Below are 55,255 nucleotides of genomic sequence, written 5' to 3'. Positions count from 1 at the left end.
AAGGCCTTCTATATCGGGAAAATCGATCAAAGCGATCCTACACGTTTCACATTCGTATTCTTCAAAGCTGTAAGCCGCTTTCTTCATATAGAGCTTCTGAAAGCGTCGCCTTGCCTTGCGACATTGAGCTGCGTGCTTTTTGGGATCTATTACAAAATCCAGCATGGTACTTACTGCAACAATGACACCACTGGTAGCGGTCAAAACCGTGTGCTCAGTGATGACTCCTGCAAAAGCAGCACTACCGCCAAAAAGACTGGTGAACGTGAACACGTTGGCCATCCTGCTAAAAAGCCTTTGCTGTAGTTGCATATACCTAACCATGTAACAGGTGCCATCAATAGCCTCCTCGAACGACATTGGGTCGTGCCTTTCAGGAATACTGGGAAGGCTTACATCTTTCATGTCATTAAATCCCTACTAGGAGCGTATGCAGACTTCGTCTTCAGGAAAGTCTGGATCATCAGGAAAACGAGGTTCTGGTCTGGGAATCCTTATCGGTGGAATACATGGGATCTGGCCCGGAGGATCCCATTCTCCTGCTTGGCATCTCTTTTGAAATTTCATTGTTTCTCTCCGTTACAGAATGTTAAGGAGGGAGTGGTCATTTCTAGTTTAGGACTGGTTTTAAAAAACCGCCTAATGTTTGTGGCCGGAGGTGCTCTATGACCGAGAAAGGTGGGCAGCAGGCGCTGTACCAAAACGTGCGATTCGGTTTGTACCTCGATTGCCGTCGCCGTCAGGCAAAGGCGCTTGAATATCAGCAATTGCCCGATGGTACCCACAGCCTGGATGATTGCGCTGATTTCATCGGTCATTCGTGTCGCATCCAAAGACGCGCCGAGCTGGATCATAACGATACGGCGCGTGCCATGCTGGAGCGGATCGTGGCTGATTACCAACGCTGGGAGCGCCAGCAACGAATGCTCGATCAGATCGCTGGAGGGATGGCGTGGAGGCGGAAGGGTTTGGAAGGTGATTTATCATCGTTTTGTGGATTGGGAACTCGATCAGGAGCTAGGGCTATGAGCTTGATTCAAAAGCACGGCCAGAACATGGATGGAAGAGATTTTATCGTTGGTGATATTCATGGGCAGTACGACCTGCTGCTTGAGTCCATGGCGCGCGTTGACTTCGATAAGTCAAAGGATCGGTTATTTTGTGTAGGTGACTTGATCGACCGGGGGATGGATTCTTTCGAGTGCTTATCGCTAGCCTTTGAGCCTTGGTTTTTTGGCGTGCGTGGCAATCACGAGATGTTGGCCATTGATGCGCTTGAGAATGGGGGAAGCGCCGAAGACCTTTGGATGATCAACGGCGGCACCTGGGCGATCACTGAGAACATGATCGAAGTCCGGCAAATTCTTCGTGAGGCGCTGAAGTATCTGCCTTATGCCCGCCAGATAGATGTTTTGGGGCAGCAGATTGGCATCGTTCATGCCGAGCCGCCTGCGGACTGGTCGCAGGTTGAGATGGCGGATGATGTAGGAAAAGTGGAAATGATATGGGGCCGGACTCGTATAAAGAGAAGGGACACGACGCCAGTGGTCGGCATCGATGCTGTAGTGGTCGGGCACACCATTGTTGAGCAACGTACTTGGCTGGGCAATGTGTTCTATATCGACACGGGTGCTTTTCATACGGGCCGGTTGACGTTGATCAATGCCCGGGAGGTGTTGGCATGAGCTGGCGCTAGCAAACCACTTCCAAAAAGCTACGCCGTCCTCGAGCGCTGACCAAAAGCGGCGCGCCCCGGGCAAAGCCTGTTGATTGGGAAGGGCAGGAGCAAGCGGTTCTGATCCGTTGGTTGTATGGCGAGAAGATGCGCGGTTATCCGGTAGGCGAGTTGTTTGATGCCACCTTCCGTGTGCCTAACGGTGGTCACCGCAATAAGAAAACCGCGAGCGACCTCAAGCGCCAGGGCGTAAAGGCAGGCGTTAGCGATCTTCCTGTTCGTCAGGCCCGCGGCGGTTGGTTTGGCTTGTACCTGGAGTTCAAGGCCACCCCGCCCAAGGATGCGCCGTTAGCCGATAGCCAATTCAAGTGGCTGAAAGATAGCGAGTACGAAGGCTATTGCGCAGTGCTGGCGCTGGGACTTGAGGAGGCAAAGGCAGTACTCAGGGAATACGCCAGCTGGCCCCGTACGCAAATAGTGGGTGAACGGCTGGTGCTGGAGAGTGGTACCGAGTGGAGGAAGGGGTGATGACACAGCAAAAGGGGAGCCAGATGCAGTTTGATGATTGGAAGCGGGTAGCAAACCCCTGGTGTGTCGTGGAGGCTGCGAAGAGTGATGAACGAGAGCGTGATGCAGCGGTGTCCCGCATCATCGACACCATGCTGGAGCTGCATCTTGATTACCGTCACGACAACCCTGGTTACCAGCCGTTCAGTGTCTCGGCGCTAGCAGGTGAGGTACCTGGAGGCGGTGGTCGTAGTGACCAGGCCATGCTGGCCGCGTTGCGGTACCACCCCCCAAAGCGAGTGGCATAAAGCCTGCGGCGTGCTGCTCGATCAACTGCCCAAACGCCAGGCCGCGGCAATGCTTATGCAGGCCGCCCGCATCCGTCCGAAGAAGATGGGCCATAGCATTTGGATGGTGACTGCCAGGCAGATGGTGGAGCGGCAGGAGGTGCTGCTTAGGGCGCTTGGGCTAAATAGGGAGTAAGGCATTTTGAGAGTGTTGAAGCGTTGCAGGTGGCTGGTAAGCGGGCTGTTGGATCAGATACCCAAACGCCAGGCTGTGTTGCTCCAGGGCGCTGGGGCTGAATGAGGGCGTTAGACATTTTGAGAGTGTGGAGGGTGGCCGCCCGTCGCGCTCGTATTCAACTTTGGAAATGGATTGACGTACCAGCTACTGAATGTCGGTTCAGTGGCTAAGTCGGTTCCACTTGCGACCAGTTCTGCAGTCTGCTACTGTAAAAACATACCAGCGACTAGGAGTAGCTCCAGTCTAAAGTCTGGTCCCTAGGTGGTTTTATCCGCTTACGTATGCTCGGTCAATGGCTTTCGCCTGACCGAGCATTTCGTATGTGCAGAGGAAAGTACATATTTATTACATCAATATTTATTTTCTATTGTGTAGCGAACACCAAAAATAAGGTAAGCCTCTAATGACTCCACGTCCACTGCATCAGTTTTTTGATGCTATGTATCATGGGAAGTATCAGTTTGAGGACTTTTTGGAACTAGAGCCTAAAGAGCACTACACTCCAGTTCCACTGAGTGGGCGTACTATTTATAAACCCTCTAAAGTTTTAAAGGAATTTCACACTTTCTTAAACGGGTTTGTGTTAGTGCATCTCCCTGTAAATACAACAGTCTCATTTGCTTACCGTAAGGGAGTCAGTTTGTTGGAGGCTGTCACCCCCCATGCAGATAGTCGCGCTTTCTATCAAACAGATATTCAACACTTTTTTGAGAGTATTAATGTAAAGCTCATCAAGTCAGCTCTTATAAAAGCAGATACACCTGTAACTGATTTGAATGATTTTTTTGATCACATTCTTGACTTGATTACTGTCGATGGAAGCTTGCCAATTGGCTACTCTACATCCCCTATTTTAAGTAATGCCTGTTTGCACGGTTTTGATGAGCGACTAGCATATATTAGCTATAAGAATGAATGGATATATACGCGTTATGCTGATGATATTATTATTTCAGGTGCTGATAGAAAATCTGTTCAAAATGCCCAGTCTGAGATAAAAAATTGCCTTTTAGAAGAGTTGGGAGAGGGCTTTAAACTCAATCTTAATAAAAGCAAGCTAACCACTGTTGGGAGAAAGGTGAAGATTCTAGGCCTTGTAATACTCCCTAACGGTGATATTAGCATCGATCGTAGCGTGAGGGATAAAATCGAAGCTCGACTGTTTTTCTATATAAATGATCGTAAGAAGTTGGCGAAAATTTTTGTAGAAGAGAAAAACGATGGTATGGAAGATGGGTTGCAAAGGTTAAGCGGGTTGATCGGGTATGTCCATACAATCGATCCGTTGTACTTAGAAAAATTGAGAATGAAGTTTGGTACTACAGTTATTGATAGCTTTTTGCACAGGTCGGCACAATGAATAGACTTCACATCCGTCTTGAGCACATTCAGCATGTTACAAGTCTTGAGATCGACCTGGATCTATCTTCTGCAGGAATCATGTGTTTGGTAGGAAGAAATGGTGCTGGAAAAACAACCTTAATTCGTGCTTTGCGTAACCTCTCAAGTGCGGATACCTTTATAAAGACTGCAACTCCATATGCATTCTGCCCAGAAAGCCGAATCACTTATACTGTAGGTGATTACTGTATTTCTTTCTCATATGATAAAAATATTCGCTCGTTAAATAGTCGAGATACAATCCCTCCTGAGTTACGAAATCTTATCTCAGCTGAATTACCAATGCCTCATGGTACGCGTTTCAATTATTTCAAAAACGCAAGCGACGCCGATCTAGATATTCGAAGGGCAATTGCGCTCGGTGATTACGAACATCCAGAGGAACTTGTTGCTTTTCTAAACGCAATATATGGTTCGGCGTATTATTCTAGTATGGTGGAAGTAAAAGCCAAGGGTAAGAGTTACTACGCAATTGTAAAAGAAGACACAACATATATTCGTGAAGATTATCTTAGTTCTGGTGAATATTTTATAATAAATCTTTATCGAACTATTAAGGGGGAAGCTCGGCTAATAGTTATAGATGAGATAGATATTTCCCTTGATGCAGCAGCCCAAGCGAATTTAGCATCTTGGTTAAGAGGTTTTTGCGATAGATATGATCGTAATATTTTATTTACAACACACTCACTTGCTCTTATAAAGCAGCTCAAAGCAAACGAGCTTTATTACGTTAGTAAAAGTGATGGCCAAGCAGTAATTGAGCCCACATCATATAGTTATGCTAAGGCTCGGTTGTTTGGTTTTTCAGGCTGGGATAAATATATTCTAACTGAAGACTCACTTCTCCTAAGTTTTATTGAAACGATTATTAATAGATATGTTCCTAAAAGATTTTTTAGTCATAAGATTATTTATGTTGGCGGTGGGAGTCAGGTGGTTTCACTTATGAAGCATAATGAAGAGGAGAATTTTTTATCTTCTCCTCAAGAGGTTATTGCAATTCTTGATGGCGATCAAAAGAATGAAAAGCATCTTAAAGAACCTAATGTTTTTGTCATTCCATTAGAAAGTGTGGAGAAGGCTATCTACGCAGAAAAACAAAAGGATGACAACTTTCCATTTAAAACTGAAAGAAGCGAGTTTACTGGGGAGAAAGATTTTCATAATTACCTCAAGCAGAAGCGTATTGCAACTCAGGAGGAAATATTTGACTACTTAATCTTAAAAAATGAAGATGCTTTTCAGGAAATTGCTGGGGTGCTGAGTGATTTTTTGGAATACGAGACGTGATTTGAGTATTTGACTCAATTCTTTATAGATTTTTTTTGTTGCATTGATATCGGATTTGATATAGCTTTTAAGTAAGCGGCTTTAGCTATGCGTTTAAGCCGCTGCACACTAAAAAAAGCCCCGCTGTTCACCCAGCGGGGCTTTTACGTTCCTGGCTTTCCATTCGTGAGGTCGTCATGTCTGCTCATTCTCCTACTCATTGGCTTGAGGAGGCGGAATTACTGCGCGTTGAGCCAGCACCGCCAAACGATACACGCGCCGGCAACGTGGCCGCCTTCCTCGACACATTGGTCTTTGCCGAAGGTACGCCACGCTTTGGAGATCAGGACGGTTTAAATGTGATTGTCGGCGGCAAAACGTTCAACAACTACGATGATCACCCGCGCCAACTTGTTTGGCTGCCTGCTTATAAAATCCACTTCAGTGCAGCAGGGCGCTACCAGTTCCTGATGCGCACATGGGACGACCTGGCCCAGCGGTTCCATCTTCCTGACTTCACGCCTGCTAGCCAAGACCTAGGCGCCGTTCACCTTATCCGCCAGTGCAAGGCGCTTTCTTTGATCCATGACGGCCGTATCCGTGACGCCATCCACGCTTGCCGCAAAATCTGGGCGAGCCTGCCAGGTGCTGGCTATGGCCCTGGCTACAGATGAGCTGCTGAGTGTTTATGAAGCGACTGGCGGTATTTCCATCGACTAACTGACGAGGCCCGCCTGAGAGGTGCGCCATGAATCCAAGACGAAAAGAGAAACGCCCTATGAATGGCAGAGACCCCAACTTCTGGCAAGGGCTGCTGGATTTCTTGCCCATCACTTTGGTGGCCATCCTGACGTTCACGATGGGCTTTATTCGTGGCGTGCACGAGGGCGGCAGCTTAAAGAAGTTGCTGCTTGGTGCATTGATGTGCACACTTTTGGCGACTCAATCCTTAAGTTGTGGCCCTATCGATATCGAAGTTGTTAGCTAGTTAATGCTGTCTTTGAATATGCAGTAAATCCATGACCGTTTCTGGCTGATACAGAGCAGCCAGGCAGGAATGCTGCCTGACTCCCATGCACAACCTTCGTCAATAAATCTGTGGGATTACTTTCATAGCGTTGTTAATTCTGACGCCCTTTTTTTAGTATTTTCCAGGCCTGGGTGGATAACACCATCAACAGTAGTGCGATGATTCCCTGCGAAATAGGGCGAGTAAATAGAGATCCCCAGTTATCCTGGGAAATCAGCATTGCCAAACGTAAGTTTTGTTCCGCCATTGGACCTAACAGTACTCCCAGCACTACTGGTGCAAGCGGGAAGGCTAGTCGATGGAGTAAATAACCGAGCAACCCAAAGGCTAGCATTACATAGAGGTCTGTCATGTTCCCTTTGACGGTATAAACACCCACGGCCATGAGCACCAACGTCGTTGGTACCAAGAGTGCGGTGGGCATGCGCAAGACCTGAGCGAATAGGCGGGTGGCCACCATGCCTCCTAGTAACAGGAGTAGCATCGCAGTAAACAGCATTTGCCACATGAAACCGAAGACCACATCAGGCGACTTCGTAAACAGTTGTGGGCCGGGCTGAAGTCCATGAATCATCAGCGCGCCGAGCACTAAGGCGGCAACCAAATTGCCAGGAATCCCTAATGTTAGGGATGGAATCATTGCAGAAGCATTGTCTGCACTGTTACCTGATTCAGCTGCTGCAACCCCCACAGGATTGCCCGTGCCGAAAGATTCGGGGTTCGTGGACTTGCGCTTTGCTTCGTTATAACTCAGCAATGCTGCCAAATTGCCACCGGCACCTGGCAAGATACCTACACTAACGCCGATCAGCGACGAGCGAGTCCAAGTGCGCCAGTGCTGACGTATCAGTCCGAGTGCGTTGCCGCTAGCATCAACCTTGAAGCTTCCTGCATCATAGTAAGTCGCGTTGCTTTTCTCCGCCATCTCCAGTACTGGCGGTATCGCGTAGAGGCCGATGAGTACAATGATCAGGTCGAACCCCCCACTTAAATAAAGCGAATCGAACGTATAGCGTTCCGCTCCACTGATTGTGTCAACGCCTACAAGGCCGATGATAACGCCCAACAGGGCGCTGAGCATGCCTTTGCTGATATCACTGCCTACCAATACGGCGATGCTTACAAGTCCGAAAACGGCTACCCAGAAATACTCAGTCGGCCCAAAGGCAAGCGTGACCTGTGCCAAAAGGGGGGCTAGCGTCATCAACGCTATGGCGCTAATAATTCCACCGATGGCGGACGACCAGCACGCAGTCTTGAGAGCCAGCCCGCCCTGGCCGTTACGTGTCATAGGGTAACCGTCGAATGTTGTCGCGATTGCAGCCGGCGTTCCTGGGATTTTTAGCAAGATGGCGGGAATAGCTCCACCGTACATTGAGCCATTATAGATACCTGCTACCAACCCTAGAGCAATTACAGGATCGAACCCATACGTCAGTGGGAGCATGAGAGCGATGGCCATGACCGGGTTGAGCCCTGGTAGGGCTCCGATCAAGATACCCACCAAGGTGCCGACGAAAAGGCTGACTACGGAGCCAAATTGCAAGGCCACAGGTAGTGCGTTGAACAGGGAATCAAACATATCGTATAACCCTATTTAGGAAACCAGGAAAAATTCGACGGGCAAGGGTCGTTTTAGCACCATCGCAAAAAGCCCGTATAAGAGGATGATGAAGCCCACCGTAATACCTAAAACCACGATGGGGCGCCTTTCACCCAGTACCAGAGCCAGCAGGATTATGAACAGGGTGCTAGTGGAGTAGAAACCCACGGTTGGCATGGCTAAGTAGTAGATCAGGCAACAGGCGACCGTCGCCATAAACCTTCCCGGATGATCGATTAAGGCGGCGGCGCTGCTCAAGCCGCCATTTTGCTGCGTTTGCACCACGCCCTTAACGATCAGAGGAAGTGAGAAAAGGCACATCAGAATGCCAACTCCCATGGGCACGTAAGCTGCACCGGCATCAAAGCCACTCCCCACCCAGACCACCGTGCAGCCAAAGATGAGGAAGGCGATGCCAGAGATAATATCTCTGAAGTTCATGAGCAAGTTACCGTCCATTCAGGCATGAATTAGTTTTTCTTAAGCCCAAGCTTTTCGAGTGTCTCACCAATCGCTACGGTTTCCTGATGCAGACGCTCACGGAGCTCTTCACCTCGTACGAGATTCAGCGTCTCTCCTTGAGATGTCAGGAACGCTTGGAACTCAGGATGCTCGACGGCGCTAGCTACGGCATCGGCGATGACGTTAACGCGCTGCTCATCCATACCCTCTGGTGCCAGCATCATGCGCCATAGCACTGTTTCCAGCTCGGGATGTCCGAGTGCTGCTAGGCCTGATGCCTGGGGTAGTGCTTCGTTATCGTCGGCTGAGGTCACGAGTAGGCACTTCGCCTTGCCATCCTCTACATAGGGAAGTGCGGGTGTGATGGAGCCACCGTAGATATCCACGTGTCCACCCAGGAAGTTTTGGAGGGTCTCACCAGCGCCGCCAAAAGGAATAGGGCGGGCCTCAATGTCATAGGCTTCAAAGATACGCTCGGCTGCCAAGCGCATGGTTCCACCGACCCCGTCATTGCCGTAGGTGTACTGACCAGGGTTATTCTGTAGCTCGGCAAGGAATTCCTCACCTGTTTCAGCTGGAAAGTCGGGGGCTACACACATGGTGTAGGCACTCTGCGAAGTGCTGGTGATCGGGGTCAATGTCTCGTAAGAGTACTGAACACGCTGCATGTGCGGTACGGTAGTGATAGGACTATTCCAGGTAGAAAGCAGTGTGTAGCCATCGGGCTTGGCACGGGCAATCTGGTTGACCCCAATAGCACCACCTCCACCAGCGACATTAAGCACAGCAAGTGACTCTCCTAGTTCTTCCTGCAGGTACTGATTGAGCATGCGCGCAACGTTGTCAGTGCCGCCGCCGGCTGGTGCCGGTACGATTATTTCGATGGGACGATTCGGATAGTCGTCAGCCATGACAGGCATAGCGGTAAACGCTGATAGCGCAACTAAAGACGTAAGCTGTAATGTTTTCATTGTTAGTTACCTTTTTTTGAAATGCAGGGTGATGAGGTGTGCATTTAATGCGATCTCAAGCAGGTTGATCACCGAGCGTGACACGGTAGCGGAACCGCTCAGGCCTTCCGTGTACTCGTCGAAACTCGATGACCCTGCCTGCAGGATTGCGGGCAATGCGCTGGATGGCGGCGACCGGTGCCCCAGTGTCTAGTTCTAGATGCTTTGCACTGGCCTTGGTGGCGGTGCCGAACGACAGCTCGTCGGTTGCCGACGAGATCAAAATCCCGAATTCCTCCAGAAATACGGGATACAACAAAGGGCCCATCGCTTTTGGGTTTAGCGACAACAGCCCGTTGAAATCGGGCAGACGTAGATAAATTTCTTCAAACAGCAACGGGTCGCCTGACCAAAGGCGAACACGTTCCAACTTTATACAGTGGCTGACTGATTCTTCGCCAAAGGCCTGCTTTACGTCGGCGGGAAGGGCGACTTCCTGATGACTGAGAATTCGACTTTCCGGAATAACGGGTACATCGGGATCTTCCACATCATGTACATGGAAAAAACGAAACAGATCGGCTCGGAAGGCGGGTTGCTTAACGAAAGTGCCGGTACCTCGCCGCCGATCCAGCAGCCCCTCATCGACCAGCTGCTTCAGGGCCATCCGCATAGTTGCTAAAGCAACGCCATACTCTTCGGCTAAACGGTTCTCCGAGGGAATCATGTCGCCTGGTTTCCACTCGCCATTGGCGATCCTTGACCCTAATTGATCACGGAGTTTGGCGTACAGGGGTAATCTTCCGTCCGTATTAGCAGAGAACTTGGCTTGCATAGGGTCACCCAGTGGTTATCTTGATTTCTTGAGGTCATTGAAGACCCGTGTATACTTCCAGTCAACCAGTTCTCTAGAGAACTAGACTTATGTATAACAACTTAGGGATACGGAATCCCCAGTCAGAACGTAATGAGGTGCCAAAAGTGAAATTAGGTTTTGATTGTCATGCTCATGTCTACGGGACTGTTAAGGAAGCCAACGGGTCTAACTACAGTCCATCCCGTCCTGCACCACTTTTGGATTGGCAAGAAAACCTAGAAAACTGCAAATTAAGAGGCGGGGTACTGGTGCAACCGAGCTTTTTGGGAAACGACAATCGGCAACTGCTCGAAATTCTCTCCAGGCTTAATCATGCGTATCGAGGGGTCGTTCAGCTAGCCAAGGAGACGACGCTAGAGGAGATAGCCGCCCTTGATGCTGCAGGTGTTGTAGGGGTGCGATGGAATCTCATTGAGGGGCGCAGCGCATTGCCAAACCTCAAGGATCCTCTATGGATAGACTTTCTAGATAATCTTAAAGCTATGGACTGGCATCTTGAGCTGCATCTGGAAGGGAACCGGTTACCTGAAATTTTTCCAGCATTACATGAGCATGGCGTGAAGTTAGTCATTGATCATATTGGGCTGCCAGTCGACGACGTTCCTATGCAAGACCCAGGCTGTCGTCTTCTGCTTGAGTCAGGACAGGCAGAACGAACCTGGGTGAAGCTCTCAGCCCCCTATCGTTCCCCTGTGTTTGACCTCAGACCGCATGTCCAGGCATTGTTGCATCATCTTGGACGTGATCGGTTAGTGTGGGGCAGTGACTGGCCATGGACGCGCCATGAGAATAAACACACTTACCGCGATACTTACGGATGGCTCAATGACTGGGTTAGAGATGCTGATGATCGTCAGCACATTCTTGATGCGAGTCCTAGAGCCCTGTTTCGCCTGGGTGATTCATAGCGAGGGTATACCAACTGCTAAGAGGGCTGACATATGACTCGGATTGGAAGCAGGGGGATATCCGCTTCGAACTGGAGCCCGTTACTGAAGGGGATATATCACAATGAGACAGCGTGACGAATTCGTTGAAGAAATGAAAGCCAGGCTCGACGAGTGGAATGCTGATATCGATAAGCTGACTGCCAAGGCTCGCCAGGCGAGCGACGAGGCGAGGGTGAAGTACCAAGAGGACATCGATCGACTCAAGAAGCGCCAGGCGGAGACTCAACAAAGACTTGATGAGCTTCAGCATGCCAGCGAAGCGGCCTGGGAGACTGTCCGCCAAGGTATGGAAGACTCTTGGGAGTTGATGCGTAAAGCCTTCCGGGATGCCTCTTCTCGTTTCAAATAGCTTATTCAACTAACCTTGTTCAAACCATGCGTTTCACTTAAAAAAGCCTGAACAGTTAGCTGGAGTCTCGGCCCTCTTGTGGTTGCGATTCGCTGCCTTCTTGAAGACGCTCGATGGACGCATTTCCCTGCTTTGCCAGGGTCGCCAGGCGGTCGATCTGCTCATCCAGGCGGGGTAGGGCCTCTTGCCGATAGCTTGATAGATCGTCGATGGCGCCCATCACCTCGCTGAAAGCCTCCTCAAGCACTTGCATGTCGAGCATTGCGGAGGAGGCACGCTTCTGGATGTCCACGCCTTGCTGTCGCAGGGCCTTGGCAGTGCCGCCAATCATCTGCGATGTGGTCGTATTGAGGGCTTCGATGCGATCCAGCACCAGGCGCTGATTAGCCATTGCCATGGCCACCGTGACCGCAACGGTGAGCGCCGAGACGGTGACGTTAATGGCTCTGTCCACACCGCGCATTAATTCCCGGTTGTTGCGGATGATCACCTCTAGCGCCAGTATACCTTGCTGACTTACCGCCAGTTGCTGCTGTAGGTCGACAATGCGCTGGCGAAGAGGAAAGAGCAGCTCTTCCTCAAGAAATTGACGCCGCGGATCATCGCCATCGCGAGCGGCTATTTCATCTTGTAGGCGGTGGTCAATCATCCGGCCCAGCGCAATTTGGCGGTTCAGCTCGCCAAGGATTTTAGTTAACGCCTGCTGGTCATCGTTCAGGGTGAGGTTGTCACGATGCAGCATGTCGCGACCACTTTCCAGATCCTCAATGATCGCATCCAGCGCCTGCTGGGTATTCTCGAACTTACGAAAGTAGCGCTGCAAGCGGCTATCCAAGCCGGGAATGACCGCCAGAACGCGATCCAATGTAGTCGGCGCCAGGCGATGGCGTGCAGGGTCGAGCCCTTCCATGCGCCCACGCAGATCGGTCAGTGCCTTGGCAACCGGCCCTCCTTCGTCGCCTTGGTGGGCCAACTTACGCAGCGGTGTTTGCAGCATGGCGCTGCGATGGGCAGCCTGCTGCTGCAGTTCAAGGCCCATCTCATCCACGGCACGGCGCTGGCGAACTACTGACTCCTCATCACCTTCGGCGAGGATATCCTCGACAAAACGGTCGGCCATCGCCTCAAGCTCAGGGTCGATATCACGCTCATCGGGGGTTACTGATTCAGCCTGACTTGCACCCAATCGACTAGCTCCCAACTGGTCAGCGATCTCTTCCACCGGTGGTAGGGAGAGGCGTCGTTTGTCATCGGATTGCTGAGCCATAGAGATCTCCTGGGCTATAAAGCTATTAAAAATGCAATGAAATAAAACGGTTTAAATACAACAGAGTGAAAATTGCACATTAGCATTGCCTGTCAGCTTAATCCTTGCGGCCATAACGATCGGCCCCTTCGACGAAGCGGCGCAGATCTTCCAGCGCTTTTTCGGTGGTGACCGACGCCTGGGGGCGAGCCGTCTCGATGCGCGCCATGGAAACAGCGGTATCGTCGAGCACGGTCAAGGCGGATTCGATGCGGGCAGAGAGCTTGTTCAGCCGGTGCTCGGTCTCCACTAGCAAATCGAGGCGGCGCACCAGGGCAGCACGCTCTTCATCGCTTAATCGTTTGCCCTCCCGCTCCAGTCGGCCTCGTACGTAATTACCGTCCACGCTAACCACACCACGTGCCTGGGAAGCCATGGTCGTCAACGTATCCACCGCGCCGAAACAGACTTGGGTGACCAAGCCTTGCGAGCGCTCGAAAGCCAGCTCGCCAGTATGGAATCGGTCGCCTAGTACGTCCATCACATGGCGGTAGCGGCTGTATAGGCGGTCTGTCAGGATTGCCAAGTCGGGACGGTGCACATCGAGCAAGTTCTGCTTGGCCCGGCACATGGCCAAGACTAGATCGTCGGCCCCCACGGGTGGCCTTGCGGGGTCGAGCACCGACACACCCGTTTCATAGGCGTTGCGCTCCTCTTGAGCACGGCGCTGCTGTGCTGCGGCCTCTCGTTGAGCCTCATGGCGACGCACGCGGCGGCGGGCCAGCCAGCCGCGTAGCGTTCGCTCGATAGGAAGTGCTACAGGAATGGCGACGATGCCTGTCAACCAGCCAAACAGGCTGGGGCTGAAACCACCCCACAGGGAGGTCAGCCATAGCAGCATGCTGATGAAGGGAACCACTAGGCAATAGCGGGCAATTACCTGGAGACGACTGGTAGTCGACACTGGAAGCGCCAGGCCAGGATTGAAGAGGCCGACCAGTAGCCAGGGCAGGCAGGTCATAAACAGGCCATAGGAAAATCCCTGCAGGAATCCCAACATAGATACGGCTATCCTTCAGTCATGGAACGCAAATATTGTGTTTAGAATAACTGAGATAGGTCGCTAAGCACCAGCTGGGTAACTACAGGCTATTGGCTGGCTGTGAACTGCTATTTAACCTTTCTCTTAGAAATTATCCTCATCTTTTTAGCAAGATAACTTCTACAGAAATTTAACAGAAGCTTTACAGTTTAATTGCCATTTGTAACCGTATCGACTAGCTTAGTTACGACGGGTGCGCTAAAAAAACCCTAATGCTGGCTTACTCAATCGTTTCTGAACACCACTGACTGCGGCTTGGCTCACTTGGTGCGCTCCAGTTTCAGCCCAGTCAATTTGGGTTAACCAGCAAGGAGGACATCAAATGTCGATAACATCAGAAAAGCAATTACCCGAAGCAATAGCGGCCTGGCGTGATCCGGAAATGGACTCGGTGAAAGGTACCGAGACACCCAAAGATCCGAACAAAGGTTACATTGCCTTACTTGGATGGAGTATTAACGCGATTAAGGCGGCGCAAAAGTTTGACCGTCGCTATATCGTCGTTGCTCCCGAATGGGCTGAGGATTTCTGTGCTGCGAACAATATACCGTTCATTTCCTGGGATTTTATTCGCTTGAATGATCGTTCCATGGAGATTGCCGAAAAGTTGAAGGCTGAAGGCGTAGACGTCGCCATCCCACTGTTTGAAGAAACCGTTGAGTGGTCAGGAGCCATCAACTCCGTTCTTCTCGACAGCCCACGCATGTTTGGTCAGTCTATTCTATTCCGTGATAAGGCCTTGATGAAGCGCCGTGCCCAGCTTGGCGGTATCCGCGTTGGGATATTTGAAGAGGCGCACGAAAAAGAAGACATCGTCCGCTTTATGAAGCGCGTCAATCAAACGCTGCTCAAGCTTGATGGTGATCCGGATGACCCGATACACGTCAAAGCATTCGATAAAGCCGGTTGTCTTGGCCACCGGATGATCCGCACGTTAGAAGAAATTGATAACATTCCGGATGAAGAGTATCCGCTGCTGATGGAGAGTCACTTGAGCGGCTGGGAGTTTGCCGTTGAAGCCTGGATACACGATGGCAAAATTCAGTTCCTGAATATTTCGGAATACGTGACGTTAGGCTACTCGGTGTTCGTGCCTGCTACCCAGGAGCTTGAGAGCTGGCGCAATGCGATCACCAAACAGATCGAGCTGTTGATCAAAACCTTCGATATCCAGTTCGGCTTGATTCACCCCGAGTACTTCGTGACAGCTGACGGTGAGATGTACTTTGGCGAAGTTGCCTACCGCCCACCCGGCTTCAAAGCTTTCGAACTGATCGAAAAAGCCTACGGTTTCAACGCCTATCAAGCGTCAATGTTGGTGTTCGACCCGAAAAGCACGAAAGAAGAAGTAGCGGCGTTCTTCCCCCGCGAAGTAGTCGATGCGAAGGGTTACGCAGGTTGTTTCGGTGTCTACCCACGCCGTCGTGTTGTCAGCAAGCTGGAAATGCCTGAAGAGACGATTAATCACCCGTACTTCGAGTCACACGAACTGGTCGCACCGGCAGAAGAGACAGTGCCTGACCGGTCTGCTTTCGGGACTCATTGGGGGCTCATCTTCTTCTTTGGCGACGATCCCATCAAGATGCGCGATCTGCTAAAAGCCCAAGAGGATCTGGACTTTTACGTCTAACGTTCGATAGCGCAATACGCTGAGTTATGGGCGCGTATATAAGTGTCAGGAGTACTCCATAATCCCGATACTGATATAGGCGCCCTTTATTTTGCCAACGTTGCGGGAGTGGCTCCACCAAAAGGCCAAGGTAATTATCCCAGGCACGATTTAATAGGCAGCAGACAGCAAAATAATGACGCCTACACCAACAAGCAGGAACCCGCTGATTTGGCTAATCCGTTCTGCTTGGGGGAGTAGCTTCTCTGCTAGAAAATAAAGGGCTAGCCCCGCCATCCAAACTAGGCTCATAACGCCGCCGACAAACATCAGCAGCATCAAGGCCCAGCAGCAGCCGGTGCAGTAGGCGCCATGGCGGAGCCCCATGATCAGCGCTCCGCCGTTGCCTTCGCGCCATTCGGTCATCAGAAAGCTTAAGGGCGAACGACACTTGTTCAGGCAGGCCTGTTTAAGATCACTGAACTGGAAAGCACCTGCGGTTACCAGCAGGGCGCCTCCCAACAGTGGGGTGACGTGGCCCATGGATGAGCTTAACAGCGCACTCTGCTGCAATGCCCATTGCATGACGGCGGCTGCCCCCGCAAACGCCAGCCACACGGCAAGGTAACCTGCCATGAAAACCCAGGTGGCTGCGCTGGCAACTGCCTTGCGTTCGCGCTGCTGGTGGATGCGCAGGAAAGTAAGCAGCATGGGGCTAGCGCTGGGTAGCATCATGGCCACCATCATCACGCTCCACATCAGCGTGGCCGTGACCAGCAAGCTTATTCCGTCGTCGCCTGTGCTGGCCATCTCCCCATTCATCGGCATTTGCGCGTGCATGCCGTGCATAATCAGGTAACCCCACGCCAGTATTGACACGGTTATCAATGCTAACCAGGTCAGTAAGCGTTCCCGGGCATGGAGAGTGCTCATTGTCAGTTCCATCGCCAACGCCCCTCAAGACCCGCTGTATGTGAAGGGTGAATAAAACGCACTGCGTTCGCTAAGATCAATGTTGATGCCGTAAGCACGGTGCAGCAACGATTGCGACTTGGCCACCACCAGAGACTCGCCCGGCGCTACCGCCAACGGGTGATGATGAATGGTCACCTCAGCGCCGTTCTGGCCCTCCAGGGCGGTAATTTCCGTGTTGGCGGATTGGCCAAGTTTCAAATGTCGACGCCCCTTTTCCACTTCAAACTGGATGGGAAGGTGCTCTACCGCGAGCACCTCGCCGATAAAGGTGGCCAATAGCGCCGGGTGGCCACCGGCCTGGCCGCCGAATATGCGGCTTAGCGCTTCCTGTTGGGCCTCGTCTGCCCGCTGGTCGATATACAGCACGACTTTCCAGTTTCCCTCGGCCATGGGGCCGGGGGAGTGCAGGGCGATAGCCACATTCCTGTCGCCGAGATCCACTGCCTCGAACTGGCCTTGGGTAATGTGCCAGCCCACCAGGGCGGTGCATTCACCCTCGGTAGGGCTGCCGAGGTAGATACACGGGCAGGCACCTTTGCAATTGCAGCTTTCGAGGTAGTCGCCTTTCAGGCTCCATTGGGGATTCATGTCGTCTCCTCCTAACGTCGTTGGATAGCTTTTGTGATATTTGTTTTGGGTATCTCTTGTTATAGCGCTGAATCGCTCGCGGGATGTGAGGAACTGATGAGAATTACGTGAGAATTGCATCTGAGTGTCATCGTTCGGTGCGCAACTACTGTGTCGGGTGGTATTTGTAGCTATGCTGAACTCAGGTATCAGCTAAGCCTGACATGTAGAGAAACCAGCCATGTGGCAATGGACGTCGGATTTGACGACCAACCGGGCCTATCAGGGTTTCGTTGGCCGCACTAATGAGCTTGATACTCTTCGCGGTGTGCTTGCGACGGCAGGGCCTCGGGTGGCGCATGTCTACGGTATTACCGGCATTGGTAAGACGGCGCTGCTGGACATATTGGCGGCCGAGGCGGAGGACGCAGGTGCTAGCGTCATCCGACTGGACTGTCGCCACATAGAGCCCACCGAACCTGGATTTTTACATGCGCTAGGTGTCGCCATTGGGGATGGCGGATCGGGGGTGGATACGCTGGTGGAGCGATTGGGCCTGCTGAGCCCCACAGTTCTTCTTGCGCTGGATACCTACGAAGTGTTCAGGCTGCTCGATACCTGGCTGCGTCAGGTATTTGTCCCGTTGTTGCCGGATAACGTACACATCGTCTTTTTCAGTCGCCAACGCCCTCTGGATGTCTGGTTTGCGGCGCCGGACTGGGGGCGCCTGGTTCAGAGTGTGCCGGTACAGCCGTTGAGCCCGACGGAGGCTCAAGTGCTCCTTAATTTGCATGGCATACAGGAGGAAGATGCGGCATCCCTGATCCGGGCCGCCCATGGTCATCCGCTGGCGCTGAAACTGGCGGCCACCGCCAGCCGGGAAAACCACGCCCGTTCGTGGCCGCAAGAGACGGTGCTACAGCACGCGGTTGATGAGCTGAGTCGGATGTTTCTTGCCGATGTGGAAGATTCGGCGAGCCGACATGTGCTGGAGGGCGCCGTGGTGCTACGCCGGGTGACGGTCTCTCTGTTACAGGCATTGTTTCCGGAACTCGATCCCCAGGATGCCTACGAGCGGCTGCGCAGGTTGCCCTTTGTGGATGGCATGCATGACGGGCTGATTATTCATGAGGCCGTTCGTGATCCGCTTGCCCGCTCCCTGCATGCCAGCGACCCTAGCCGCTACCTGGACTATCGTCGGTCGGCCTGGCGACAGCTGGTTAGCGAGTCGCAATTCGCGGCCAGCGACGATCTCTGGCGCTATACGGCGGACATGCTCTACCTGATTGAAAACCCCGTGGTGCGTGAGGCATTTTTCCCCACCGTGACGACGCTTCACAGCGTGGAAGCGGCACAGCCTCAAGACGATGAAGCCCTTACCGGGATTGTCCGCGCCCGTGATGGCTGTCAGGCCAGCGAGCTTCTGCTGCAATGGTGGCGGCGTATGCCCCAGGCGTTTTCCATCGTGCGGGGCGTGACCGGGGAAGTAGAAGGACTGTATTGCAAACTGCGCTCCGACCAGGTTGAACCCAGTTGGTTGCTCAATGACCCGGTGACCGCCCAGTGGTATTCCCATCTTGAACAGTCGCCTATGCGATCGGGTGAGGTGGCGTTATTTTGCCGACGCTGGCTAAGTCTCAAGGAAGGCGATTCACCCAGTGAAATACAGGCGGCTATTTGGCTGGATCTTAAGCGAAGCTATATGGAGCTGCGCCCTGGGTTGCGGCGGGTCTATCTTACGGCGACCGATCTTGGCGCTTACCGGCAAGTGGCGCAGCGGTTGGGGTTTGAAGCCCTTGGCGGATGGGAGGTGGAACTGGATGGCGTTTGCTATCCGAGTGCGGTGCTCGATTTCGGGTCGGCATCTGTGGATGGCTGGCTGGCGGAGCTTGCCGCGGCAGAGCTGGGCATAAAGCGTGATCCTGCCTTGTTAGATGTCGAAGCTCGGCAACTGATGTTAGCGGAAGGCTCCGTTGCGCTGACGCCCCTGGAGTTTGGTGTCATGCGCTATTTGGTCGAACACCAGGGTAAGGCAGTGTCCCGTCGTGAGCTGTTGCAGCATGTCTGGGGTACCCGATATCAAGGAGGCAGCAATGTGGTTGATGCCATTGTACGCACCTTGCGCCGCAAACTTGGCAGCCAGTCTGCGCGGATAGAGACGTTGACTGGAGTGGGTTATCGGCTGAGATAATCGATTGTCGTCTATCAGGCAGTGGTTATCATACGTAGTTTCTCCTGGGAAAATATCACGGCTTGCTGACCCCTTGGCGTTATCGGTCAATGACTCCTATGTTGGTGGAAAGACACGGGAGGAATAATAATGGATGCACTAGCGAGAAAACTGGGCCTCAAGACGGATCCCATCATTTTTTTCACGTCCGCAGGGATCATGATCCTTTTTCTTGTGGTGCTACTGATTGCGCCGGGCCCCATCGGGGCAGCCTTTGGTGCCGGGCGGGAATGGATTGTTACCAATCTTGGCTGGTTTTTTATTTTAGGGGTGACGAGTTGGGTAGCGTTTCTGCTGTGGGTGGCGCTTAGCCGGTTCGGGGCGATCCGCTTGGGGGGCAATGATGCAAAACCTGCCTACAATAATATCTCCTGGTTCACCATGCTGTTCGCAGGCGGCACCGGAACGGTGCTGATGTTCTGGGGCGTGGCTGAACCCATTTCCCACTTTTCTAATCCACCCAGACCGGATGTTGTGCCTTTCTCTGTGGAAGCCGCCGACGATGCCATGAGTTTTTCGATCTACCATCTGGGGCTACATACCTGGGCGATTTTCGCTATGCCCGGACTGGCTTTTGCTTACTTTATTTATCGCTATAATCTGCCGATGCGTTTTAGTTCAGTATTCTATCCGCTGTTAGGCGAGCGCATTTATGGCCCTCTCGGCAAATCTCTGGATGTCTTCGCCATACTTGGCACCCTGTTTGGCGTAGCGGTCTCTATTGGCCTGGGCACCCAACAGATCAATGCGGGGCTAACGGAGTTGTTTGGTATTCCAGATGCCGTTATCACCAAGGTGTTCATCATTGCCATGCTGACGGCTGTCGCTGTGGGATCGATTGTGGCGGGGCTGGATTCAGGCGTGAAACGGCTTTCTAATATCAATATCGCCATGGCCGTCGGCCTGTTGTTGTTTGTACTCTTTACCGGGTCGACCGTTTTCCTTTTGCGCGCTGTGGTCGAAACCTTTGGTCTCTACATAACGAACCTGCTGCCCATGGCTTTCTGGAATGACACGCTGGCAAGCTATTCCAGGGATGGCGGCGCCTGGGGGTGGCAGGGTAGCTGGACGGTATTCTATTGGGCCTGGACAGTGACGTGGTCGCCTTTCATCGGGATCTTTGTGGCGCGAATTTCACGCGGGCGCACAATCCGCGAATTCGTCCTTGGTGTGCTTTTTGCCCCCTCTATCTTCACACTGGTTTGGTTTGCAATTTTTGGTTGGTCGGCAATGGAGATCGACGGGATTGGGCCCGATGCTCGAGAAGCACTGGGAGAGCAGGCAGGTATCTTGTCTGCCGCCGTAGGTGAAAGCATCCCCCTCGCTATGTTCGCATTCTTCGAGAGCTTCCCGGCCGCTACGTTAATCCAGGGCTTGGCTGTTGTGATCGTTGCGATCTTCTTTGCCACGTCATCAGACTCTGCGTCCCTGGTTGTCGATATGCTGTGTACCGGCAGTGCGGATCCCGGACCATGGCATCAGCGTGTTTTCTGGGGTGTTTCGGAGGGTATGCTGGCAGCGATGCTGATTGTGCTTGCGGGCGATGCCGGGCTTACTGCTTTGCAGGAAGTGATTACCGTTGTTGGCCTACCGATGTTCATTTTGGTGTTTGCAATGATGTTCGCGTTATACCGCGGCCTGTCGCAGGAAGATCTTAGCAAAGTGCAGGTGGGGCGCCCGCCCAAACGTGAGGAGTTAGCGCCGGATGAATAGGTAAGCGGTGGATCAGAACTATCATAAGCAAATTTCCACGCTGAGAAGCTCGCTCAGTTGCTGCTGAGAAAGGCGTCTATCAGCCATGTAGTAGAGTATGTCACCATCTTTGAGTGGGCGGTCGTTGGCGGGATTGAGCATATTACCTTCGCCGTCGCCACTGCTATTGGCGAGCCCCAGTACGGTGGCGTTATAAACCTTTTTTGCTTGCATAAATAGATCGCCAAAGGTGGCGCCGGCAGGCGGTTGGCTTAACCTGGTTTGGTACTGGGTAGCGCCACGATCAACCGCGAGTAGTTCGTTAACGACTCGCGAAATTCCCGCATCAGAGGCTGAGCGTACCAGCATTTCCAACGCTAAGGCCTGGGTACATTCGATGCCGGGCAAAGTGCGCCGTAACATCGCTGCGGTGTCGGGATTGGCGCAGTGGGCAACGATATGAGCGTTTTTTGCTTTAAGGCTGTAGGCACTCAGCGCTACGGTGGCCACCCGGTCATCGCTGGTGTCGTAAATGATGATGCGGCTGGCGCTTTCGACACCCGCTCGCTTGAGAAGCTCGGCATTGGAGAAACTTTCCCCTTTAATAAACTTTAAATCCGCAGGGCGTGGGTTGCTCATCTCTTTGGTAACGCAGAGCACGACTTCATCCGGCAGGCCCTTATCGGCTTTAAGAATGTCCAAAATGCGCTCGGTAGTTTCGCCGTGCCAGCCAATGACAAGGGTGTGACCGGACAAGTGGCTGAAATCGCCTTTACCTTGCATCTGTAATCTCCAAAAATTTGAAAGTGTGACGGTGGCTTTACCGATCAAGGCAGCGAACAGTGAAATGCCGCCTGGAATGAGATAGATCGTAGCGATCCACTTCCCGGCCACGGTTGTTGGGCTGAAATCGCCGAAACCTACGGTGCTAGAAACAACGACATAAAAATAAACCCAGTTGGCAGCGGAGTCGGCCACCGATTCGCCGACCAGTGAGAAAAGCATCCAGGTGGTGCCCATATGGGCGAGCACAATAAGAAGCAGAAATGTCCACGAAATTTGTAGCGTAGAGGCTTTAAGAACGCGGAGCAGTCGCTGAATAACAGGCATGGTGATCTCTTACGGTGATGGTGTGTCAGCCCAGTTTTTCGGCATGGGAATTGATTGATGATAAAAGAGTGACCCGGTTCCTTCGCTGTCGCTAGCCCTATCATCACCTTTAAAATAAAAATGAGCTGTTGAAGCGAAACAATACGCGCCTGCTAGCGTACTCGTAATAAACAAAAGGGCCGCTATTCGCGACCCTTTCATATTTGCTAACTGGATTTATTAAGCAAAGTGTTTGGCAATCCAGGAAAATGCGCTATCGGTTAGCGATTTTTTACCGTGATGTTCTCGGTGCTGGCTCCATACCATGCCACCTGACACGACCACTAGGCTCATCAACATGCCAGCAAGGATAAGTTCATTCATGGCTTATCATCCTCATCTGAGGTTTTATCACGCTCAACGTAACCATAGCCGAAAGACCCTACAAAGATCAAGATTATACCTAGCCCCACGCCGAGCCAAACGTTATCGGTATTCAGGCTGGGGTTAGTGACTACCCAGCCAGCAGTGAAGCAAGTAGCGACCACAATGACCCCAACGTTGCGAGTCGCCTCTAAAAACTGTTGACGAGTCGCTCGGGCGCCGATTCTACGGCGATGGGACGAGGCCCTGCGTTCTTGTAAGCTTTTCGTTAGCCTGGCACGCAGGGCCTCTTGTGGGTCTTTACCGCCATGAGGTTCTTTCAAGCCATCACCTGCCATTAATCCAGCAAAATCAACGTGAAAAAAATGTGGTATTAAAATCCTGCCTTATTCACTTGGGTGCCGCGTATGCCGTCACCGTAGACCATGGTGTCGCCAGCCTTCTCTGCCAGTTGGCGACAGTCTGCGGTTCTTGATGAAGTGGGGCCTGAACTGCAGCCTGCAAGTATAAAGGTAACCTGGCAAAGGGCGATGAGTGCTTTCATTGATGACTCCTTGTCAACAAATAATCCATTCGACATTTAACCTTATAGGCGTTGCATATGTCGATGTCATGCGGGGGAACATCGTGCTTAACCTGAATGTCATAGCTGAAGTTTTATTTTTTAGGATAAGCATATGGATCGTGTATTTGCATGGGATCACCACCACAGTCAGGTTGTTTACCGCATTCCCGGCCATCAGTATGAAGATGGCCGGGAAGATAGCGCTCTCTCTCCCGTATGGCTGCCCGCGGAGGAATCAGATTTACCCGAGGGGGTAATGATTGACGATCTGCGCAAAGTATCCGTTAAGGAGTAGCCGCGGCGTGTTCTGAACGGCTGCTTTGCGCGCTATTCAACGCTTTCAAACAGAGGATTTTCAGGCGTACAAAATAGATTGTGTTTGGCTAGTGATCGGCTAATATGCGGATGTTAGTCCCACCATCTCTGGATATGCCGCCATGTTAAAAGGTTTGATCGTCTGTTTTGCGGTATTGTTTGCGCAATTGGCGGTACTGCACGTGATTGATGCTCGTATCTATAATTCTCCTCAAGATGCGCGTCAAACGGCGGTAACCTCCGTTACACCACATAAAGATGAAAAAGAAGACGAAGAAGAGGTGCAAAGCTAAGCAGTGGTTATCCTCGATCCGGTTTTTGAAGCCGGTGAAGTATAACCTAGCCTTGCTAGCAACCCTTTGGCGGCGCTGGGCGTCGCCAAAGGGGCGGTTTGAACGATCAATAAGTAGAATTTTTTTCATCTTTTGGTGTCCAAACGAAGTGCTTAACCAGCATAGACAATGCTTACAAAGCGGTTTTAACGTTGAATAACCATTGGTGAAGGGGAGTTCTCGATACAGACAAAGGCTTGCGTCTGGAACTCGGTAACGGCATGCTTGTCAGTTGTTGGAAATACCATTAGGGAGCATGAACACATGGCTTACAACGATTTACGTACGGCACGTCCTCAGTCGAGTGGCGTTGCCAATAGTGTTAGCACTAACAAGGTATTGCGTAACACCTACGCGCTACTGGCAATGACGCTGCTGTTCTCAGCAGTCACCGCGGGTGCTGCTGTAGCCCTCGGCATCCAACAAATGAACATCTTCGTGTTCTTGGTTGGTGCCTACGGCTTAATGTTCCTGGTACATAAAACCGCAAATTCTGCGGCCGGCTTATTAGCAACGTTCGCCTTTACCGGCTTTATGGGGTTCACGCTTGGGCCGATTCTTTCTGCCTACCTGACCCTGCCTAATGGCGGTGCGTTGATTATGAACGCGTTGGCCATGACCGGTCTGACGTTTGTTGGTCTTTCCGCGGTAGCGCTAACCACCAAGAAAGACTTTAGCTTTTTGAGCAACTTCTTGATGGCGGGCGCCATCGTGTTGATTCTGGCCATGGTGGCTGGGTTCTTCTTTAACATCCCGGCGCTTTCATTGATGGTGTCAGCTGGCTTTGTGCTGTTTGCTTCAGCAGCCATTCTGTATCAAACCAGTGAGATCATTCATCGCGCTGGTGAAACGAACTACATTCTCGCTACGGTGACGCTCTACGTATCCATCTACAACCTGTTTGTTAGCCTGTTGTCGATTTTGGGTATTATGAGCAGCGATTGATCTAAGCAAACGATAGACGATATGACAGGCCCTATTGCTAGGGCCTGTCTTTTTTTAGGGTAACCGTTACCAGGTATTATCATGATGCAGTACGGCTTATTGGTGATGGGGGCGCCGTATAGCAGCCCAGCACCGCACTCTGCATTGCGTTTTGCCCATGCCGTTCTAGCGCGAGGGCATCAGATTGCCGGTGTTTTTTTCTATCACGACGGCGTTCATAATGCATCATCGCTGATGGCTCCTCCCCAGGATGAACTCAACCTCAGAGAAGCCTGGATTGAGCTGCATCAGCAGCATGCGATTCAGTTAGATGTCTGTATTGCCGCTGCGTTGCGGCGAGGATTGATGAGTGAATCGGAAGCACAGCGACATGGCAAGCAGGCCTTTAATGTAGCACCTCCTTTCGAGTTGACAGGGCTAGGGCAACTGCTTGAGCTACAGCAACGCGCTGATCGCCTGATTACCTTTGCTTGAAGGAGAGCCAATGGCGACACCTGATGCGCTATTAGTGATAATTCGCCACGCGCCCCACAGCTCAAACTGGTTACGTGAAGGGTTAGATGCCGCACTGGTGGCGGCGGCCTTTGGACAACCCGTGCATTTGCTGTTTATGGGGCAGGGTATAATGGCACTGCTGAAAGAACAGGGCAGTGGTGCGCCGGGGCAAAAAGCCACGCTGCCCACCATTGATATGTTGGAAATGTATGATATTGACAAGCTTTGGGTGACCGAAGAAGCGCTGCAAGGGATGCATCTATCCGCCGATTCACTGGTAGAGGGCATCACCCTGATAGCGGATCAGGAAATACCAGGGCTGTTACAGCAGCACACCCAGATACTTAACTTTTAGGCCTAGTGAGAGAATTATGATCTTACACATCCTCACCAAAGCGCCTGATAGCATTGTCGCTACTCAAATGCAGCAAGCGATAGGGGAGCAGGATGCCGTGCTGCTGATCGAAGAAGCGGTAACAGCTGCCCTTGATCCCTCCTGGCAGGCATGGCAGCAGTGTCAGTCGCGCATATTCCTTCTATCGGAAGACCTTATAAGCCGCGGGCTTGCCAGCATTGCCACGGATAATGAGCTGCCCACACTAGAGATGGATGGCTTTGTGGCGCTCACCGAGCAGTATGAAAAGACAGTTACCTGGTACTAAGATGTCTGACACGAAAATATACCGTTATCTTGATTCGCAAAAAAAATATCCGCTAGACCCGGAAGGGTATCTCGTTAACCAGTCAGAGTGGGACGAATCTGTCGCTCATTTAATGGCTGAAGAAGAGGGTTTAACACTTACCGCTGAACACTGGGAAGTTATCAAAGTCGTGCGAGCATTTTATCAGCGTTACGAAATGGCTCCGGCGATGCGACCGCTTGTGAAAGCAACCAAAAACGCACTGGGTGAAGAGAAAGGGCGTTCTATTTACCTGATGCAGCTTTTCCCCGGCAGCCCGGCAAAGCGAATTGCCCGCCTGGCCGGTTTGCCGAAGCCTACCAACTGCCTATAATCCGTGTGAATGGCTCGCTGGTTTGCGAATAGCTTAGGCCACATCACCGCGCGTACAGACCGACAAAACAACGGCATCGTCTGGACTAGTGGATACCAGTGCATGGCCCATATCACTATCAAAATAGATGCTGTCGCCCTCAGCTAGCACTAATGGGGCGTAAAATTCGGTGTAGAGCATAATATCGCCATGCAGCACCATCAAAAACTCTTCGCCATCATGACGTACCCACTGGTGATACTCGTCAAAGCTGCGTGCCCGTACGATGGTTTTGAAGGGAATCATACGTTTTTGGGCGAGCTGATGGCCCAATAATTCGTGCTCGTACGTGGGCGTGGGGTGCAGTTGCCCTTTGCCTTTACGGGTTAGATCGCGCCTCCCCATGGTATAACGTTCCCGCTTGGGGGGCGTGAGCAATTGAGGCAAGTCGATGTTGAGCCCAGTAGTGAGTTTTTGCACCACGCTAAAGGTGGGGGAGACTTGGTCGTTCTCAATTTTAGACAGCGTTGAGCGGGCAAGCCCGGTGCGCTGGCTAACCTCTTCCAACGTCCACTGATTAGCGAGACGAATTTGTTTGAGCCGCTCGCCTAAACGCAACGGCTCAACAAAGGGTTTGCTTCCCGATGCAATACGCAGCGCGGCATGCTCTTCAGTCGTAGCGGTCATAGGTTGTCACATTGGCTGCGTTGTCTAACGGTGCGTGTCTATAGGCGCGCGTAAACAAGCATGATATCACAGCAAAGAAGTGGCTAAGAACGGCCGGCAGAAGCAAGAGTGCTGATGCATATCTAGGGTGCTTCAGCAAACGGCAGCCCTAAAAGCGCTTTTAGATGCGCCTCAACGCCACTCGCCAGCGACTTCGGGTTATAGCCGCCTTCAAGCACCGATACAATGCGATTATCGGCATACAGGGTGGCGATCTCCATGGCTAGATGGGTAATCCAGTAGAAGTCTTCATCCTCTAAACAGATATCCCCCATGGGGTCATCACGGTGAGCGTCGAAACCCGCGGAGAGCATCACCAAGTCAGGTTTAAAGGCGTGCAGGGCAGGTAGCCAGTGGTTTTCGATGATGCGCCGGAACTCTGGGCCATCGGTGCCCACTTCAAGCGGGGTATTCACAACGTTTTGCCACTCGCTGCGCAAATAACGCCAGGGGTAAAACGGATACTGGAAGCTGGTGCAGATCAGTATCTCAGGATCATTTTTAAAGATATCGATGGTGCCATTGCACTGATGAACATCAAAATCCAGTATAGCGATACGCTTGGCACCATATTTGGCTCGCGCATGGGCCGCCCCCACGGCGATATTATTGTAAAAACAGAATCCCATCGCGTCGCTGGCTTCCGCATGGTGGCCTGGTGGTCTAACCGCACAAAAGACGTTATCCGCCTGACGCTTAAATACCTGATCTACCCCACGAATAACCGCTCCCGCTGCAACCCGTGCGGCTTGTAAGCTGTCAGGATTCATCATGGTATCGCTATTTAGCGTAACGAGGCCTTCGGTGGGCAAGCACTTCTCTAGGGAGCGCAAATGGCGCAAGGGGTGTACTCTGGCAAGAGACTCCTCGCAGGCTGCCTTGGCATCGGCCTGCATGGTTTGCTGTAATAACCCAACAAGCGATAGGCGAGCGCGAATAGCCTCCAGACGCTGAGGGCTTTCAGGATGCTCCGGCCCCATGTGGTGCAATGAGCAGTCTGGGTGGGTAAGGTAGGCGGTAATCATTCCAACGCTCCATTATCATTGATGCCACCTTAATCGCCTTCAGGGCCTGGGCGACAGTGTCAATAAGTCGTACAGCCGCGATTCATGTCAGGGGAGACGCATTTTGAGTACGCGCTTTTTACACCATTTTTTCGAACCTCGCACACTAGCGGTGTTTGGCGCCTCTGAAAAACCCGCGTCGTTGGGCGGTCTAGTGCTGAGAAATATTCAGGAGGGTGGTTTTAAAGGGCCGCTCTGGGCAGTCAATCTAAAAGGCTACTCCCAAGTCTTCGGTGTGCCGTGCGTCAGCCGCGTAAGCGAGCTACCCGAAGTGCCCGACTTAGCCGTGGTCTGCTCGCCGATTGAAGGTGTGCCCAGCCTGATTAAAAAGCTTGGGCAATACGGTGTCAAAGCGGCCCTGGTGCTCTCGGGCGGCGCTTACCTGGATCGAGATAAAGGCAATCAGGGTTCCATTCGCGAACGAATGTTGAGTGCGGCACGCGTCTCGGGTATTCGTGTACTCGGCCCCGAGTGCATGGGGCTAATTGTACCGGGCAAAAAGCTTAACGCCTCTTACGCCAGTCAGCCGGTGAAAGCGGGCCGCGTCGCTTACCTGGGCCAGTCCGGCATGCTGGCCAATGCGATGATTGATTGGGCCGCCGGGCGTGATGTGGGCTTTTCGCACTTGATAACCGTTGGCGACAGTGTCGATGTGCTATTGCCAGACCTGATCGATTACGTTAATCAATTCTCGCCCGCTCAGGCCATTATGCTGCACCTTGAGCGAATCAGCGACGCCCAGCACTTTATGACCGCCGTGCGTGATGCATCACGTAATCGTCTGGTACTGGCAATAAAAAGCGGCCGCACCCCAGAATCGGATATATCCGGCATGTCACCCACGCCTGGGATTGCTAACCGTGACGTGGTGTTTGATGCCGCTTTTGCTCGGGCAGGGGTGGTGCGGGTAAATGATTCCGATGAGCTGCTTGATGCGCTGGAAACCCTGTCGCGCATGAAACCCCTGAAGGGCGATCGTCTGGCCATTGTCTCTAACGGTTTAGGGCCCGCCATGCTGGCGATCGATAAGCTGATTAGCGCGGGCGGTAAATTGGCTGAATTTAGCGACGAAACCCAGGCAGCGCTGCACCGTAGCGAGGTCGATATGAGCAAGCCGGGCGAGAACCCGGTGGATCTGGGCGGCAACGCCTCGCCCGAGCGGTTTGTCCAAGCGCTGGAGATTGTCGCTGCTGACGCCAACGTGGATGCTGTATTGGTGGTGCATGCACCCACCCGGATGGCGCCATCGCTGGTGACTGCCCAGGCGCTGATCGATAACCGCAAGAAATTTCGCCGCAACCTCCTCACCAGTTGGATGGGCTTAAAAGAGGCGCTTAATGCGCGCCACATCTGTAATTTAGCCGGGATTCCGACTTATATTTCACCCGAAAAGGCCGTTAAGGCGTTTATGCATATGGTGATTTATCAGCGCGTTCAAGCGCTGTTGCAAGAGATCCCACCCAGCCTGCCATTTTCCACCAGTCCAGAAATACGCGCCCAGTGCCGTACACTGATTAAGCAGGCAAAAGAGCAGGGCAGGCAAACCTTGACCCACTCTGAAACCGCCCAAGTGCTCGAGGCCTACGGTATCCCCACGGCACCCAGCGTGTATTTGGCCAACCCCGATGAGGCGCTTGCTCGCGCTGCAGAGATACCTGGCACCAAGGCGCTGAAAGTGGTTCATGAAGGCAATTGTCGTCCTTATCGCTACCGCAAGCACCCGCATAAAATTTCAGCAGGCTTGCTACAGGACTTGGACACACCCGAACAGGTAGCGGAAGGCGTTCGCCAGCTAGGTGAAAAAGTCGCTGAAAAATTTCCCGAGTATGCGATCCGCGAGTACTGTTTACAGCCCATGCAGCGTGGCAAGCACTCGATGCAGATTTGCGCGGGCATTACCCGTGATCCGGTGTTCGGCCCACTTATCGTCTTTGGCATCGGTGGTTATAAGGTCAACGTGCTGGCTGACCGCCAGGTCGCGCTGCCGCCGCTCAATATGAGCCTGGCTGCCGATGTAGTAGGGAGAACCCACGCCGCCTCATTAATTCGTGAACACTCCGCCGACCCAGAGCGTGACATTCAGCACTTATGCCAAATGCTGGTCAAGCTATCGCAAATGGCCTCCGATCTGAGCGACCTGCGGGGTTTAGAGGTGAATCCACTGCTGCTGAATCGTGACGGTATGGTCGCCGTCGATTTCGCCATGGATCTCGGTACGCCATCGCGCTTTGCGATTATGCCGTACCCCGAAGAACTACGTGAATGGGTGACGTTGAAAAACGGCTGGCAGGTCGAGGTGAGGCCCATTCGTGCCGAAGATGCCCACTTAATTACCACCTTCCATCGCCAGCTCTCGGAAGAGAGTATTCGTTTTCGCTATTTCCATAACAAGTCCAACCTAACCCAGCGTGACTTATCGATCCTGTCACATATCAATTACGATCGTCAGATGGCCTTTATCGCAGAATATTTAGGCGATGATGGCAGTAAAGAGATGCTAGGGGTGGTGCGGGTATGGAACGATCCGGACAATATTCGTACCGAGTTTTCGGTCATTATTCGCGATGACCTTCAAGGTCTGGGCATTGGTAGCCTGTTGATGAAGAAGATGATCGATTACTGCACTAATATTGGCACCCTGGAAATGATCGGCAAAATTATGGTCGACAACCATCCGATGCGGGCGCTGATGAAGCACTTAGGCTTTAAATGCCGCTATAACATGGAAGAGCAGGTGATTGATGCGGTGTTACGCCTCAACGAACCCGAAAGTGAATGGCAGCGGCACCGCCTTGAGAGCCTACCAGATTAGGCATTTGAAAAGCTTTAAAAACGTTAAGACCTGCGTATAAAACGCAGGCCTAAATTGTGAACTTGTTGCTGACGTTATGGCGCCATGCGGAAACGGCCCCATTCACCGCCGTCACGACGCTCAAAGCGTAGGCGGTCATGGAGGCGGCTAGGCTGACCCTGCCAAAACTCGATCATTTCCGGCGTGACACGATAGCCACCCCAGTGGATCGGGCGGGGAATATCCTGGCCATCATAGGCTTGCTCAAAGCGCTTTTGGCGCTCTTCGATCCAGTTGCGGTCGGGAATCACCACACTTTGAGTCGCAATCCATGCGCCCAATTGGCTACCCCGTGGTCGGCTGGCAAAGTACTCATCAGACTCATCGGCTGAAACCTGCTCAACAGGCCCTTCAATACGTACCTGTCGTGAAAGCGAAGGCCACCAGAAGGTCATGGCCGCGAAGGGCACATTGCTCAGCTCGCTCCCCTTATGACTATGGTAATTGGTGTAAAAAACCATGCCGCGCTCATCAAATCCCTTTAACAGGACCACCCGAGCGTGAGGGCGGCCTTGGCTATCTACGGTGGCTAGTGTCATGGCGTTGCCATCTTTGCCCTCTTTTTCCAGGGCAAGGCTAAACCACTCATCGAATAGCACGAATGGATCGTCGGGTGTCTGGGACTCATCAAGCCTGCCGCCTTCATAATCACGCCTGATATCGGCTATGTTACGTGTCATCGAATACTTCTCCCTGGAGTTTCATCCATGTTCGCCGGTCTGTCTTTAAAGCTCAAGTGACCGACATCAATGGATGTTTAATGCGTTGACTCACTGCTTATATTTTCGGCGGTGTTGCGACTAACCGTTACGACTGACGATTGCGGCTAACTGTCTCGCATTCTATGAGAAAGACTCAATTAATGCGAAGCTATCTCACCACTGGGGGCTCATCACTGCTGAGAGAGGACATGTTATGCGCGACAAGGTAGCGATTGAGGTATGGGATGGCTGGCTTCGCCTGTTTCACTGGGGGTTAGTGGCGGCGGTGTTGATTTCATTTTATACCACCAAGACTAGCGGAGCGCCTTTCCTATTTCCAATTGAAGTGCATGCCCAAGCGGGCTACCTCATAATCGGATTACTCGTTTTCCGATGGCTGTGGGGCCTACTGGGGAGCGTGTATGCGAGATTTAAAACGTTTTTATATCCACCCGTTGAAACAGTTGCTTATTCCCAATTGCTGCTAAAGCGTCGGCCCGGCGCTTATGCCAGCCATAATCCGCTAGGCGGGTGGATGGTACTGCTGATGCTGCTTTCGCTTAGTTTCCAAGCAGTGAGCGGCCTGTTTTTAAGTGACGATATCTTTTTTCAGGCGCCGCTCTATGGCGTATTTGGCGATGGGGTAGGTGGCCAGCTTAGAACCCTGCATCAACTCAATAGTGATCTACTCATCATTCTAATCGGTCTGCACCTGGCTGGCTTGATCGCACATCGGCTGCTAGGTGAACCGCTAGTAGCAGCAATGCTGGTAGGTACCAAGCGCTTTCGCCAGCAGCCAGTCGATGCGCGTAACGAACCGTATAATGCTGCCACGCTGCGTTTACGTGCCATCGGCAGTTTATTTATTGCTGCTGGCGTCGTCCTATGGCTGTGGTTTTAAAGCACTCGTTTTTATTGCCTCGTTTTCTGTTGACGCAACTGTCGACTGCGAAAGCGTGCATAGCCCATGCAGCCAGCAAAAAGCACCAGCGCGACAACCGCCTCTAGGATTCCGCGCAGACCTTGCCCAGGCAGGGTTATTAACATCACGCCTTGGGTGAAGTAAAGCAGGCTGACAAAAGCGAGCCATGCGTGCCCGCGTGCGCGTTTACCAATGATGGAGGGTAAAAACAGCACCAGGGGAAGCACGAACGCGACCACAGGGCGCCAATTAAATTCGTCGCCTTGAAGTACAAGTCCACGGTAAACAACCAGTAGCAGCAGTATGGCAAAGCTGGCTAATACCACCTGTCGGCTTCGAAGGGTCAGTTTATCAAGCCCATGGCGTGCTTCTACATCCTCCAGCCACTGCCTCATAATGCCTCCTGACGCATGGCGTGCAGCGCTAGAGCGAGTCGTGCCAGTCGTTTGCCCTGGGCAACACACAGCGAGCGTTCGTGCTCATCAACAGAGCGGTCACTGCGCGTTCCTGCTAAGTGGCTTGCACCATAGGGCGTGCCACCAGTACGCGTTTCCAGCAAGGTGGTTTCGCTGTAAGGAACCCCTGCGTAGACCATGCCATGATGCAGTAGCGGCACCAGCATTGTGAGCAGGGTGCTCTCTTGCCCACCGTGGAGGCTGGAGGTCGAAGTGAAGGCACTGGCAGGTTTGTCGATCAAGGCACCGTTCATCCACAGACTGCTGGTGGAGTCGATAAAATACTTAAGCGGAGCGGCCATGTTGCCAAACCGGGTGGGGCTACCCAGTGCTAACGCACTGCAGTTGCGCAGGTCGTCTAGCTCAACGTAAACAGCGCCCTCTGCAGGTATTTCTGGCTCAACGGCTTCACAGGTCGTTGAAACCGGCGCCACTGTGCGTAAACGCGCTTGAATACCCGGCACGCTTTCTACACCAGCCGCAATTTGCTGTGCCATGGTGGCGGTCGCGCCAGTGCGCGAGTAGTACAGAACCAAAACGTACGGTGTCATTTCACTCATCACTATTCCTGAATGGGTTCATAAAAGCTGTCCTGGCAATAGGGCTTTGCATGAGGGTTTTGCAAAATAGGGCACAGCATGGTGTCTATGGTATCAGAGCGAACGGGAAGTCCGCGTGCTGTACAAACGTATTTTGTTGCTCAGGTAAACGCAGGTAGACCCAGGCCCGAGTGCCATCGTCGAGGGTTATTGTCCTGCGCTCGTAACGAATCCCCAGTCGTTCGTAGCGATCAAGACGAGACAGCTCGTCGGCATCCACTCGTAACAGTAGGCCCTTAACGTTGCTCCCTGGCTGGGGTGAAAGGTCGAGACCGTTGCGTTGGTACCCCTCTAGCACCGCATCTTTAGGGGCGCCGAAACTTCCCATGACCACTAAGCGAACGGGGGCATAGCGTAGCGTGCCATACACAAAGACCTGATGGGTTCGCTGTTCTATAGTAGGAAGATCGTCAGGTCGGTCATAAAACCACGGGCTCAGCATGGTTAACCAGAGCCACCCGGCTAAGCTAAGCAGCCCCACACCGCTTAAAATCAAAAGGCGTTTTAGGCCAAACCATTTTAAACACACCAGGGCGCCTCGCAATGTAGGATAAGAATGTGAATGGGGCGATAAAAAAACGGATGCTTAGCTTGTCGCTATAGACAGAGGATGACAAGTTCTATGTTATCGACTGTATGAATCTGCTTAAGCAAACTACCCAGGTTTGCTAGGCTATGTTGGTAAAGTCTGCATGTGAATAGGTGCTCATTAGAACCTGCCGTAGGAGCCTGCAATGAATCAGCCGCTTCGTGATGATCTGGATTTTCGTGCTCTCGTAGGTGATGTGAAACCGCTGCCGCCGAGAAACCGTGCTGACCCAGGCGCTAATCGCAAAAGCCCCTCTGAATCCCAGTTGGCGCGGCGGGAGTGGGCAGAGGAAGAAAGGGGGGCACGCAATTTTCTGTCCGACGACTTTGTCGATCTGCTGCCCCCCTTTGATCCCATGGAGTATCGCCGCGAGGGCATTCAGCAGGGCGTAGTCGATAAATTAAAGCACGGGGGCTATAGCGTTCAGTCGCAGCTCCACTTGCTTCGGCGTCCATTAACAGAGTGTCGCCGTATGCTGTTTCCCTTTATTCAAGAAGCCTACGCCCACGATTTACGCTCCGTTATGATCGTGCATGGCCGCGGGCGAGAGATTGATAGCCCCGCCAACGTACTGCGTTCATACCTGGCCAAGTGGCTCTGCCAGTTTGAGGAAGTGCAGGCATACGTCTCCGCACAGCCTTCGGAAGGAGGGTTGGGCGCGACCTGGGTAATGCTACGTAAAAGCGATCGCGCCAAAGCCAATAACCGTGAGCGCCAGCAGAAGCGGCGGGGGTGACGGTTTAATAATAGAGCCAGTCACAAATAAAAAGGGCAGCCGAATGAACTGACCCCATAAACTTGGACAGTGAAAAACTAAGCAGCCAAGGCCTGATTTCGGTACTGCACCGGACTCAGGCCTTTTAATTTGGTCTTAATCCGCTCGTGATTGTAGTAATGGATATAGTGCCGAATGCCCGCCTGTAATTGCTCAATGGTGTCAAAGCGGTTCAGGTAAAAATATTCTGACTTCAGCGTACCAAAGAAGCTCTCCATTGCGGCATTATCCAGGCAATTGCCTTTACGTGACATGCTCTGAATCACGCCATGCTCGCTGAGCTTACGCCGGTAAGCTGACATCTGATATTGCCAGCCTTGATCAGAATGCAGTAAAGGCGCGTCTTGGTCGGCCAACTTAGCCAAGGCTTTCTTGAGCATCCCCCCTACCAGCGAGTACTGCGGCTGTTTCTGCATTGAGTAGGACACGATTTCCCCGTTGTAGAGATCCATCACAGGCGACAAGTACAGCTTTTCGCCTCGGATATTAAACTCCGTGACGTCGGTTACCCACTTTTGGTTGGGTCGTTCAGCATGAAACTGGCGGGCAAGAAGATTGGGAACACTGGCCTGTTGTCCACGATAGGAGCGGTATTTCTTCGGGCGTACCAGCGACTTCAAGCCTAGATGCTGCATTAGGCGCTGGACTGTCTTATGGTTGACCTGCTCGCCCGACTGACGCAACGCTGCTGTGATTCGGCGATAACCGTAGCGGCCTTTGTGATGCTCGTAGAGGACGTGAATGCGTCGCTTCAGACCAGCATGCCGATCTTCCAACTGCTGAGCCCTTGCCTGATAATAGAACGTACTACGCGACAATTCTGCTACTTTTAGCAGCACCGCCAAAGGGTGGCCTTGCTTCAGCTCAAGGACTATCTGCGCTTTTTCTGCGCGGCTTGTTCTTTTGCCTGACGCAAGGCCCTCAACTTTTTTAGGTAGGCCACCTCAGCACGCAAGTACTCATTCTCTTGGAGCAGCTGCTCCAGCGAGCTCTTATCCGTCAGTGGAAGTGGGGGCTTTGGGGGCTCTGTTGTAGGCATCTTCGTCGGACGTCCTCGGGCTTTAGGCTCCAACGCTTGGAAGCCTCCTTCATGATACTGGCTTTCCCACTGTCGTACGACGCTCGTACCACCTCGAATATCGAACAGAGTCGTCGCTTGTAAGGCTGATAGCTCCTCTTGCCTCATCTGTTGCAACACCGCTAATTTGAACTCAGCGCTGTAGTGGGTGAACTTTTTCTGCAAGCCACTTAGACCATGCTGTTCAAAGTGTTTAACCCAACGCCTGACGGTTGTAGGGCCAAGACCGTACTGTCTGGCCAGACTCTTGTAACCCTGCTGTCCTTCTGCGTAGCGTTGCACTACTAGTAACTTGAACGCTTCATTATGTTTCGTCATGAAAAACACCCCAATCGTTGGATGAGCGTCCAACTTTTGGGGTGCAGTTCAGAAGCTGCCCTTTTGGGTTTATAACATTCACGCTCTGCGTCTACTTATTATCGGCTAAACGGCGCTCAAACAGCGCCTGTCGCTCTTCAACATCGGGTTGGTAGCGAACGCTGATAAAACTTAGCGCGCGCAGGGCATCCTCGGGATGCTGGTCATCGCGCAGCGCCATGGCAGTAAAACCACAACGGCGCATATACTCCAGCTGATCGACCAGGACATCACCCACCGCGCGCACTTCGCCGCTATAGCCGTAGCGCTCGCGCAGCAGGCGGGCGATGCTGTAGCCACGGCCATCGGTGAAGGCAGGGAAGTCAATAGCGATGGCTACGGCATTACCAAGCTGTTTGCCTAATTCGGCCGTCAGCTCGGTATCGCTGGTGAGTAGTGGTGCCAGCTCAGCGTCTTCCTGATTGGCCTGCCACAACGCCAGCGGCACAAACGCTGGGCGCTGTTCGGGCAGGGTGTCTGCATCGTAGGAAACACACCAAGCGTTTTCCGCCGCAAGCTCGCCATTGAAAATCAAGTGATCGACATGAACCGGTGTCTGTTCAACCGCTTCAGCTTGCGTCTCAGCTGTTTTATTAGGCATAGACACGCTCCTTAAAGGGTTTTAGGCCAATACGGCGGTAAGTATCCAAGAAGCGTTCGTCCTCATGGCGCTGCGACACATAGACTTCCAATACTTTTTCAACCACATCCGGCACGTCTGAGCGGAAAAAGGATGGGCCTAAAATCTTACCAAGCGAGGCATCGTCGGTGGAGTTGCCGCCAATCGATATCTGATAGAACTCTTCGCCTTTTTTATCCACGCCCAGGATGCCGATATGACCCACATGGTGGTGGCCACAAGCATTCATGCAGCCGGAGATATTCAGATCCAGCGGGCCAAGGTCATACAAGAAGTCGAGGTCTTCAAAACGTTCCTGCAGCGCCTGGGCAATGGGAATGGAGACCGCATTAGCCAAGCTGCAGTAGTCGCCTCCAGGGCAGCAGATAATGTCGTTGAGCGTGCCCACGGTGGGGTTCGCCATACCCAACGCTTCAAGCTCTTCCCACAGCGCTTCCAGTTCATCGACCGGTACGTCAGAAAGCACCAGGTTCTGTTCGTGGGTAACACGCACTTCACCAAAGCTGTAGCGATCGGCTAAGTCTGCGACCGCTTCCATTTGGTCAGCTGTAACATCCCCAGGCGCGTGCTCGCGGCGCTTCAGCGATAGCGTCACAGCTTTATACCCAGGCACCTTATGATCGGTTACGTTGTTAGTGACAAATCGTGCAAAGCTGCGATTTTCTGCACGCAGGCGGTCAAAATCCTCGTTAGCGTTTGCTGCCACCGGGCGACGAGCAGGCTCGGGGAAGTGAACTTTAGCCGCATCAACCGCTGCTTGGTTAAGCGTCTGCGGGCCGTCTTTCAGGTGCGCCCACTCTTCATCCACCCGACGACGGAACTCTTCAATACCCAGCGCTTTGACCAGAATTTTAATCCGCGCCTTGAACTTGTTATCCCGGCGACCAAACTGGTTGTAAACCCGTACGCAGGCTTCCAGGTAGGTCAACAAATGCTGCCAGGGCAGATCTTCACGAACCACGTCCGCAATCATCGGGGTACGGCCCAGGCCGCCACCGGCCAACACTTTTATACGTAGCTCGCCGTCGGCGTTGTACCAAAAACGCAGGCCAATATCGTGAACCTGGATCGCGGCCCGGTCTTGGGCCGCACCGCTGACCGCGATTTTGAACTTGCGGGGCAGATAGGCGAATTCCGGGTGCAAGGTTGACCACTGGCGGATTAACTCACACCAGGGACGTGGATCTTCCACTTCATCGTTGGCGATGCCGGCAAACTGGTCGCTGGTGGTGTTACGAATGCAGTTACCACTGGTTTGAATGGCGTGCATCTGCACCTTGGCGAGATCGGCCAGAATATCCGGCACGTCTTCAAGGGCAGGCCAGTTCAACTGCAAATTTTGCCGCGTAGTAAAGTGGCCGTAGCCGCGGTCGTAACGGCGAGTGATCTCAGCCAGGGCACGCAGTTGGCTACCCGCCAGCATGCCGTAAGGAATCGCAATACGCAGCATAGGCGCATGGCGTTGAATATAGAGGCCGTTCTGCAACCGTAAAGGGCGAAACTCCTCTTCTCCCAAACGCCCAGCGCGGTAGCGTTCCATTTGGTCGCGGAACTGAGCGACACGCTCGTCAACCAGGGTTTGGTCGTGAATATCATAACGGTACATGTGGCACGATCCTGCTAAAAAGCGAAATGGTCACGTTGAGACGGACGTTAATGTAGCGTCACCTTAACGCGGGCGTCATATTCTTCAAAAGAATATATAATTATCTTTTTATCTCTAAAAGCTATTTAGAATATCTATTATGAGTCAGGCAGCCGGCTTATAAAGCAGGGGCCAGCCAGCGTCGTCGTTGCCATACCCATAAAAAGCCGGCTGAGTTTATCAACCGGTAGAGCAGTTGCATAAGCCAGATACCTAATAAGCCCTGGTTTAAACCAATCCCGACCCACCAGGCCAGGGGTAAAAAAAGTAGCCACTGCATCCCCAGGGTCAACATCATCACCGTGCGTTGAGCGCCCGCGCCCATTAAGGCCTGGGCGAGCACTAAAGCTGCGGCATCCAGCACAATCATCACACCGGTTATCTGCAATGGGAGTTTACCCAGCACTACTAGCTCGCCACTGCTGAAAAATATCCCAAGTACCTGTTCGGGTATCACTAACATCGGCAGCGCCAGCACAAGTAAAAGTAACCATGCGACCCGCAGCGCATCCAGACCCCAGCGGTGGGCTTCGTTCTGAGCATCTCGGCCTAATGCCTCACCCACCAAGCTCATCGCCGCAACGCCAATCCCCACCCCCGGCAAAATTAGCAGCAGTGAAAGATTAATCAACACATGGCCAACCGCGACACTGGCCGTGCCTAGCTGGCTAAGTAACCAAATGAGTACCGCATAACCCGCTGCAAATAAAAACTGCTGCAAAGAGTGAGGAGCGGCAAGTACCAAGGTCGTACGCAGGGTGGCTAAGCAAGGCATGCGTGTCAAAAAATGCTGGACAAATGGGCTTTTTATGCTCACCCAGCACCAAACAATCAAGCCAATAAACAGCGATAGTGTTGTGCCAGCACCCGCACCACTCGCCCCCATTTTGGGTAGCCCGGCGAATCCATAGATCAACCCCGCACTGGCCGTCACATTAATCAAGTGAACCGCCACGATGATACGCAAGTAGAGATGCGTTTGCTGGCGACCGTTCCAGTAGCCACGAAAGCAGAGCGTTAGCGCAATGGCCATTAGTGACACCACCCGCCAACGAAAATAGTCAACGGCGACGCTTTGCACATCATCGGCTTGGCTAATCAAACCAATCAGCAGCGGTGCTTGCCACCAAGCCCAGGCGGACAGCGGCAGGCCAACCACAAGCCCAATCACCAGCCCCGAGTTAAGCGGATGGGCAATATCCGCATGGGCAGCCCCCTCGCGCTGAGCGGTTTGTGACTGCACGCTGGAGGAGAGGCCAAACACAAGAGCGCTGAGCATAAACATGGCGTAACCGCCCACGCCAACACCCGCAAGCGCTACCTCGCCTAAATGCCCCACCAGTACGGCATCTATCAAGTTAAGCATGCTCTGGGAGAGCATGCCCAACATGATCGGAAAAGCTAAGCGCATGACCTTGCCATGGCGGCCAGGAACAAACAGCATTAATTAGCTCGGGTCGTAGGAGAGTACTGGTGAGAGCCAGCGCTCCATCTCCTCAAGGGGCATCTGTTTGCGCTCGGCAATGGCCTCGACCTGATCCCGGGTAATCTTACCGGTGGAGAAGTACTTCGACTGGGGATGGGCAAAGTACCAGCCGGAAACCGCTGCCGCAGGCCACATGGCGAAGTTTTCGGTCAACGCCAAACCGGTATTTTCGGTGGCATCGAGCAGCCGGAATAGCGTGGCTTTTTCGGTATGATCCGGGCAGGCAGGGTAGCCGGGGGCAGGGCGGATGCCCTGATACTTCTCAGCGATCAGGGCATCGTTGTCCAGCGTTTCTTCCGGTACATAGCCCCAAAACTCTTTACGCACCCGTTCATGCATGCGCTCGGCAAAGGCCTCCGCAAGGCGATCCGTCAACGCCTGCACCATAATCGCATTGTAGTCATCGCCTGCCGCCTCATAAGCTTTGGAGAGCTCATCAACACCGTGCCCGGTGGTGACCGCAAAGCCGCCAATCCAATCGGCTTTGCCGCTCTCTTTGGGGGCAATAAAATCGGCCAGGCTGTAGCAGATACCGTCGCGGCCTTTGGTGGTCTGCTGACGGATATGGAAGAGACGTTCGACGACTTCGCTGCGTGACTCATCGGCGTACACCTCGATGACATCATCATCAACACTATTGGCGGGCCACAGGCCGATAACACCACGGGCCTGAACGCGCTTTTCATCGACCAGCTTGCGTAGCATCACTTTGGCGTCTTCAAACAGGTTGCGGGCTGCCTCGCCGACGACTTTGTCGTCGAGAATTTTGGGGTACTTGCCCGCTAGCTGCCAGCTCATAAAGAACGGCGTCCAGTCGATGCGTTCGATCAGTTCTTCCAGATCGTAATCATCGAAGGTTTTTAACCCCAACATATTGGGCTCGGCGGGAGTGTGGTTGTTCCAGTCGGTGCGGAAACGCCGCTTGCGCGCCTGGGTGTAGTCCAGATCCGCCGCTTTGGGGCGGCGCTTGGCGTTACGCTCACGAACTTTTTCGTACTCTCCACGGATTTCGGCGACGTAAGGTGTTTTTAAAGCAGGCGTCAATAATTTGCCCGCTACACCAACGGCCCGGGAGGCGTCGGTCACGTAAATCACCGGGTGCTCATACTGGGGCTCGATTTTGACGGCAGTATGCGCTTTTGACGTGGTGGCACCGCCAATTAGCAGCGGTAGATCCATACCGCGGCGCTGCATCTCTTTGGCGACGTGCACCATTTCATCCAGCGACGGGGTAATCAGGCCCGAAAGACCGATAATATCGGCGTTGTGATCTTTGGCCGCCTGTAAGATTTTGTCGGCGGCGACCATAACACCAAGGTCAATCACTTCGTAGTTATTACACTGCAAGACCACGCCGACGATATTTTTGCCGATATCGTGAACATCGCCTTTGACCGTGGCCATCACGATCTTGCCTTTGGCTTTGGTCTCTTCGCTCTTTTCGGCTTCGATATAGGGGATTAAGTAGGCCACGGCCTGTTTCATGACCCGCGCAGACTTAACTACCTGGGGCAGGAACATTTTGCCGTCGCCAAACAAATCGCCGACCACGTTCATGCCGTCCATCAGCGGGCCTTCGATCACCTCAATAGGGCGTTCGGCCTCGGCGCGGGCCTGTTCGGTGTCATCCTCGATATACACCGTAATACCTTTAACCAGCGCGTGTTCGATACGCTTGCTAACGGGCCAGCTGCGCCACTCAAGATCCTCTTTCTTAGCCGCGCCGCTACCGTCGCCTTTATACTTATCAGCAATATCCAGCAAGCGCTCGGTGCCGTCGCTGCGGCGATTGAGCACCGCATCCTCTACTGCGTCGCGTAGCTCGGCGGGGAGGTCGTCGTAAACAGCGAGCTGGCCCGCGTTGACGATACCCATGGAGAGTCCTGCGCGGATGGCGTGATAGAGAAAAGCCGAGTGGATCGCTTCGCGCACCGGGTTGTTGCCACGGAACGAGAACGAGACGTTAGACACCCCGCCAGAAATCATCGCGTGGGGCAGGTTTTCGCGAATCCACTGGGTCGCTTCGATAAAGTCGACCGCGTAGTTGTTGTGCTCCTCGATGCCGGTGGCGATGGCAAAGATATTGGGGTCAAAGATAATATCTTCCGCGGGGAAGCCGGTTTCATCTACCAGCAGGCGGTAAGCGCGCTGACAAATTTCAGTTTTGCGGGCAAAGGTGTCTGCCTGGCCCTCTTCATCAAAGGCCATAACGACAATGGCAGCACCAAAGCGGCGGCACTTGGTCGCCTGTTCGCGGAAGGCGGCTTCGCCCTCTTTAAGCGAGATGGAGTTCACCACCGCCTTACCCTGGACGCACTTGAGGCCCGCTTCGATAATCTCCCACTTGGAGGAGTCGATCATAATCGGCACACGGGCGATATCTGGCTCGCCGGCGATCAAGTTAAGGAAGCGCTCCATGGCTTCCTTGGACTCGAGCATGCCCTCGTCCATATTGATATCGATGACCTGGGCGCCGTTTTCGACCTGCTCCAGGGCGACTTCCAAGGCGGTGGTGAAGTCCTCTTCCACAATCAAGCGCTTAAAGCGCGCAGAGCCGGTGACGTTGGTGCGCTCGCCGACGTTGACGAACAGCGAGTCAGCCTCAATGTTGAACGGCTCTAGGCCTGATAGACGGCAGGCGCGGCTGCGCTCAGGAATTACCCGAGGCGTCATATCGCGAACCGAATCAGCAATGGCGCGAATGTGCTCGGGCGTGGAGCCACAGCAGCCACCGATAATATTCACCAACCCGCTGGCAGCAAACTCGCTGACAATCTCCGACATCTCTTCCGGCGTTTGATCGTACTCACCAAACTCGTTGGGCAGGCCCGCATTGGGGTGGGCGGAGACAAAGGTATCGGCTTTGGTAGCGAGCTCTTCCAGGTAAGGACGTAGCTCCTCGGCACCCAAGGCACAGTTCAAGCCTACCGACAGCGGCTGAGCATGGCGTACCGAGTTCCAGAAGGCTTCGGTGGTTTGACCTGAAAGCGTACGCCCCGAGGCATCGGTAATGGTGCCGGAGATCATTACCGGCAAGCGCTCGCCGCGGTCATCGAACAGCTCTTCCAGGGCATAGATCGCGGCCTTGGCGTTAAGCGTATCGAAGATGGTTTCGATCATGATCAGATCGGCACCGCCTGCAATCAGCGCTTCAGCGGCTTCATAGTAGTTCTCACGCAGCTCATCGAAGGTGACGTTACGCTTAGCGGGATCATTCACATCCGGCGATAGCGACGCGGTGCGCGAGGTGGGGCCTAACACACCGGCAACATAGCGGGGCACGCCGGTTTCAGCGGCCACTGCGTCGCAGACCTCACGAGCCAGGCGCGCTGATTCACGGTTGAGTTCAACCACCAGCGATTCCATGCCGTAATCAGACTGTGACAGCTGAGTGCTATTAAAGGTGTTGGTCTCAATAATGTCGGCACCGGCTTCCAGGTAGTCACGGTGAATCCGCGTGACCACTTCGGGGCAGGTTAGCGCGAGCAGATCATTATTGCCTTTGAGATCCGAGGGCCAGTCGCTAAACCGTTCGCCGCGAAAATCTTCCTCGCTCAACTGGGCATTCTGCAGCATGGTGCCCATGCCGCCATCCAGAATCAGGATACGTTGGGCAAGGCGTTGGGTGAGGGTCGCGATCAAAGCACTATCAGCCATGGCAGGGGGAGTTCTCCAGCGTCACAGTCGTCAAAGGGGATGTTGTTATCGTCGGAAAAGCAGCATCTGTCGTTATAAGGCGCATAATGATAACAAAAGGGATGGCAAAAGGCGCCCCTACGGAGGCTATACGCAAGATAAGGAAAGATAATTAATAGTCGCTCGTAAAAAGAGCTGTTTAAAATAGCCGACTAAAACAGTCGGGATTGTGTCAGCGCGCTGTTTTGCTTACCATAGACACAAATGACATGTGAAGTGGCGCCGCCACTACCACGGGAGGAAGACAGCCCTCATGACCACGACTAGCGAAAAAGAAACCAGTGTCGATACCCAAGGTATTGATATTACAAACAGTGCGCAAGAATACTTGGCAGAACTGCTGGAAAAGCAGAACGTTGAGGGTATTGCCGTACGCATTTTCATTACCCAGCCGGGCACACCCTACGCGGAAACCTGCCTGGCTTACTGCCGCCCCGGCGAAGAAGAACCCACCGACGTTCTGCTTGAGCTCGAGAAAATCAACGTCTTTCTCGATAAAAACAGCTTAGCGTTTTTGGAAGAGGCGGTAGTGGATTTCAACGCCGACCGCATGGGTGGCCAGCTAACCATCAAAGCGCCCAACGCCAAGATGCCCAAGGTAAATGCGGATAGCCCGCTGGAAGACCGTATCAATTATGTGCTTTACAGCGAGATCAATCCTGGGCTGGCGGCCCACGGTGGCGAAATCAAGCTGGTGGAACTCACCGAACAGCAGTACGCGGTGTTGGCCTTTGGCGGCGGCTGCCAGGGTTGTGCAGCGGTTGATTTAACCCTGAAAGATGGCGTTGAGAAAACCCTGATGGAGCGCATTCCAGAGCTTGCCGGTATTCGCGACGTTACCGATCACAGCGATACCACCAACGCTTACTACCGCTGAATAAGCGATAGTAAGGCTCAAAAAGCCCAGCTTGAATCGCTGGGCTTTTTTACTACGTCTCCAGGTTGATTACTGGCCTGGCTCACTGCCCTGTTTTGAAAGCGCATCGGGTAGCGCCGTTAGCTGTGTTTGCAGCGCTTCCATGCGGCTCCAAAGCTTCTCTTGCCACGCTTGCTGTAGCGCAGCTTCGCGCTCGGCATGCTGCTGGGCTTGGCGATCTAATGCTGCCTTCGCCTCATCTAGCTGCTCGGTTAACACTTGTTGCTGCTTCTCCAGCGATGTAATTTGCTGCGTCTGCTCACCAAGCTGTTGTTCGCGCTGGCTAGCCTCCAGCTGCAGAGTGTGCAGGGCCTGCTGCTTTGCCTTTAGCTCCTGACTCAATGCCTCAATACGCTGCTCAGACTGCTGCAGACGTTTTTGGAAAGTCTTCTCTTCCTGGGCGCGCGTCTGCTGAGCGCTATCCAGCATCGCCATCAGTCTTCCTTCAGCCGCCTCATGGCGCTGCTCCTCTTGTGCTAAACGCTGCTCCCACGCTACCTGTTGCTCGCTGAGGGCATTGCTATGCGCATCGCGCTGTGCATCTGCTTGGCTCTCTAGCTGTTTTTGTACCTGCTTCAGTTGAGTTACTTCTTCTTGGGATGCTTCGGCTTGTTGATGCCAGTGATGTTCGCTGGTTTGACTGGCGGCTAATTCCCGATTTAACGCTTCCAGGCGCTGCTCCATATGACGCAAGTGCTCGGCGAGGGAGCTTTCGCGCTGTTCGGCGTTAGCGGCCTGCTGTTTAGCGTCCTCTGCAAGCTGCTGGGCCTCCGCCACTTGGCGATTGGCATCTTCGCGATAATGGAGCAGCGTTTGATTCGCTACCTCCTGGGCCTCGCGCCATAGCTCACTGGCCATGGTCACCACGACTTCCGGCACACCCTTGGGCGGCGGCACGTCGCGATTTTGCTCCCGCTCACTGCGCCACAAGCGGAAGTGATCACTAATCGTCGTGAAGCTGCCGGTGCCCAGCACATCGCGAATACGCTGCACGCTGGGCGTGTCGCCCCGGGCCAACAGGGCATCAATGGCTTGTTGAACATCGCTGTACTGAATGCCGTTGCGGGCCATGAAATGATCCTTCCTTGAGAGCTTCTGTAACCACCATTGTCGGGACTTGTCGTATAAAAGGCAATAATTACGTATTATGTAATACGTAATTTTATTTATGATAATGCGCATAAATTCAAGATTACGCTTATTATCTTGAATTTATAGGACTACAGGAGCACACTTAAGGCCAGATAATGTAAACATCGGCTAAAAAGAAGAGAGTGGCGACGGACATGGCGAACGAGGTTATGACACCCACTGGTCAACTTCAGATATTTAAAGAGTCGCCGAATGGCGGACGTATTAGCGCTCAAAACGATGCCCAGGCAGTGACCGCATGGCTTGAAGAGTACGTGGATAGCCCACAAACCTGGAAAGCGTACCGTCGCGAAGCGGAGCGGCTGCTGCTCTGGTTGGCTAGCCAAGGGCACACGCTGGCCGATATCAACCGCGAAAACCTGCGCCGCTTTGAAGCCTTTCTCGCCGACCCACAACCAAACGAGCAGTGGGTAGGGCCCTCCAAACCCCGCGCGCACCCATCATGGCGGCCATTTCGTGGCGGTTTATCGCCCGCCAGCCGACGCCAAAGCCTGGTGATACTGCAAGGCATGTTTGCCTGGTTGGTGGAAGCAGGCTGGGTTAACCACAATCCGTTTCGTTTGATGCGTGATAAATCGCGGCGCCTGAATAATCAAACGCCGCGTGTTGAGCGCTATTTGGAAAGTGATTTGTGGGCGTGGCTGTGGGAGTGGCTGAATAGCCCGTTGGAGGCTGGGGAGGGCAGTCGTGCCCGTTTTGAACATTCACGACGGCGCTTTATCTTTGGCTTTGCCTATTTGCTGGCACCGCGCATCAGCGAGATGGCCGATGCGCGAATGGGGGATTTCCAGCGCAGCGAAGGGCGCTGGTGGTGGCATGTGGTGGGCAAGGGAAACAAGATGGCGCGCATTCCGTTGCCTGACGATATGCTTGATTGTTTGCGCCAGTGGCGCCATACGCTGGGATTGCCTGAATACCCTGAGCAGTTTGAAGCTGAAGCACCGGTGCTTCGCGCTCTGGATGGACAGCGTGGCCTGGGCCATAACCAGCTTTATCGGCTTGTTCGCGCAACGTTTCAGCAGGCGGCACAAGCACTTGAAGATATCGACGGAGCACCGGAACATGTGACCGCGCTTAACCTGGCAACGCCGCACTGGTTACGGCACACATCGATCACCCATCAGGCTCAATCGGGCATTAGTCTGCGCCATCTGGCCGAAAGCGCTCGACACGCGCGCCTAGACACCACCTCACGCTATCTCCATAGCGAAGACAACGAGTGGCATCTTGAACAGCAGCGACATCGATTGACTGTTTCCGGCACAACCTCCCTCAAGACACCTTCGAGCCGTTATAATGGCCACAATGAGTAACCCTATGACGCAAAATGTCAGTCGCCAATATTCAGCCAATTCCAATAGAGAAGGAAATAGCATGAGCACTTCCGGCGCCGAACAGGCCCAGCAAGAGCTAATCGAAGATTTCGAGATATTCGATAACTGGATGGATCGCTACCAGTACATTATCGATATGGGTAAGCAACTGCCTGACTTCCCAGAAGAGTGGAAGCTAGAAGAGTTTAAGATACAGGGCTGCCAGTCAAACGTGTGGATGCGCCATGAGGAGGAGGGCGATAAGCTGGTGTTCAAAGCGACCTCCGATGCCGCCATCGTATCCGGCCTGATTGCCGTATTGCTGCGCATTTACAGCGAACGCACCGCCGCTGAGATTCGTGCTACCGAGCCACACTTTTTGGCGGATCTGGGATTGGATAAGCACCTTTCACCTACGCGCAGCAACGGCCTGCACGCTATGCTGGAGAAGATCTACGCGGTAGCGCAGCAGAAGTAGGAAACAAGCTAGCGAGGGTGATGGTCACAGCAAGAGGGCGACGATCCCTTTTCGTCATCCTCGCGGCAAAGCTGCTCGCTGCGGCCGCCGGGCACCGGATCCATACCGCCAGGATTGCCCGGGTGGCACTTAACGATCCGCTTAACGGCCATCCAGCCGCCCTTTATTGGCCCATGCACCTGAATCGCTTCAATCGTGTAGGACGAACAGCTCGGCCAGAAGCGGCAGCGCGGGCCTAAAAGGGGGCTGAGTGTATATTGATAGACTCTAACGCAGCCAATCATCACCTTCATCAATACCCAACGCGAACCTGAGCGCAGGGCTGATATTAACCGAGTCATGGCTTGCATAGGCAGAACTAGGTTTTTTTGCCGTACAGGTCGTCAGGATCAATCAGCGGATTGCTGGTAATTGAGGCCTGCTCTCCATTCACGGCAATATAGAAACAGCTGCGCCGGCCGGTGTGGCAAGCAGGCCCCGTTTGTTCGACTTGCAACAATAGCGTATCGCCATCGCAATCCAACGCAGCAGAGACAAGCTGCTGCTGCTGGCCCGATGACTCACCCTTGCGCCACAGCTTTCCCCGCGAGCGCGAATAGTAGCAAACACGCTGGGTGGTTAACGTCTCTTCCAGCGCCTCACGGTTCATCCAGGCCATCATCAACACTTCGTTAGTATCGTGCTGCTGAGCAATGGCAGGGATCAAACCATCAGCATTAAAACGCACCGCGGCTAGCAAAGTGGCCACAGCGGGAAGACTATCTTCTGGGGCAGCACGCTCGAGTTGCTTAAACAGGGCATCCGGCGCGACGTGATCAAAACGGGACATAAATTTACTCGCTAGCTGTTCGGCAATCCTGACAAAGCCCTTGAAGCTCAATGGTTTGGCGCTCAACGTTAAAGCCCTGGCGTTTTGCCAGCGCCGCCAGTTGATCGCTGATCTCGTCCAAGTGCAGCTCTTCGACATAGCCGCAGTGACGGCAAATCAGTAGTTGAAAACCATGCGCATGCTCTGGACAAGCGCAGGCCACGTAGGAGTTCTGCGATTCAATGCGATGCACCAAGCCTTGATCAATCAAGAACTCAAGCGCCCGATAAACCGTCGGGGGGCGGGCGGCCGCATGCTCAGTAGAGAGCTTATCGAGCAGGTCATAGGCTTTTAGCCCGCCGCCATTTTCGGCAATCATCTCCAGTACGCGTCGGCGAATAGGGGTAAAGCGGACGCCGCGGATATGGCACTGAGACTCCGCCTGCTGTAGTAGTGTACTCGCTTGGGTCATGGGCAACTCGTTGAACGTTGTTAGCCTAGGCTCTCGTTAGTAGTCTACGCGCCGGTGGAAGCGGTGTCAGAGCTTTCTACCGATTCGCTGTCTACCAGCTCACTTTGTCGCGCAAAATGATGCTGGGCAAAAGCCACCCGCTGTTTAGCGGGCACGCCATCGGGTTGACGTTCAATCAGATCGAGGCGACGGCGCAAACCTTCACCATTGGTCATTTGAATAGCCAAGCCAGGCCTGGCGTTGAGCTCAAGTAGCATCGGCCCGTATTTACGATCCAGCACCATATCGGTACCCAGGTAGCCTAGACCGGTCATTTCATAACAACCCGCCGCTAAGTTAAGCAGCGTTTCCCACTGGGGAACGACCAAACTTGCCAGATCGTGCCCCGTGTCCGGATGGCTAAAGCAAGGTCGGTCAAACTGAACGGCGCGCAGGGCAGCCCCGGTGGCGATGTTCAAGCCAACGCCTACCGCCCCTTGGTGCAGGTTAGCTTTACCATCGGATGCTGCGGTGGAGAGGCGCATCATGGCCATCACCGGGTAACCCTTGAAGACGATAACCCGGATATCAGGAACACCTTCATAGGTGTAATCCATCAGGCTTTCATCGAAATTAATCAGTGTTTCAATCACCGCCACATCAGGCGAGCCGCCCAATGAGTAGAGCCCCGACAGAATATTCGATACATGCCGCTCAACGTCGGTAAGAGAGAGCTTGGTACCACTAGGCTTGATAAAGGCGTTATCTTCGACCTTTTCAATCACCAGGATGCCCTTACCGCCGCTTCCCTTGGCAGGCTTGATAACAAAGCCTGCGTGCCCCGTGAGCATGGCGCCAATGTGCTTAACGCCAAACTGAGTTGTTACGGTGCCAATCAGCTCGGGCGTGGTAATCCCATACTGTTGAGCCAATAGCTTGGTTTTAAGCTTGTCGTCAACGAGGGGATAGAGACGGCGACTATTATATCGGCCAATGTAGCGAATATTACGCCGATTCATGCCGATAATGCCTTTATCCCGCAAGCGCGTGGGCCACGTCCAGTTCTTCAGCCAACTCATGAGGGTTTCTCATCGTCAGTGATTGGCTTGAAGCGGCGCAGCTCCAGTAAACGGTAGCCGGTGTAATTGCCCAGCAGCAAGATCAACGCCATCAATATCAACTGAACGCCCAGGAAGTTGAAGGTGATATGACGTACCCAGGGATTATTCATAGCCAGGTAGGCAAGGATAGCCGTGATCAAACTGCCGCCGCCTTGGATTAGCACCTGCTTAGGGCCTTCCTCTTCCCAAAGTATCGACATCCGCTCGATGGTCCAGGCCAGAATGATCATCGGGAAGAAGGTGATCGTTAAGCCAGCACTGAGCCCCATGCGATAGGCCAATACGGTGAAGATCGAGATAATCGCAATCACCGTTATGATCACCGCCGAGACCCTGGCCACCAGTAATAAATTCAAGTAAGAGAGATAGTTACGAATAATCAGACCGACGGCAACGATAAGCAGGAAGCCAATCAAACCCGTGGGAAGGGTGGTTTGAATGAAGGCGAGGGCGATCAACACCGGCATAAAGGTACCGGACGTTTTAATGCCCACCAGCACACGCAAAAACACCACCATTAACGCACCAATGGGAATCAGCAAGATAGTTTGGAATAGCGCTTGCTCCTCCAGTGGCAGGCTGTGAATGGAGAAGTTCAGCAGCGTATCTTCAGAGTAGTGGTTGCGCACCGCCGCCGAAGCAGGCTGGTCATGGGTCATCATTGAGAAAGAAACCCGCGAGTTGGTGCCGCCCTGAACTTCTAATACCGCTCGACCACCGGTTTCCCATAGCAGCAGGTTGTCGGGCTTACCTTGCTCACCCGTCAGTGGATGGAAAATTGACCATTCTTCGCCTGACTCGTTAAACACCTGAATCCAACTGCTAAGCGTTTGGCGACGACGACCATCTTCCAGAAGCAGGCCACTCACTTCACGCGCTAATACGCCTGCCTGGTTTAGCAACCGCACCACCAAGGCCGCCGGATTCTCTTGCGTCAGCAGCAGACGGGCATTTTCAGACTGACGCTCGCCGTTAATATCACGTATTAACTCACGGGCAAAGGTGGCGTTATTGGCACTGCGCGCCCAAGCTTGTTCGATAAGCTGATTAGCCGCGGTGTCATAGGGGCTTTCCCAAGGCGTTGTGACGGGGATTTCAGGGGGTGTCTGCACCGGTGAGCGAGCATCTTGAGATACCAGCATCTGAACCGAGTAATATAATGTTTGGCTGCCCACTGCTTCACGAATAGTCCAGCGGGCGGTGCGGCCTAAATCATCCGCCTGATAAGCAAGCCCATATCCTGATGATGCGGTGTTTTCAGTCAGTACACGGTAGCCTGCCTGATGGGAAGGCAACGCCAAGTCGACCTGGACGGGGCCGTCCTGAGCATTAAAGGTAATGCCAGCCTCAATCTCCCACACCTGGCGCTGTTCACCAGGCAACCATGGAATTTCAAACTGCACATGGCGGTGCACGCTGGTCGCTACGCCCGCGACTAGCAACAGGCCGACAATAATATAGAACATTAACCGTGACATGGAGATTCCTTTCCTCGTGAAGCGTCAGAGCGGTTACTCTTCGCTATCGTCTTCGTCAACTGCTTCATCTTCAGCAGCTTGGTCCGCTGGTTCGCCACCAGGAAATTCGGGGCGCTCATGCAAGTAAGTATCGGCTACATCAATTACCGCAATATCCATCAAAAAGCGCCGTCCTAGCAGCACTGGATAATCGAGATGAGAGCGGTCATTGAGGGTAAATTCGACATTTTCACGAATCGGCCCTAGAGTCATTAACAGAGAAATGACGGGACGTGACTCTTCGCCAGAGGCTTGAACAATGCGCACTCGGCGCACGATAGGCGCTTCAACCCACTCATCACGCTGCGACTCAACCGCCACGTCGTCGTCGTTCAGCGCCAACTTGAAGCGCACCCAATTTTCACCGTCACGCTCGAAGCGAGTGATCTCGGCAGCAGAAAGGGACGAGGTGTTGGCTCCTGAATCGATTCGCGCTTTGAGGTAGGTGCCCAGGCTGGGTAGACCAACCCATTCACTGCGGCCCAGTAATGTTTTAGTGGTCAAGCTCTCATCAATCTCACACTCTTCACGAATGATGACCGGCTCTTCACCACGAGCTTCCAATTGCTGCACGTCTTGGCGGAGGTAGCGCAATAAACTGCCCACTTCACGCATGTCAGCGGTCAGTGCCTGCTGGTGATCAAGCTGACGTTGCTGCAAATCAATGCGGGCGTCGCATTGTTGCGTTAGCTGGCTCTCTAACTCCAGGATACGAGAATTGAATGAGGCTTCGCTTAAAGGGGGCGGTTGATTCGTTTCCGGCTGGGTTGCTGCACAGCCTGCGATCGAAAGCGATAAGCCAGCGATAAGCCACAAAACACCTGGGCGCATAACGAGAGATATCCTTGGACAATAGGTCGGGGAATGATAAGGAGATGGGGGTCTAGTGTCCAACGCCATCATCGCTTTTCGGATCCTCATTTTATCTTATTGAACTTATGCGCGGTAATTATGGTTCATGAGCCTGACCGAAGAACGGAGACCAAGGAGGGCGAGGTTATTAACAGAACTGGCAGTGTTTCTGCCATCGTGGTGTATCTCTCAAGATATCTGTATTCATCTTTACAGATATCTTCGTTATGGCGATGCCAGATATGAGAGTGGGTTAACCAGATTTGCCCGCTAACGCAGGTAAAACATTTGGCGTAAGAATCTGTGAAAGGACTTCAGGCTCTTTTTCGCCTGGCGCATACCATAAGTAGAGAGGCACCCCTGAGCGGCCATGTTGTTCCAGAAAAGCAGTGATGGCTGGGTCACCATTGGTCCAGTCGCCCTTCATTGTGATCACACCCGCCTGCTCAAATGCCTGCTGCGTGCTAGGTATATCAATTGCTCGTTGTTCGTTTATCTGACAAGTGACACACCAGTCTGCAGAAAAGTAGACAAAGATGGCTTGTTCTTGTTGACGAAGCTCGGCCAAACGCTCCGCGTCGAAGTCGAATGTGCGTGTTTCGCGTAAACTTGCGGCCGCATTAAGGGGCCCCTCATGCTCCGCAAATGAGCCAGGAACGAGGACGCTTCCCGACAATGCGAGTATGGCCGCTAGTCCTGCCGGAAGCCAGCTTAACCGCTTGCCGTTGCGTTGACGCAGGCCGGTGAACCAAAGCCCTATCGCCAGCAACATGACCAGAGCGAGACTCGCAATCATGCCATTGTTACTGAGTTGACGGCCAAGCACCCAAGCCAGGGCGAGGGCGGTCAGGAACATGGGGATGGCCATGATATGCCGGAAGCTTGCAAGCCATGGACCAGGGCGAGGAAGGAGGCGACGAAGCACTGGCACGAAACCAAGCAGCAAAAACGGCAGGGCAATGCCCAGGCCCAGGCCTGCGAAGACCGTCAGCGCGGCAACCGTAGGGAGTACCAGGGCGGCGCCAAGGGCCGTGGCCATAAATGGGCCGGAGCAAGGCGTGGCGACGAAGGCGGCAAGCACGCCTGTCCAGAATGCACCGGCCATACCGTCTTGGCCAGCCAGTTTGGAACCGGCATTGATGGAGCCCAGCTCAAAAAGGCCTGCCAAGTTAAAGCCGATGGCTGCGGTCAACAGGGTAAGCACCACAATGACCCGCGGGTCTTGCAGCTGGAATGCCCAGCCAACGTGAGTACCTGCTGCACGCAGAGCAATAATCGTCGCACCCAGCAGCAGGCAAACGATAACCACACCGGAGGTATAAGCTAACGCCTCACGCCGGGCTTCGCGTTGACCACCGGACAGACGCGCAAGGCTAAGTACTTTAAGACTGAGGATCGGGAAAACGCAGGGCATGATATTGAGCAGAACGCCGCCCAGTATGGCACCGAGAAATGCCGTCAGTAGTAACGTAGAACTACTTTGTACGCCAGAGGCTCCTGCAACAGGGGAGGCTTGAGATCCGCTTACGTTCGCCGTTAGCGCATCATCGCTGCGGCCAACCAATGCCAAGCCGGTACCGTTGCCCAGTGACAGCAGCGCCTCAAACTCGTCAGGCGGACTGCCTGCCTGCCAGGATTTAGCCAGTTGAGTTTCAACAATCAATGTATCGTCTTCACGACTAAAAATCTGCTCAGACGCGGGATCTACTACGTTGTCGGTAGCGACAAACAAGTGTGGATTGTTTAGTTCCACGCTTGCGGGCAAGGGAATGCTTAGGCGCAGCTGAGTATCATCGGTGGTCACAAAGCTGGCTTGCGAGCCCAGCGGCCTGGGTAGCTCACGCCGCCATTCATCGAAGCGCGCTTTGCGCTCAGACGTAATATGGCCATCGCCTGCGACCAGAGTAATGGCAAGCGATGCTTGTTCCGGAATGCAGGCATCGGCGCGGCAAGCGAGGTAATCGAAATCAACGGTGATCGGCAGAGAGGTTCCCGATGGCACCGAGGGGTCTATTTCAACGGGTAGCAATAGCGCATAAGGATGCTCAAAGACATGATTCATCAGGTCGCCGGTCATTAGCGTCTGTGGTACTGGATAGGCGGCATTGCCCACGCTGACACCTTCCGGCAATTGCCAATTGAATTGCGGTGGCAAACCAATGCTGCCGGGCTGTTTCCAATATCCATGCCAACCTGACTGTGGCTCCATGAAAACGGCTAACGTGCTGGATGTACCGGCTGTGGGTTGATCCGTTTCCGCTATCAAGGAGCTCTTAATCAGTTCCTCGCCTGAGGTGCCCGGAAACTCCTGGGCAGCGCTGGTCTGGGGGAGTGACAGTAAAACCAGGCAAAAGAGGACAAAATAGCGGCAAAGGAATGGGGGCATCGGCTATCAGCCCGCGTGAGACGGGCTGCTCCATTAAAGGGGTGTACCGCACCGTGGCCTGCGCGGAAGGGCTACGGTTTATTGACTGATGCGTTCGACGGCTTCGGCTAATGCGGTATCTTGTGGTCCAAGCTTTTTGGCTACCTTGCCGTCAGCATCAATTAACACAACGGCTGGTATCTGCTGAATGCCGAAAGTACGGTGTATCTCGCCTTCGGCGTCGAGTAACACGGGAATAGCCGTCTCGGTGGTATCAAGATAGCTTTCGACGTCTGACTCTTTGGTCCAAAGGCCAGAAATAATGCCTACCCACTGAACGTTTTGGTCATTGCTCAGCTGGTTGACGGTTTCGCGCACACGGCGGCAGGCGGTGGAGGTGTCTGGCTGGCTCTCGGCAAGATAAGACTCACACCACGTGGCAAAAAACACCACACCCAATGGCTGATCTGTCGTCGCTCGAGTCAGGTCGACGGTATTGCCGTCACGCGTAATGACTTCAAGATTAGGAGTCGCATCGCCTACCGTTAAGGCGTTGGC

General features: G+C 53.3%; 59 protein-coding genes (2 of these 59 cut by a window edge). 26 read left to right on the top strand and 33 right to left on the bottom strand.

All coding sequences use genetic code 11. From position 1 onward, the window contains the following. A protein-coding gene (locus tag LMS44_RS11675) for a hypothetical protein (protein WP_141441081.1) crosses the window boundary here: on the bottom strand, positions 1-405 show its 5' portion. It extends 99 nt beyond the left edge of the window; the window shows 405 of its 504 coding nt (coding positions 1-405); its start codon is at positions 403-405; its stop codon lies off the left edge, out of view. 260 nt (positions 406-665) lie between these two features. On the opposite strand from LMS44_RS11675, the gene LMS44_RS11670 reads away from it, so the two are divergent. From LMS44_RS11670 to LMS44_RS11635, 8 genes are all read left to right on the top strand, one after another. After that, positions 666-1,685, top strand: a complete 1,020-nt coding sequence (locus LMS44_RS11670) for a metallophosphoesterase (protein ID WP_278369098.1) — start codon at positions 666-668, stop codon at positions 1,683-1,685. 137 nt (positions 1,686-1,822) lie between these two features. After that, entirely contained in the window at positions 1,823-2,203 is a 381-nt protein-coding gene (locus LMS44_RS11665; RefSeq protein ID WP_278369097.1) for a VRR-NUC domain-containing protein, read from the top strand. Beyond that, a complete protein-coding gene (locus LMS44_RS11660; protein ID WP_278369096.1) occupies positions 2,203-2,490 on the top strand; it encodes a hypothetical protein in 288 nt (95 codons plus the stop codon). The genes LMS44_RS11665 and LMS44_RS11660 overlap by 1 nt, the downstream gene beginning before the upstream one ends. After that, positions 2,435-2,665 carry a hypothetical protein gene (locus LMS44_RS11655; RefSeq protein ID WP_498947284.1) on the top strand — a complete coding sequence of 77 codons (231 nt, stop codon included), beginning with the start codon at positions 2,435-2,437 and terminating at the stop codon, positions 2,663-2,665. The genes LMS44_RS11660 and LMS44_RS11655 overlap by 56 nt, the downstream gene beginning before the upstream one ends. A gap of 445 nt (positions 2,666-3,110) precedes the next feature. Continuing rightward, on the top strand, positions 3,111-4,067 hold the full coding sequence (locus LMS44_RS11650; RefSeq protein WP_278369094.1) for a reverse transcriptase domain-containing protein: 957 nt from the start codon (positions 3,111-3,113) through the stop codon (positions 4,065-4,067). Then, the gene (locus LMS44_RS11645) at positions 4,064-5,401 is read left to right on the top strand and encodes an ATP-dependent nuclease (RefSeq protein ID WP_278369092.1); all 1,338 of its coding nucleotides are present in this window, start codon (positions 4,064-4,066) and stop codon (positions 5,399-5,401) included. Before LMS44_RS11650 ends, LMS44_RS11645 begins: the two co-directional genes overlap by 4 nt. 176 nt (positions 5,402-5,577) lie before the next feature. Beyond that, complete coding sequence (locus LMS44_RS11640) at positions 5,578-6,054, top strand: glycoside hydrolase family 24 protein (protein ID WP_414123661.1); 477 nt, start codon at positions 5,578-5,580, stop codon at positions 6,052-6,054. 74 nt (positions 6,055-6,128) lie between these two features. Then, entirely contained in the window at positions 6,129-6,368 is a 240-nt protein-coding gene (locus tag LMS44_RS11635) for a phage holin family protein (protein WP_278371150.1), read from the top strand. Between the two features lie 133 nt (positions 6,369-6,501). Here the strand turns inward: LMS44_RS11635 and LMS44_RS11630 are convergent, their stop codons facing one another. From LMS44_RS11630 to LMS44_RS11615, 4 genes are read right to left on the bottom strand one after another with little or no spacing between them, the layout of a single operon-like run. Continuing rightward, positions 6,502-7,992 carry a tripartite tricarboxylate transporter permease gene (locus LMS44_RS11630; protein WP_278371149.1) on the bottom strand — a complete coding sequence of 497 codons (1,491 nt, stop codon included), beginning with the start codon at positions 7,990-7,992 and terminating at the stop codon, positions 6,502-6,504. A gap of 15 nt (positions 7,993-8,007) precedes the next feature. Then, entirely contained in the window at positions 8,008-8,454 is a 447-nt protein-coding gene (locus LMS44_RS11625; RefSeq protein WP_223827947.1) for a tripartite tricarboxylate transporter TctB family protein, read from the bottom strand. A 29-nt stretch (positions 8,455-8,483) separates the two neighbouring features. After that, complete coding sequence (locus LMS44_RS11620; protein ID WP_009287855.1) at positions 8,484-9,446, bottom strand: Bug family tripartite tricarboxylate transporter substrate binding protein; 963 nt, start codon at positions 9,444-9,446, stop codon at positions 8,484-8,486. 55 nt (positions 9,447-9,501) lie between these two features. After that, positions 9,502-10,260, bottom strand: a complete 759-nt coding sequence (locus tag LMS44_RS11615; protein WP_278371147.1) for a GntR family transcriptional regulator — start codon at positions 10,258-10,260, stop codon at positions 9,502-9,504. 89 nt (positions 10,261-10,349) lie between these two features. Between LMS44_RS11615 and LMS44_RS11610 the strand changes: the two genes are divergently transcribed. Next, a complete protein-coding gene (locus LMS44_RS11610) occupies positions 10,350-11,210 on the top strand; it encodes an amidohydrolase family protein (protein ID WP_278371145.1) in 861 nt (286 codons plus the stop codon). Between the two features lie 103 nt (positions 11,211-11,313). Further along, a complete protein-coding gene (locus LMS44_RS11605; RefSeq protein ID WP_022523436.1) occupies positions 11,314-11,601 on the top strand; it encodes a sll1863 family stress response protein in 288 nt (95 codons plus the stop codon). 55 nt (positions 11,602-11,656) lie between these two features. Here the strand turns inward: LMS44_RS11605 and LMS44_RS11600 are convergent, their stop codons facing one another. Together LMS44_RS11600 and LMS44_RS11595 are read right to left on the bottom strand one after the other, a co-directional pair. Then, complete coding sequence (locus LMS44_RS11600) at positions 11,657-12,868, bottom strand: toxic anion resistance protein (RefSeq protein ID WP_278371144.1); 1,212 nt, start codon at positions 12,866-12,868, stop codon at positions 11,657-11,659. A gap of 97 nt (positions 12,869-12,965) precedes the next feature. Beyond that, positions 12,966-13,907, bottom strand: coding sequence for a hypothetical protein (locus LMS44_RS11595; RefSeq protein WP_022523438.1), 942 nt, complete (start codon positions 13,905-13,907; stop codon positions 12,966-12,968). Positions 13,908-14,271: 364 nt separating this feature from the next. On the opposite strand from LMS44_RS11595, the gene LMS44_RS11590 reads away from it, so the two are divergent. Beyond that, on the top strand, positions 14,272-15,579 hold the full coding sequence (locus LMS44_RS11590) for an ATP-grasp domain-containing protein (protein ID WP_278371142.1): 1,308 nt from the start codon (positions 14,272-14,274) through the stop codon (positions 15,577-15,579). A 150-nt stretch (positions 15,580-15,729) separates the two neighbouring features. Here the strand turns inward: LMS44_RS11590 and LMS44_RS11585 are convergent, their stop codons facing one another. Together LMS44_RS11585 and LMS44_RS11580 are read right to left on the bottom strand one after the other, a co-directional pair. Continuing rightward, positions 15,730-16,491, bottom strand: coding sequence for a DUF2182 domain-containing protein (locus LMS44_RS11585; protein ID WP_278371140.1), 762 nt, complete (start codon positions 16,489-16,491; stop codon positions 15,730-15,732). Between the two features lie 24 nt (positions 16,492-16,515). Next, positions 16,516-17,121: a DUF1326 domain-containing protein gene (locus LMS44_RS11580; RefSeq protein WP_278371139.1), complete on the bottom strand. Its 606-nt coding sequence runs from the start codon at positions 17,119-17,121 to the stop codon at positions 16,516-16,518. 220 nt (positions 17,122-17,341) lie between these two features. Here LMS44_RS11580 and LMS44_RS11575 point away from each other — a divergent pair, with 220 nt between their 5' ends. Next, the gene (locus LMS44_RS11575) at positions 17,342-19,291 is read left to right on the top strand and encodes a winged helix-turn-helix domain-containing protein (protein ID WP_278371138.1); all 1,950 of its coding nucleotides are present in this window, start codon (positions 17,342-17,344) and stop codon (positions 19,289-19,291) included. 129 nt (positions 19,292-19,420) lie between these two features. After that, the gene (locus LMS44_RS11570) at positions 19,421-21,043 is read left to right on the top strand and encodes a BCCT family transporter (protein WP_498947283.1); all 1,623 of its coding nucleotides are present in this window, start codon (positions 19,421-19,423) and stop codon (positions 21,041-21,043) included. 21 nt (positions 21,044-21,064) lie between these two features. Here LMS44_RS11570 and LMS44_RS11565 read toward each other — a convergent pair whose 3' ends face one another. The 4 genes from LMS44_RS11565 to LMS44_RS11550 all read right to left on the bottom strand — a co-directional run bounded on the left by LMS44_RS11565 (position 21,065) and on the right by LMS44_RS11550 (position 23,039). Then, positions 21,065-22,132: an ion channel gene (locus LMS44_RS11565; RefSeq protein WP_138801606.1), complete on the bottom strand. Its 1,068-nt coding sequence runs from the start codon at positions 22,130-22,132 to the stop codon at positions 21,065-21,067. A 219-nt stretch (positions 22,133-22,351) separates the two neighbouring features. After that, entirely contained in the window at positions 22,352-22,495 is a 144-nt protein-coding gene (locus LMS44_RS11560) for a hypothetical protein (protein ID WP_155705851.1), read from the bottom strand. Continuing rightward, positions 22,492-22,818, bottom strand: coding sequence for a hypothetical protein (locus LMS44_RS11555; protein ID WP_138801605.1), 327 nt, complete (start codon positions 22,816-22,818; stop codon positions 22,492-22,494). The genes LMS44_RS11560 and LMS44_RS11555 overlap by 4 nt, the downstream gene beginning before the upstream one ends. 50 nt (positions 22,819-22,868) lie before the next feature. Then, on the bottom strand, positions 22,869-23,039 hold the full coding sequence (locus LMS44_RS11550) for a hypothetical protein (protein ID WP_155705848.1): 171 nt from the start codon (positions 23,037-23,039) through the stop codon (positions 22,869-22,871). A gap of 133 nt (positions 23,040-23,172) precedes the next feature. Between LMS44_RS11550 and LMS44_RS11545 the strand changes: the two genes are divergently transcribed. The 7 genes from LMS44_RS11545 (at position 23,173) to LMS44_RS11515 (ending at position 26,161) form a co-directional block, all read left to right on the top strand. After that, positions 23,173-23,355 (top strand): hypothetical protein, encoded by a 183-nt coding sequence (locus tag LMS44_RS11545; protein WP_022523445.1) that lies wholly within the window; start codon positions 23,173-23,175, stop codon positions 23,353-23,355. A 142-nt stretch (positions 23,356-23,497) separates the two neighbouring features. After that, complete coding sequence (locus tag LMS44_RS11540) at positions 23,498-23,668, top strand: hypothetical protein (RefSeq protein ID WP_022523446.1); 171 nt, start codon at positions 23,498-23,500, stop codon at positions 23,666-23,668. A 303-nt stretch (positions 23,669-23,971) separates the two neighbouring features. Continuing rightward, on the top strand, positions 23,972-24,652 hold the full coding sequence (locus LMS44_RS11535) for a Bax inhibitor-1/YccA family protein (RefSeq protein WP_022523447.1): 681 nt from the start codon (positions 23,972-23,974) through the stop codon (positions 24,650-24,652). 84 nt (positions 24,653-24,736) lie between these two features. After that, positions 24,737-25,126, top strand: coding sequence for a sulfurtransferase complex subunit TusD (gene tusD / locus LMS44_RS11530; RefSeq protein WP_027959443.1), 390 nt, complete (start codon positions 24,737-24,739; stop codon positions 25,124-25,126). A 10-nt stretch (positions 25,127-25,136) separates the two neighbouring features. Then, entirely contained in the window at positions 25,137-25,502 is a 366-nt protein-coding gene (gene tusC / locus LMS44_RS11525) for a sulfurtransferase complex subunit TusC (RefSeq protein ID WP_041159477.1), read from the top strand. A gap of 16 nt (positions 25,503-25,518) precedes the next feature. After that, positions 25,519-25,809, top strand: a complete 291-nt coding sequence (tusB, locus tag LMS44_RS11520) for a sulfurtransferase complex subunit TusB (RefSeq protein WP_022523450.1) — start codon at positions 25,519-25,521, stop codon at positions 25,807-25,809. A 1-nt stretch (position 25,810) separates the two neighbouring features. Continuing rightward, positions 25,811-26,161 (top strand): TusE/DsrC/DsvC family sulfur relay protein, encoded by a 351-nt coding sequence (locus LMS44_RS11515; RefSeq protein WP_022523451.1) that lies wholly within the window; start codon positions 25,811-25,813, stop codon positions 26,159-26,161. Positions 26,162-26,194: 33 nt separating this feature from the next. On the opposite strand, the gene LMS44_RS11510 is transcribed toward LMS44_RS11515, so the two are convergent. Next, on the bottom strand, positions 26,195-26,827 hold the full coding sequence (locus LMS44_RS11510) for a helix-turn-helix domain-containing protein (protein WP_009287864.1): 633 nt from the start codon (positions 26,825-26,827) through the stop codon (positions 26,195-26,197). Positions 26,828-26,949: 122 nt separating this feature from the next. Beyond that, a complete protein-coding gene (locus LMS44_RS11505; protein WP_476489350.1) occupies positions 26,950-27,891 on the bottom strand; it encodes a histone deacetylase family protein in 942 nt (313 codons plus the stop codon). Between the two features lie 103 nt (positions 27,892-27,994). Here LMS44_RS11505 and LMS44_RS11500 point away from each other — a divergent pair, with 103 nt between their 5' ends. Beyond that, the gene (locus LMS44_RS11500; RefSeq protein ID WP_278371134.1) at positions 27,995-30,742 is read left to right on the top strand and encodes a bifunctional acetate--CoA ligase family protein/GNAT family N-acetyltransferase; all 2,748 of its coding nucleotides are present in this window, start codon (positions 27,995-27,997) and stop codon (positions 30,740-30,742) included. A 74-nt stretch (positions 30,743-30,816) separates the two neighbouring features. On the opposite strand, the gene pdxH is transcribed toward LMS44_RS11500, so the two are convergent. Further along, positions 30,817-31,461: a pyridoxamine 5'-phosphate oxidase gene (pdxH, locus tag LMS44_RS11495; protein WP_009287866.1), complete on the bottom strand. Its 645-nt coding sequence runs from the start codon at positions 31,459-31,461 to the stop codon at positions 30,817-30,819. Positions 31,462-31,696: 235 nt separating this feature from the next. Between pdxH and LMS44_RS11490 the strand changes: the two genes are divergently transcribed. Then, positions 31,697-32,383 (top strand): cytochrome b/b6 domain-containing protein, encoded by a 687-nt coding sequence (locus LMS44_RS11490; RefSeq protein ID WP_027959439.1) that lies wholly within the window; start codon positions 31,697-31,699, stop codon positions 32,381-32,383. An 11-nt stretch (positions 32,384-32,394) separates the two neighbouring features. On the opposite strand, the gene LMS44_RS11485 is transcribed toward LMS44_RS11490, so the two are convergent. The 3 genes from LMS44_RS11485 to LMS44_RS11475 all read right to left on the bottom strand — a co-directional run bounded on the left by LMS44_RS11485 (position 32,395) and on the right by LMS44_RS11475 (position 33,987). Further along, positions 32,395-32,799, bottom strand: coding sequence for a DUF2069 domain-containing protein (locus tag LMS44_RS11485; protein WP_027959438.1), 405 nt, complete (start codon positions 32,797-32,799; stop codon positions 32,395-32,397). After that, positions 32,796-33,419, bottom strand: a complete 624-nt coding sequence (wrbA, locus tag LMS44_RS11480) for an NAD(P)H:quinone oxidoreductase (RefSeq protein ID WP_278371133.1) — start codon at positions 33,417-33,419, stop codon at positions 32,796-32,798. The genes LMS44_RS11485 and wrbA overlap by 4 nt, the downstream gene beginning before the upstream one ends. Positions 33,420-33,504: 85 nt before the next feature. Further along, the gene (locus LMS44_RS11475) at positions 33,505-33,987 is read right to left on the bottom strand and encodes a gamma-glutamylcyclotransferase family protein (RefSeq protein ID WP_278371132.1); all 483 of its coding nucleotides are present in this window, start codon (positions 33,985-33,987) and stop codon (positions 33,505-33,507) included. A gap of 205 nt (positions 33,988-34,192) precedes the next feature. Between LMS44_RS11475 and smrA the strand changes: the two genes are divergently transcribed. Beyond that, a complete protein-coding gene (smrA, locus tag LMS44_RS11470; RefSeq protein ID WP_278371131.1) occupies positions 34,193-34,783 on the top strand; it encodes a DNA endonuclease SmrA in 591 nt (196 codons plus the stop codon). 77 nt (positions 34,784-34,860) lie between these two features. Here the strand turns inward: smrA and LMS44_RS11465 are convergent. The 5 genes from LMS44_RS11465 to metH all read right to left on the bottom strand — a co-directional run bounded on the left by LMS44_RS11465 (position 34,861) and on the right by metH (position 43,685). Beyond that, positions 34,861-36,218, bottom strand: a protein-coding gene (locus LMS44_RS11465) for an IS3 family transposase (RefSeq protein ID WP_223827930.1) whose coding sequence is annotated in 2 segments (ribosomal slippage) — positions 34,861-35,736 and positions 35,739-36,218 — 1,356 coding nt in all. Because the reading frame shifts where the segments join, the coding sequence is not laid out codon by codon here. A gap of 91 nt (positions 36,219-36,309) precedes the next feature. Further along, positions 36,310-36,858 (bottom strand): DUF934 domain-containing protein, encoded by a 549-nt coding sequence (locus LMS44_RS11460; protein ID WP_022523459.1) that lies wholly within the window; start codon positions 36,856-36,858, stop codon positions 36,310-36,312. Further along, positions 36,851-38,503 (bottom strand): nitrite/sulfite reductase, encoded by a 1,653-nt coding sequence (locus LMS44_RS11455; protein ID WP_278371130.1) that lies wholly within the window; start codon positions 38,501-38,503, stop codon positions 36,851-36,853. The genes LMS44_RS11460 and LMS44_RS11455 overlap by 8 nt, the downstream gene beginning before the upstream one ends. A 157-nt stretch (positions 38,504-38,660) precedes the next feature. Next, complete coding sequence (locus LMS44_RS11450) at positions 38,661-39,986, bottom strand: MATE family efflux transporter (RefSeq protein WP_278371129.1); 1,326 nt, start codon at positions 39,984-39,986, stop codon at positions 38,661-38,663. A 3-nt stretch (positions 39,987-39,989) separates the two neighbouring features. Beyond that, a complete protein-coding gene (metH, locus tag LMS44_RS11445) occupies positions 39,990-43,685 on the bottom strand; it encodes a methionine synthase (RefSeq protein WP_498947282.1) in 3,696 nt (1,231 codons plus the stop codon). Positions 43,686-43,977: 292 nt separating this feature from the next. Between metH and nfuA the strand changes: the two genes are divergently transcribed. Next, positions 43,978-44,601, top strand: a complete 624-nt coding sequence (gene nfuA / locus LMS44_RS11440; protein ID WP_027959432.1) for a Fe-S biogenesis protein NfuA — start codon at positions 43,978-43,980, stop codon at positions 44,599-44,601. 69 nt (positions 44,602-44,670) lie between these two features. Here nfuA and LMS44_RS11435 read toward each other — a convergent pair whose 3' ends face one another. Beyond that, positions 44,671-45,711, bottom strand: coding sequence for a DNA-binding protein (locus tag LMS44_RS11435; protein WP_498947281.1), 1,041 nt, complete (start codon positions 45,709-45,711; stop codon positions 44,671-44,673). 230 nt (positions 45,712-45,941) lie between these two features. On the opposite strand from LMS44_RS11435, the gene LMS44_RS11430 reads away from it, so the two are divergent. Beyond that, positions 45,942-47,105: a tyrosine-type recombinase/integrase gene (locus LMS44_RS11430; protein WP_498947296.1), complete on the top strand. Its 1,164-nt coding sequence runs from the start codon at positions 45,942-45,944 to the stop codon at positions 47,103-47,105. A gap of 61 nt (positions 47,106-47,166) precedes the next feature. After that, the gene (locus tag LMS44_RS11425; protein ID WP_039858498.1) at positions 47,167-47,583 is read left to right on the top strand and encodes a SufE family protein; all 417 of its coding nucleotides are present in this window, start codon (positions 47,167-47,169) and stop codon (positions 47,581-47,583) included. Between the two features lie 8 nt (positions 47,584-47,591). Here LMS44_RS11425 and yidD read toward each other — a convergent pair whose 3' ends face one another. The 8 genes from yidD to LMS44_RS11385 form a co-directional block, all read right to left on the bottom strand. After that, positions 47,592-47,924 carry a membrane protein insertion efficiency factor YidD gene (gene yidD / locus LMS44_RS11420; RefSeq protein ID WP_498947295.1) on the bottom strand — a complete coding sequence of 111 codons (333 nt, stop codon included), beginning with the start codon at positions 47,922-47,924 and terminating at the stop codon, positions 47,592-47,594. A gap of 17 nt (positions 47,925-47,941) precedes the next feature. Next, the gene (hisI, locus tag LMS44_RS11415) at positions 47,942-48,412 is read right to left on the bottom strand and encodes a phosphoribosyl-AMP cyclohydrolase (protein WP_498947280.1); all 471 of its coding nucleotides are present in this window, start codon (positions 48,410-48,412) and stop codon (positions 47,942-47,944) included. 4 nt (positions 48,413-48,416) lie between these two features. Next, complete coding sequence (locus LMS44_RS11410; RefSeq protein ID WP_007114248.1) at positions 48,417-48,863, bottom strand: transcriptional repressor; 447 nt, start codon at positions 48,861-48,863, stop codon at positions 48,417-48,419. A gap of 44 nt (positions 48,864-48,907) precedes the next feature. Beyond that, positions 48,908-49,921: an alpha-L-glutamate ligase-like protein gene (locus LMS44_RS11405; protein ID WP_022523468.1), complete on the bottom strand. Its 1,014-nt coding sequence runs from the start codon at positions 49,919-49,921 to the stop codon at positions 48,908-48,910. Further along, positions 49,918-51,441 (bottom strand): inactive transglutaminase family protein, encoded by a 1,524-nt coding sequence (locus LMS44_RS11400; RefSeq protein WP_009286710.1) that lies wholly within the window; start codon positions 51,439-51,441, stop codon positions 49,918-49,920. The genes LMS44_RS11405 and LMS44_RS11400 overlap by 4 nt, the downstream gene beginning before the upstream one ends. Before the next feature lie 33 nt (positions 51,442-51,474). Next, the gene (locus LMS44_RS11395; protein ID WP_498947279.1) at positions 51,475-52,311 is read right to left on the bottom strand and encodes an ATP-dependent zinc protease family protein; all 837 of its coding nucleotides are present in this window, start codon (positions 52,309-52,311) and stop codon (positions 51,475-51,477) included. Between the two features lie 274 nt (positions 52,312-52,585). Further along, on the bottom strand, positions 52,586-54,718 hold the full coding sequence (locus tag LMS44_RS11390; protein WP_498947278.1) for a protein-disulfide reductase DsbD family protein: 2,133 nt from the start codon (positions 54,716-54,718) through the stop codon (positions 52,586-52,588). Positions 54,719-54,796: 78 nt separating this feature from the next. After that, positions 54,797-55,255 carry the end of a TlpA family protein disulfide reductase gene (locus LMS44_RS11385; RefSeq protein WP_498947277.1) on the bottom strand. Its footprint extends 630 nt past the window's final position, so only the last 459 of its 1,089 coding nucleotides appear in the window; its start codon lies off the right edge, out of view; the stop codon is at positions 54,797-54,799.

Source organism: Halomonas profundus (genome assembly GCF_020865425.1).
GTDB lineage: Bacteria > Pseudomonadota > Gammaproteobacteria > Pseudomonadales > Halomonadaceae > Vreelandella > Vreelandella titanicae.
The sequence above is the reverse complement of the archived record's forward strand: the minus strand, read 5'-3'. Positions and strand labels throughout refer to the sequence as shown.

What these genes read in the sequence shown, in the direction of transcription:
- LMS44_RS11670 (WP_278369098.1), top strand. Translation starts at nt 666, where the DNA reads ATGACCGAGAAAGGTGGGCAGCAGGCGCTGTACCAAAACGTGCGATTC.
- LMS44_RS11665 (WP_278369097.1), top strand. Translation starts at nt 1,823, where the DNA reads ATGCGCGGTTATCCGGTAGGCGAGTTGTTTGATGCCACCTTCCGTGTG.
- LMS44_RS11660 (WP_278369096.1), top strand. Translation starts at nt 2,203, where the DNA reads ATGACACAGCAAAAGGGGAGCCAGATGCAGTTTGATGATTGGAAGCGG.
- LMS44_RS11650 (WP_278369094.1), top strand. Translation starts at nt 3,111, where the DNA reads ATGACTCCACGTCCACTGCATCAGTTTTTTGATGCTATGTATCATGGG.
- LMS44_RS11645 (WP_278369092.1), top strand. Translation starts at nt 4,064, where the DNA reads ATGAATAGACTTCACATCCGTCTTGAGCACATTCAGCATGTTACAAGT.
- LMS44_RS11640 (WP_414123661.1), top strand. Translation starts at nt 5,578, where the DNA reads ATGTCTGCTCATTCTCCTACTCATTGGCTTGAGGAGGCGGAATTACTG.
- LMS44_RS11635 (WP_278371150.1), top strand. Translation starts at nt 6,129, where the DNA reads ATGAATCCAAGACGAAAAGAGAAACGCCCTATGAATGGCAGAGACCCC.
- LMS44_RS11630 (WP_278371149.1), bottom strand. Translation starts at nt 7,992, where the DNA reads ATGTTTGATTCCCTGTTCAACGCACTACCTGTGGCCTTGCAATTTGGC.
- LMS44_RS11625 (WP_223827947.1), bottom strand. Translation starts at nt 8,454, where the DNA reads ATGAACTTCAGAGATATTATCTCTGGCATCGCCTTCCTCATCTTTGGC.
- LMS44_RS11620 (WP_009287855.1), bottom strand. Translation starts at nt 9,446, where the DNA reads ATGAAAACATTACAGCTTACGTCTTTAGTTGCGCTATCAGCGTTTACC.
- LMS44_RS11615 (WP_278371147.1), bottom strand. Translation starts at nt 10,260, where the DNA reads ATGCAAGCCAAGTTCTCTGCTAATACGGACGGAAGATTACCCCTGTAC.
- LMS44_RS11610 (WP_278371145.1), top strand. Translation starts at nt 10,350, where the DNA reads ATGTATAACAACTTAGGGATACGGAATCCCCAGTCAGAACGTAATGAG.
- LMS44_RS11605 (WP_022523436.1), top strand. Translation starts at nt 11,314, where the DNA reads ATGAGACAGCGTGACGAATTCGTTGAAGAAATGAAAGCCAGGCTCGAC.
- LMS44_RS11600 (WP_278371144.1), bottom strand. Translation starts at nt 12,868, where the DNA reads ATGGCTCAGCAATCCGATGACAAACGACGCCTCTCCCTACCACCGGTG.
- LMS44_RS11595 (WP_022523438.1), bottom strand. Translation starts at nt 13,907, where the DNA reads ATGTTGGGATTCCTGCAGGGATTTTCCTATGGCCTGTTTATGACCTGC.
- LMS44_RS11590 (WP_278371142.1), top strand. Translation starts at nt 14,272, where the DNA reads ATGTCGATAACATCAGAAAAGCAATTACCCGAAGCAATAGCGGCCTGG.
- LMS44_RS11585 (WP_278371140.1), bottom strand. Translation starts at nt 16,491, where the DNA reads ATGAGCACTCTCCATGCCCGGGAACGCTTACTGACCTGGTTAGCATTG.
- LMS44_RS11580 (WP_278371139.1), bottom strand. Translation starts at nt 17,121, where the DNA reads ATGAATCCCCAATGGAGCCTGAAAGGCGACTACCTCGAAAGCTGCAAT.
- LMS44_RS11575 (WP_278371138.1), top strand. Translation starts at nt 17,342, where the DNA reads ATGTGGCAATGGACGTCGGATTTGACGACCAACCGGGCCTATCAGGGT.
- LMS44_RS11570 (WP_498947283.1), top strand. Translation starts at nt 19,421, where the DNA reads ATGGATGCACTAGCGAGAAAACTGGGCCTCAAGACGGATCCCATCATT.
- LMS44_RS11565 (WP_138801606.1), bottom strand. Translation starts at nt 22,132, where the DNA reads ATGCCTGTTATTCAGCGACTGCTCCGCGTTCTTAAAGCCTCTACGCTA.
- LMS44_RS11560 (WP_155705851.1), bottom strand. Translation starts at nt 22,495, where the DNA reads ATGAATGAACTTATCCTTGCTGGCATGTTGATGAGCCTAGTGGTCGTG.
- LMS44_RS11550 (WP_155705848.1), bottom strand. Translation starts at nt 23,039, where the DNA reads ATGAAAGCACTCATCGCCCTTTGCCAGGTTACCTTTATACTTGCAGGC.
- LMS44_RS11545 (WP_022523445.1), top strand. Translation starts at nt 23,173, where the DNA reads ATGGATCGTGTATTTGCATGGGATCACCACCACAGTCAGGTTGTTTAC.
- LMS44_RS11540 (WP_022523446.1), top strand. Translation starts at nt 23,498, where the DNA reads ATGTTAAAAGGTTTGATCGTCTGTTTTGCGGTATTGTTTGCGCAATTG.
- LMS44_RS11535 (WP_022523447.1), top strand. Translation starts at nt 23,972, where the DNA reads ATGGCTTACAACGATTTACGTACGGCACGTCCTCAGTCGAGTGGCGTT.
- tusD (WP_027959443.1), top strand. Translation starts at nt 24,737, where the DNA reads ATGCAGTACGGCTTATTGGTGATGGGGGCGCCGTATAGCAGCCCAGCA.
- tusC (WP_041159477.1), top strand. Translation starts at nt 25,137, where the DNA reads ATGGCGACACCTGATGCGCTATTAGTGATAATTCGCCACGCGCCCCAC.
- tusB (WP_022523450.1), top strand. Translation starts at nt 25,519, where the DNA reads ATGATCTTACACATCCTCACCAAAGCGCCTGATAGCATTGTCGCTACT.
- LMS44_RS11515 (WP_022523451.1), top strand. Translation starts at nt 25,811, where the DNA reads ATGTCTGACACGAAAATATACCGTTATCTTGATTCGCAAAAAAAATAT.
- LMS44_RS11510 (WP_009287864.1), bottom strand. Translation starts at nt 26,827, where the DNA reads ATGACCGCTACGACTGAAGAGCATGCCGCGCTGCGTATTGCATCGGGA.
- LMS44_RS11505 (WP_476489350.1), bottom strand. Translation starts at nt 27,891, where the DNA reads ATGATTACCGCCTACCTTACCCACCCAGACTGCTCATTGCACCACATG.
- pdxH (WP_009287866.1), bottom strand. Translation starts at nt 31,461, where the DNA reads ATGACACGTAACATAGCCGATATCAGGCGTGATTATGAAGGCGGCAGG.
- LMS44_RS11490 (WP_027959439.1), top strand. Translation starts at nt 31,697, where the DNA reads ATGCGCGACAAGGTAGCGATTGAGGTATGGGATGGCTGGCTTCGCCTG.
- LMS44_RS11485 (WP_027959438.1), bottom strand. Translation starts at nt 32,799, where the DNA reads ATGAGGCAGTGGCTGGAGGATGTAGAAGCACGCCATGGGCTTGATAAA.
- wrbA (WP_278371133.1), bottom strand. Translation starts at nt 33,419, where the DNA reads ATGAGTGAAATGACACCGTACGTTTTGGTTCTGTACTACTCGCGCACT.
- smrA (WP_278371131.1), top strand. Translation starts at nt 34,193, where the DNA reads ATGAATCAGCCGCTTCGTGATGATCTGGATTTTCGTGCTCTCGTAGGT.
- LMS44_RS11460 (WP_022523459.1), bottom strand. Translation starts at nt 36,858, where the DNA reads ATGCCTAATAAAACAGCTGAGACGCAAGCTGAAGCGGTTGAACAGACA.
- LMS44_RS11455 (WP_278371130.1), bottom strand. Translation starts at nt 38,503, where the DNA reads ATGTACCGTTATGATATTCACGACCAAACCCTGGTTGACGAGCGTGTC.
- LMS44_RS11450 (WP_278371129.1), bottom strand. Translation starts at nt 39,986, where the DNA reads ATGCTGTTTGTTCCTGGCCGCCATGGCAAGGTCATGCGCTTAGCTTTT.
- metH (WP_498947282.1), bottom strand. Translation starts at nt 43,685, where the DNA reads ATGGCTGATAGTGCTTTGATCGCGACCCTCACCCAACGCCTTGCCCAA.
- nfuA (WP_027959432.1), top strand. Translation starts at nt 43,978, where the DNA reads ATGACCACGACTAGCGAAAAAGAAACCAGTGTCGATACCCAAGGTATT.
- LMS44_RS11435 (WP_498947281.1), bottom strand. Translation starts at nt 45,711, where the DNA reads ATGGCCCGCAACGGCATTCAGTACAGCGATGTTCAACAAGCCATTGAT.
- LMS44_RS11430 (WP_498947296.1), top strand. Translation starts at nt 45,942, where the DNA reads ATGACACCCACTGGTCAACTTCAGATATTTAAAGAGTCGCCGAATGGC.
- LMS44_RS11425 (WP_039858498.1), top strand. Translation starts at nt 47,167, where the DNA reads ATGAGCACTTCCGGCGCCGAACAGGCCCAGCAAGAGCTAATCGAAGAT.
- yidD (WP_498947295.1), bottom strand. Translation starts at nt 47,924, where the DNA reads ATGACTCGGTTAATATCAGCCCTGCGCTCAGGTTCGCGTTGGGTATTG.
- hisI (WP_498947280.1), bottom strand. Translation starts at nt 48,412, where the DNA reads ATGTCCCGTTTTGATCACGTCGCGCCGGATGCCCTGTTTAAGCAACTC.
- LMS44_RS11410 (WP_007114248.1), bottom strand. Translation starts at nt 48,863, where the DNA reads ATGACCCAAGCGAGTACACTACTACAGCAGGCGGAGTCTCAGTGCCAT.
- LMS44_RS11405 (WP_022523468.1), bottom strand. Translation starts at nt 49,921, where the DNA reads ATGAGTTGGCTGAAGAACTGGACGTGGCCCACGCGCTTGCGGGATAAA.
- LMS44_RS11400 (WP_009286710.1), bottom strand. Translation starts at nt 51,441, where the DNA reads ATGTCACGGTTAATGTTCTATATTATTGTCGGCCTGTTGCTAGTCGCG.
- LMS44_RS11395 (WP_498947279.1), bottom strand. Translation starts at nt 52,311, where the DNA reads ATGCGCCCAGGTGTTTTGTGGCTTATCGCTGGCTTATCGCTTTCGATC.
- LMS44_RS11390 (WP_498947278.1), bottom strand. Translation starts at nt 54,718, where the DNA reads ATGCCCCCATTCCTTTGCCGCTATTTTGTCCTCTTTTGCCTGGTTTTA.